This window comes from Pontibacter pamirensis (assembly GCF_010015475.1).
In the GTDB taxonomy this organism is placed as follows: Bacteria; Bacteroidota; Bacteroidia; order Cytophagales; family Hymenobacteraceae; genus Pontibacter; species Pontibacter pamirensis.
The window spans coordinates 1-52,212 of the sequence record NZ_SSNI01000041.1; the positions used below are offsets into that span (position 1 = coordinate 1).

Genomic DNA, 52,212 nt, shown 5'->3' on the forward strand with positions numbered 1-52,212 from the left:
AATGCAGGCGTCACCTTTATCGATATAACTCCTTTAACAAGAGAAGCAGCCTCTGACCCTTCCTACGTAGCCGGCGACGGCCTGCACTACTCCGGAACAATGCACCGGGAGTGGGCGCTGCTGACCCTCCCTAAAGCAAAAGACATACTGAAGTAGGGTTGCCAGGTTAGCGATAACTAGGAACAAGGTTGTGGCTCGTTGATACCGCAGCAGAGGGAGCAGGTATAACTGCTGGTAAAGGTAGCAGGGCAAACCATCAGGCAGCTATAAGCCTTAAACTAACGTGAACTCGGGAATTAACCCGCTTCAAATCAGGTGATTGTGCAACAAAAAAGGCTAAGGATTAGGTAGAAATATTGCCTGATGTTTCACCTAAATCCTTAGCCTTATGCACTTTATCATAGATACTACCAAAGTAGTTGAAGTGTTCTGCTTCATCGACGATTTCTGTAAAGAGGTTAAAGAATATTTCACTTCCCATCCCCTGCCCAAAGGACTGGTAGAAAAGCACCCCGCCGGCCGAAAGCCCTCCCTTTCTGAGAGCGAGGTGCTCACCATCCTGACCCTCTACCACCTCTCTGACTTCAAGTGCTTCGGGTACTACTATGAGCGCCTGGTGCTCGGGGAGCTCAAAAGCTTCTTCCCCAAGGCTGTTTCTTACACGCAGTTTCTCTCCCTCTCCCGCCAGGCCTGCTTCCACGCCTTTCTGCTGGCCCAGTGCCGGGCCAGCCTCTCTGAGAAAACCAGTCACTACTACATCGACTCTAAGAAGCTGCCCGTTTGCCACAACCTCCGCATTCACCAACACAGTGTCTTCGAAGGCATCGCCGCCAGGGGAAAAGGCTCCACCGGCTGGTTCTACGGCCTCAAGCTGCACCTAATCATCAATCAGCACGGGCAGCTGGCCCGCTTCCTCCTCACCCTGGCCAACGTGGCAGACAACAACCACTAGGTGCTCGGGCAACTGCTCCAGGGGCTAAAGGGCAAGTGCTACGGGGACAGAGGCTACCTCTCCTCCCTGCTGGAAGAGCTGCTGGAGAAGGGCCTGCACCTGGTGGCCAGGATAAGAAGGAACATGAAGCACATGCTCCTAACGCTCTCAGACAAGCTCAACCTGAGGAAGAGAGGGGGCATAGAGGCTGTAAACGACATCCTCATGACTGTGTGCGACATCGACCACACCCGCCACCGAAATCCCCTCAACGCCCTGGTCCATATCCTCTCAGGCCTGACAGCCTATACCTTTCTCGACCACCAAAACACAAGGTTTAGACCCTCCAGAACAGTAGCTTAATTCCCGAGTTCACGTTAGCATTAAACAAACAAGTAAAACAAAGGCTGTACTGAGTAGATATACGCCTATCCATTCTAAAAGTAAAGCCGTACAAGAATAACTTGGGAAAAGCTGCTGACGATGACCCTGAAGTATTTTAACCACAACCCTCTGGAGGAAAAGATTCACCTTGTGCAGCTGCACGGCCAGCTACTGGTCACCCGCGAGAAGGAGTTATTCATCGTTGCGCTCTACCACATGGGGGAGTTCTTCGCCGAGGTGTGGCACTCGCGCGTAACCTTCAAGGTTGCTCTAGCCTTTGGTTTTAATGAAGGGGCTTTCCTGGAGCCTTACCTGGAGAGGATTGGCCTCTCAGAGCTGAAGGAATAGGGAAATTCAATGAGAGGAGTCTTTCTCTTAATCCTTATCAGAAAAACTGCTGTTCCTAGTTATACGCCTACCTCCCTGTAGCAACGTTCTTAACCAAAGGCAACGTCCAGCACCATCATCAGCACAAAGCCGCCTATCAGCCCCAGCACGGCTACGTCGGTGTTCTTGTCGCGCTGGGTTTCCGGTATCACCTCCTCCACTACCACAAATATCATGGCCCCCGCCGCAAAGGCCAGGGCATAAGGCAGGATGGGTTGCATGGTGACTACGGCAGCGGCTCCCACTACACCGGCAACAGGTTCCACCACGGCTGAAAGCTGGCCGTACCCGAAGCTCTTCATTCGGCTGACACCCTGCCTGCGCAAGGGCATCGCCACGGCAAAGCCCTCGGGGAAGTTCTGCAGGCCGATACCCATGGCCAGGGCGATGGCAGAGGCGTACGTCACCCCATCCAGGCCAATGTGAGCTGCGCCGAACAGCACGCCCACCGCCAGCCCTTCCGGAATGTTATGCAGGGTGATAGCCAGGATAAGCAGCGTTGTCCGGTGCCACTGTGTTTTGATTCCCTCCGTCTCGTCTTCCCTGAAGTTGATGTGCAGGTGCGGGGCCAGCTTATCCAGTGCGAAAATGAAAAGGGCACCCGCCAGAAAGCCTACGGCTGCCGGCATCCAGCCAAAGCCGGGGTACTCTTTCTCCGCTAAATCAATAGATGGGGCCAGCAGCGACCAGAAACTGGCCGCCAGCATCACACCTCCTGTAAAGCCCAGCATCACATCGTGCCACGCCCTGCTCGTGGAGCGGAACAAAAAGACCATGGAGGCGCCAAGAAGGGTCAAAAACCAGGTGAACAAGGTGGCCAGAAGAGCGGCATATACAGGGCCCAGCTCTCTTAAGTAACTCTCAATACTTTCCATTCCGTCGCTTAGAAATATGCTCCAGCCCAAGCTGAAGGAAAAGAGTCAGGGCAGGTTTCTCCGGCCCGTTTGCTTTGCTGCTAGACACCGTGCCATACGTGCCGTGATGCCTAAAGTTCCTGGCGCTGCAGTATAGGTGGCACCTGTACTGCAGCGCCAGGAACTTCCTTTTTGACACGCTGTCCCGGAAAGGCCGTTGTTTTTAGGGCGGGTCAAAAGTCACGCCCTTGTGTAGCATTGCTTCTTTCAGCAGCTGCTCTTTGTTGTAGTTGTACCCTTCCATGTTTACCTGCAGAGCATATGCCCCTTATTCTCCTAGCCAGTGTATTTTCGGCACACCAAATATACACGGGATGCACTGCGCCATAAGCCTATGGCACTCTCTTTTTTGGCTGAGTTGGCTGAAGCTTTGTGGGACAGAGGACAAGTGCCTTCACCCACTTCAACAGCTTCTTCTGCTCACGTAGAGGTGCCTCCTTGGAGCATGTTGAGCTCTTACTATTGAGCCAGTGATGCTGTCACGGTTCCATATGTCTGTCGCTGTCCAAGAAGACATTGGAATAGTGAGATGTAAGGCAGGGGTTAAATCTAAGGGCTCTATAGGTTGTACTTTTTGCCACATGCTATAAAGTTTCTCGATTCAGCTGTACTCTAACCACGGTCAACTCAAGCTCAGCCAAGGTGAAGCCACGGTGGAACCACTTTAGGATGGTGATGAAGGTCCTGTGATGCGCAAGATCTCCCGTAATTCAGCCCTTTTAATAACCTGTAAAGCAGCTTTGTAGAGCAAAAACAGGCGTTTTTGCAGGTCTCTTAGCAGGAACAGGTGCTTTCTCCCTACTTCAACCGCATTTTGGACGCACTTTCAACGCCTTTTAGGGTGTAAAGCAGCAATACAGAACTCGCTCCCTTGCCTGGTGCCTTAGATGTAGCGGTAAAAGATGGTCTTGTGTATGCCCATTGCGAAAACGTACCGTGAATTGGGGCTTCTTAGGGTGTATCTGTAAGGTAGTATCTAAGAAGGATGTCTCTCTCTTGTAAGCTACCTGGTGTGCACTTTTTGTGGCAGTTTTTGTGGCACCTCTGTGGGACAAAAACTACTGGATTTTCTCCATGGTTTCACCATTCGATTGTGCTTCCAGACAGAGTAAAATAGGCCTTGTGGTGCAGTAAAAGGCTATAAATTAGGTGCAAACTTGTGTATAGGTCCGCTGAATCATGCTTCGCCGCAGGGACAAGCGAAAATCTTGTGTAGCACTTTGTGTAGCACTTTCAAACTGTCCGGGTGCAGCCTGAAGGTGTCTGCTCCTGGCCCGGCAAAAGAAAAGGCAGCCATCAGCTACCCCCTCATCCTGACATTACAAAATGGATAAAGCTCTTTTCAGAGTTAAAAGCAGGACAAAAATGCAGCCATATTAATTCCGGCATGGCAGAATAATGCCGCTGCTCTCCGGCCACTGCGCCAATCTTCTGTAATGGTAGAGTCTCTGTAGCCTCGAGGGCACCTTAGCGTCTGTACCTCCAGAGGTCGCACGCGTATAGCCCTTGTGATGAATCTGCAAGAATTTGACAACCTGCCCCAGGACCACAAAGTCGCAGTCATTTGCAGGCAGGCTACCTTCCTGGGGACCTGCAAAGAGGCAGAGCACGTCCTGGCGCTCTACCACATGAACAGCTTCTTCATCGAGGTGCGCTATAGTTCTGCACTCAATGAGATTGTGCAGGTGCAAGGCTTCACCAGTAAAATGCTGCTGGAGCCCTACCTGGATACAATCGAGCTACCGCGGCTCTAGCTCCCCGTTTCGCGTGCGCTTTGGATATAGCGGTAGCAGGTGGTCCTGCCGATGCCCAGTATCTTGGCTATCTCCTCCACGGTCTTCGTTCCGGAGGCGGAGAAGGTGCAGCATACTAACTCACCCAAAATAGCTGTATGCCCGTCCCGCAAAACGTGCGAATTTTGACATGAAAAATAGGTGTGGAAAATGTACTGCTGAAAATAGCTTATCGGCTACCGCATAGCGTGTTTTATGTTCACCAAGAACGTCTGTTAAACAACACTATGCATTTCTTCGTTTTGGACAAAGCATACATGCTACTTATGAGTCATGAAGGCATGTTAAGGGGAGACAGAGGTAACTGCTGACGATTGCCAATGTAGAATTAACATATCTCTATTGATTCTTGCCTTTCAGATTGTGGGCACTTATGCTATTTGCCTGCTGGTGAAGCTTTTTTTACTAAATCAATAACCTTCTGCAAAACCTGCCTTACTCTTCCGCGGGTGCCAATAAGCATGTTAGGATAAATCATTTTTCGGGCGTCTACACAGTATACAGACTTACCGGCAATGTTGGCAATTTGCTGAGCCTGCCAAATCGAGCTCTCAATAAAAAGCCAGCTGTCATACTTCAGGTAAACAGAAGCCTTAAACCCGCCATAGTTATTGGCTTTCTGCCTGGCCTCCTTTGTTGGTAGGTCAAGCATCACCAGCTTGTTGTATTTTATGTCATGCTTCGCCAGCCACGCTTCAGTTTGTGGCCGGTAACGCTCCAGGCGATTTGTAACAATAACACCGATTGTTCTGCTCGGGCGGAAGAAAGGATCTACATTGGCCAGGAAATGCTCGTAGTTAGGTCCATCATCATTCTCTTCTTCAGTCGGGTCTTTACACAGCACCCCGTCAATATCGACGCAGCAATTTTCCAGTAGGTCGTGGTGCATCATGTTCCATTCGAAAATCCGGGGGCCTGGACAGACATCGAAGTGTATGTCTATTTTACTGATACTTTCAGGTGCTGCAAAAATTGCTGCGTAGGTGATTTTCTTGTCGGGGTAAAGGCCATGCAGCTTTTCCTTTACCTCTTTGATTGATTTTCCCGACCAAACGCTGTCTTCTAGGATGAGTATCTCCTTATAGTCTTCAAAAGGCTTCAGATAGCTTTTCATTCTGCTTCCGGACTGCAGAATCCTCCCTTCGATAAAACCTTCAACATCTGCGAAGGGAAGGTTAAGGTGGAGGGCCAACAAATTGGCGGCAAGCAATCCGCTTCTGGGCATTCCCACAATAAGATCTGTGCCTAAAGGCACTTTAGAAAGATTTGAAGCTATGCACTGATTTAAATCCTCAATTGACCTGTAGTTCATTTTTTCGTTTGCTGTAAATCCGATACTACAATTTAGCGCTGCGGCTAAGCAAAAAGAGCCGATGCCTGATGTGTAGGCTTGCTTGCCTGTTGGAGTAGAATCGTTAAAGTAATATATAGTGTTTAATATTCATTGTTTTTGTTCCAGCAGCGTCAATAATGGTAAAAAGCCGTTGCTAAAGCCAGCTTTTTTCATAGCTCAATCTGTAATTACCGTAGCTTATACTTATTTAATGGAAATGGGTTTTTAATACTGGATTAATATATAAAGATGTAGAAAGATCCTCTTGAGCGATTTTTTTGGGCCATGTAAGACCGTAAAAGCGCTCTGTTTGGCTGTTGTCAATTGCGAAATGCAAAGGTCGAGCTGAGGCAAAACGCCATTCCGACACATTCACTCCACAGCATACCCACCTGGCAAGGCTACCTTATTGGAAAGATTGCTTAAGGAACCAGTTCAGGCTCGGTATGTTGCTATAAAGCAGGGTCATCAGCAGGATGATAAAAGCGACTACGTAGAGCATAAATTTTTTCTCTCTGTAGAGCCCCTCAGGTCCTTGTACCACAGAGTTCTTCCGGAGGCCCAGCTTTAGATACCAGGCAAACAGCAAAGCGAAGAAAGGGAAGCTTATCAATAGCTCTATCTTGTTCTTTATCAGGAAAATACCCAGGAAGAAAGCAGCAGTAAGCGCATAGAAAAACATGGAAATCAAGAGGTTCTCCTCTGTGTACCTCTTAAAGGACTTTCGGTAAAGGCCTGCCAACGCAGCGTTGTTGATGAACCGATACTCAGCAAAACGCTTGGTAGCCATCAAAAAAGCGCCTCCCATCCAGTAGGCCAGGATAATACTGGTTGGTGGAATAAAGGCCCAGGCAGGGTCTAGTATGCTTTCAGGCAGCAGTGCCGGGGGCACAAAGACAAACCAGCCAAGCGCCAGCCTTATCGGGTTGTTCACAGACTCAGACAGCACATCCAGGTATACTCTTTCCTTTGTCCTGAAAGGCCTTACGTTATAGAGAAACCCCATAAAAAGCAGCACGGCCGAGATAAACAGGTACTGCACAGAAATGAGATACGCCAACAACAGACCCAAGGCAGCCAGGCAGCAGTACTCAGAGTAGACATAGTATGGCTTCAACACCCTGACAACTGCTGTCCGGTTCTTTTTCAGCGGGTGGAACTGGTCAAATTCCCTATCGAGGTACTCGTTGATAACATAATTCGCCGACGCTATAAGGCAGGTGCTGGTTATCCCTATAAGGATATTGGTAAGCAGGGCCATATCAAAAGAAGTACGGTACACCATAAACGCAAAGAGCATACCCGGCAGCATGAAGATGTTCTTGAACCAATGGTCCGGGCGTGTGATGTGCACATAGTCTTTAAAAGAAGCCCGGGTGCCAGAAGCTTGTTGTCCCGCCACTACCGGGTTAGTAAGAGGGGATATCTGATCCATAAATTCAGGGTGAACAGTGTTTTATTTTAACAAATGCGTGTCTTGGTCCGAAACCCAAAATGACAGTACAGGACCTTTTTTTTATACATAGAAATAAGCCATTCATCAGAAGCCACAAGCGGGTTGTACAGCCGATGCAGCAATTAGAGGTGTCGCAAAAGGCTTCCGAAGCTCCCGTTCCTTCCCCGCTTTTCTGCTGACAAGGCAACTACCGGATTCCCCTTTGTGAAGACGCAGCGCGTTCCTCTCCCTTCCCCTCTTTCATACTTACAGCGGGCACCACCACCCCCCTTTCAAGGCAGACGCTTAGCCCCAGTACTTCTTCAGGAAGAAGGTGAAAGCAAAACCGTACCTTACTGCAATATTAGAGCCCTTTCTTACAAAGCGCTTTTTACTCTTAACCTTGAATTCAAGGCTACTGCCATCTTCTGATAGAAATCAAACTTGCCCAGCGGCTTCCTGTCGACTATCAGGTACGGCATGTTGGCCCTGATGGCGCTCTCCCCATCCAATTCCTGCCGGTCGCCAATAAACAGGCATTCTGATGGATCCACCTGCAGTTTCCCGGTAATGTATAGCAACCCTTTTGGGTCTGGCTTTAGCCGGTCTACCTCCGGGTCGGTGGAGCTTACAACCAGGTCTGCCTGTAGATTCATTGCCTTCAGCTTGTCGTGCGCCTTATAATCGGAATAGATGGCAATCTTTATATTATGGTTTCGCAGCGTATCAAAGAGGGTGCTGATGCCTGGATACAAACAGGCCTGCAAATACTGGTTGGGAAAACGGAACATCCAATAGCCCACTACCTGCCTGACTTTATCTAACGGATAATTTCCTTTTTGAGCACACCACGCATACTGTCCGTCCTCCAAACTACTACACGCGCTGCCAGATCGCTTCTCCCGCTCAGCCCTGAAGTGATGCAGTATCAGCACCTCTTTCACACGCCAGGGCCGTAACGCGTAATAAGCGAGTAAGGCACGCAGCATCCTCTTTCTTAGCTTAGGCTGGTGGTAAAGAGTACCGTCAACATCAAAAATCACAACTTTGGTTTTATCAGGGATGGTAGGTTCTCCGGTCATGCTAAGAATTTGTAGGCACATCTCCTCCTCAAAAGCTAAAGGATGAACTAAGTACGGATTAGGTTTAATTTAGCTGTAATTTTTAATAAATTTTAAACATAATGCAATAAATATAGTTTCTCAAAATATAAACAACCTTTTCAGTATTATTACCGAATTAGTTTGAAGTTTACCCCATTGCAAAATTGGTTTTCAGGCATCTTCTCAATATTTAAAAATGATTGTAAAGCTTTACAGTAGCTTATGCAGGTAGCATCTACAGGGGCAGTATCCTCTAAACTACCAAGGTGGCCTGCTTCTTTACATGGTTCTGAAACTAATCACACCTGGCTTGCCGTTGTCTGGGCCCTTATTCTAACGGGTATATCCCTGCGTCTTTACCACTTCTTCGACAACAGGTCGTTCTGGATTGACGAGGTGTACCTGTCGAGCAGCCTGATTCGGATGAGCTTCCTGGAGTTGATGACTCCTCCCCTGGACTATGAACAAAAGGCCCCGATTGGTTTTCTGTGGTTGTCCAAGCTGGCGGTGCTGGCTTTCGGGAAAGGAGAGATGGCGCTCCGGCTTGTTCCGCTGGTGTGCGGTACTGCCTTGCTGTTCGTGTTCCTGCCGGTTGCCCGTCATTTCCTCCGGCCGTTGGGGGTAGTGGTGGCAGTAGGAATTGTGGCCCTGGCCCCGCCCCTGGTGTACCATGCGGTGGAGGCAAAGCAATACGCCACAGAAGTGCTGGCGACCGCTGTGATTTTGTGGTTGTACATACGATACGACAAGCAGCTGTCTTCCCGGTCCCTGGTGCTGTGGGGAGTATGGGGAAGCCTTATCTTATGGTTCTCCTACTCCTCGATATTTGTACTGGCAGGCATGGCTTTTGGCATTTGCCTCTCCTATGCTGCAAAGCGGGAGTGGTCGCCGTTAATCCGGTCTCTGATCCCCTTTTCCATGTGGATGCTCAGCTTTGTCGTTAATTACTATTTGTTCACCTACAAGCATGCTCATTCAGAATGGCTGGTGTACTTCTTTCAGCACATGAAGGGCTTTATGCCCCTGCCCCCCGAGTCTGTAACCGATCTGAAGTGGTTTGCCCGTGCAATTGGCTTCCTGCAGCATTACCCGCTTGGCCTGATGTGGTTCAGCGACGCCAAACCCGACAGCAGGCTGTTGGATATCCTTATAAAGTTATCCCCACTGTCGAACTTGCTGATGGGCACTGGCTTGTACCTGCTCTTCAAAAGAGACAGGAAAGTATTTATGGTGCTGGTCTTCCCTCTGCTGCTGGCTCTGCTGGCTTCAAGTGTTAAGATGTATCCTTTCTACGATCGCCTCATCTTATTTCTGGCGCCGCTGCTCACTCTGGTTGTGGCCTTGGGCTGCGAAAAGGCCACCGGCTTCTTCCCTTCCGGTGCGGCATGGCGCTTTGTCCTCCCAGGGGTGCTGCTTGCCGCCCCGCTTTCTAGTTCCATCCACCAGGTTATCCATACGGATGAGTTCGGAGGGTTTAAGAAAGCCGCTTACAGGGAGGCACTGCTATATATAAATGATAATATTCAGGAGGGAGACGCAGTGTATGTGTATTGGAATTTCATGTACGCTTACCGGTTCTATAAGCAGGTGTACGACCTTCAATTTGATGCGATAGAAGGAAGGGACGTACGAGCAGCCTCAAAAAATGCGAATGATTATGTAAGAAAGCTGGCTCCGGATTTTGATTCCATTACCCAGAACCAGCGGGTGTGGGTAGTGCGCGACAACCGCAAGTCATTAGCGATCGGGGACTTCATCAGGCAACCAGAATGGTACTACGCCGATAGTGTCAAATCAGGCACACTGGTTCACCGCAGGATATCGGCTATGGGCGCAGAAGTGGATTCTCTCCGTTTAAACAATGTCAGCATCAGCTTGATTGACTTCACTTCCAAGGTCACCGCCGATGCCAGATAAAACACAGGTTGGCGTGGATGAGCAGGCGATGGACTGTCATCAAGTACCGAATTGAGAAAACATAGGCAGTTCTGTTGAACAAAACTATCGCTATAGAACAGCTCTAGTTACACCTGTGATCAATTCAGCTTTTTAGTTCAGTCTACCCTCCAAATCAACATTCCCACGTTTTCCGGGGGATGAGTACAATGCATGGCGGCAGTAAACCATCTGTGGTTTTATTATAAAGCGCTTTTCCCGCTTTACTTTTTCTCTATTTCATCCATCACGGCAGAGGCGAGGGTTTCCAGCATCTTCTGGTCAGAGGCAGAAAACTTCCTCGGCTTCTTGTCCACAATGCAGACAGCCCCAATGTTATAGCCTTCAGGCGTGGTCAGGGGTGCAGCAGCGTAAAACCTGAGACCGAATTCACCTGTCACCAACGGGCTGGCCAGCAGGCAGGGCTCTTTCAGGGTGTTCTCGAAAACGGTGACATCATTCCGGAGCACGGCAAGAGAACAGAGGCTTACATCCCTGCTCACCTCTTTTGCAAGGCCCATGCCAACCCCGGCTTTTGTTACGACATAGTCCTTTACCACGAAATTCACCAGCGCAATAGGCACATCGAACATGCGGGAGGCAACGGCTGCGATATGCTTGAAGGTGCCGTTCTCTTCGTAAGTGTCCAAGATGTTGAGGCTGCGCAGCTTTGCCAGCCGCTGCTCTTCATTTTCGGGGAGCTTGCCGAAGGAGTTTTCCATGGTTACAGTTCTTAATTTTGACCAGCTTTGAAGCGGTTAGTATAGCAAAAATCCTTAGACGTGCCTGACAGGAGCTCCCACTATCATCCGAAGAACCTTGGATATGTGATGAATTCCCGGCAGCGCCTTTCCGGCTCCGTTTGCCGCTAGCTTGCTTACAAACATCCCATTGATGTAGTTGTTTATAAAAAACAAAGTAAATTTACGGCAGTTGGTCATGGCTTTCAGCGGGATTACTACTTAAATTGAATCCGGGAAAGTACTTAATTCTATTCTTCAAACTAATAAACTTCCTCGACACAGTAAACAGCCGTGTTGCCCCTCCCGTTCTGCATGAGGATGATATTCACCGCAATGTTCAGCGGCAGAAATGAATGTGTTGCACTATGAGGATATTTACAGAGAAGAACTTCTTTGGAGAATGCACGCTCTTCGTAAGGGAGTGGGTAAAGCTTCTCTCTGAAAACAAGCTTGACGAAGCCTGTGATATGTTAGATGACCCAGAAGACAACGGCAGAAGTATCTTCTGGGATGCTGCAACCATGACAGAGGCACTTTTGGGGTACATTGGACAAAGGCGGATGCCTTCCGTAAGCGACCCTTACCGGACGGACTTGGGAAAGGAGAGAGTAAGCTTCATCGGGTGTGACGAAGGCAACTACGCTGTCGACTACGACATCCCCATAGAAGGTGAATGGACAGATTTGACAGCGCAATTCACGTTCAAAAGACATGCCTCGGGATTGTACTTAGTCTTATTAGAAGGCTTGTCTGTATTAAATTAGGGTCAGTAACCATGCCTTACTGCTGTTCTTCGGTTTCCCTCGTGCTGTAATCTCCTGCATTAGCTGCACGCATCGAGATCCGGGGTATAACTCATCAGTATTAAATAGACAATATTACGATAAATTCTTATAGGTATTAAACATTTGGCTGTCAGCATGTTAATCAAGTAAAGGCTCTTACGTTTCGACTAATTGGAATGATTTTCACAAATGGATTGCCAAATAGTTTAGAGGTGAAGCTTTATAAAATCACGGTCAAGACAGTATATTACTTATTTCAAGCAAGAATGAAGATGTATTTGCTTCTAATTAGATGATGAAGAAACCATTCTATCTACTGCTAAGCATTGCTAAACAGTTATGTAGCCAAACTAATCGACTAATTATCAATATCTTATGTTTTATAGAAAATTATCGTAATATCCTCTAATTAATGTTAAATACATGCAAATACATTTAACATCTTAATCCTCCTGCAATATGGCGATAGCTCTGACTTTGACTGGCCTTATCTTACTGGTGTGCACCCTGTGCAGCGCCCTTGTTTTGCTTCTGAGTCATGAGGAAGAGCCGGACAGAGGCTACGGCTGGGTACAAAAACCCGATGCCCCTATGATGCGCATTGCCTCAGGGTGTAATGTGGAGAAGACCCCCACGCACCTGCCTCAGCACATGACCGTGGAGAAGGCCGCAACGGGCTCCTGAGTCAGGCTGATTGCACAGGCCGGGGTCTGAAAGGAAGCAGCATCAATGTCTCGTTGGTGAGAGGGCAGTTTCCTCTAAAGCGGTACCTACACCAGCTCCGAGATGTCAAGCTGTTCCAGGTAAGGCTCCAGGTTTGACCGGCTGCTGAACCCGCGCGCCACCGACCGCGCGCGTGCTTTACGTGTCCCTCTCTGCCTACGCGACCGCCATCCTTTGCGTGGCGGCCGACAGGGTTATCGGGTAGGGCAGATGGCCGGGCCCCTGGCAGCTGTTTCCGCGGACTGAATGAAAAACAAAATGGACTGCAGGAAAAGCATCTCAATTAGGGTGGGTGGCTGTTGCACAACTCAGTTTTTAACATGACTTCCTTACAGCCTTCACTCGGAGTGGGCAGCTCCAAAAGAGTAACCTACGATAAACAAGCTAATAAAAAATCTTTACTTACCATAATAGGTGATGTGGAGCTTCTGTATTTTCTGCACAAACTGAGCGAAAGCAGGTGAGGCAGTGGTGCTACGAGAAGTTCTCCGGAATATACCTGCTCACCCTTAACCGGGTGTTTGAGAAGGCACAGGTGTGAAAGGCGAAAACCGGAAAGTATCAATTCTAAAATGCCAGGCTCTGCTATAAGTTATACTTTGCTACCTGCCATTACAAATCATGGCTTTGGCTATACCATTTCCGGCTTCAAAGAAAATACCACCGCTGTTCCTCTTTACCTTCTGCCGATAGCCCACGCCTAAAAAGAAGAAAGGCAAAACCTTTCAGTACTTGCCTTTCTTCTTTTATTTCAGCTAAACTGTAAGGAGGCTGATTACATAGTAGTTGTACCAGTTGTAGTAGTTCCTGTAGTGGTACCAGTTGTGGTAGTTCCTGTAGTTGTACCAGTTGTAGTAGTTCCTGTAGTGGTACCAGTTGTGGTAGTTCCTGTAGTTGTACCAGTAGTGGTAGTTCCAGTTGTACCAGTAGTAGTTCCTGTAGTTGTACCAGCGGTAGTTCCAGTTGTACCGGTCGTAGTCGTGCCGTAATCCGTATCTGTACCAGTGCCCGTGCTAGACGGTGTCTCTGTGCATGATGCTAAAACAGTAGCTACTACAAAGGCAGCGGCATATAAATTTACAAAAGTCTTTTTCATTGCTTTAATGTTGATAAATGAGAAAACACTAACTCAGTTTCCGATTACCATCAAGAAGTATCTGACCTCCAGTGGTAGTTCCTCCAGTAGCCCCACCTGTTGTTGTGCCGTTTTCATCCCTTCCTTCCGTATTGGTCTCTGTGTTGTTTCCGCACGATGTCATGAGAAGAGACGCAGAAGGAAAGATGCCGCCAGTATGGGAGTGAAGTTCCTTTTCATAGCTGTTAAAGTTTAAATTTTCAAAGTCTCTTGCTTTACGATTATTTGTTTCATCTGTTGTTATACCTCAAAGGTTATTTGATACGCGAACAGTTAACCTCCTTTATGAAAAGGAGTAACATACTATAAAAAGCACAGGCTGCCTAAGATAGGCAGCCTGTGCTCCACTAACCAGTTTTTGCAGTATTTATATACGCAGCAGCTTCTAAAAAGTAGACCATTTTAAAAAATCTTCTTTCTGCTTAGTCTGCCATAGGCGATGATTCTTCTGAAAGTTAATTTAGAGCTGCGGAGGAGTGTGGAAAGCTTCCAGGCCATCTCAGCACTAATGCCAACACGTCTGTTGAAATTCGCAGGAGCAGCTTGAAGGATCACTCTCCGATCACAAAGTTGAAAACAGTTGAATTTAGTTAAGATGCTGTATCCCAGAAAATGGGGTTTCTTGGGATGTATTTGTAAGGGAGAATCAAAACAGCATTGTCTCTTGGGGATGCTGCCTGGTGTGCACTTTTTGTAACACCTCTTTGGGACAAAAACTACAGGATTTCCTCTATAGTTTCACCATGTGATTGTGCCACAGACAAAGTAAAACAGGCCTTTTGGTGCAGTAAAAGGCTATAAAGCAGATGCAAACTTGTGTATAGGTCCGCTGAGTCATGCTTTGCCGCAGGGACAGGCAAACATCACGTGTGGCGGTTTGTGAAGCACTTTCAAACTGCCCGGATGCAGCCTGAAAGGTGTCTGCTGCTGGCCCGGCAAAAGAAAAGGGCAGCCACCGGCCACCCCTTCTTCCTACCAAAAACAAAATGAAAAAGCTCTTCTCAGAGTCAAAAGCCAGACACAATCGCAGGGATAATAATTCCTGACTCGTCCTGAAATCAATGGATAGAGCGAGCACTGTTGAATAAGGATGACAACTGAAGCTCTTTAGCATCGGCAGGACGCTGGTATTACTGCTGCGGTAGCCGCCTCCAAAACCTTTAACCCCTATAAAAGTACAAACCCTAGAACTAACCTTATACACATGAAGAGAAGCACAGCACCTATTCCATCCCGCTACAAAAGAGTCAGAAACAGGCTGTGCCTCTTTTTGGTGATAATCACAGGACTGTCTGCCTGTGGCGGTGAAACGGAGATAGAAGCAATAGCAGATGAGCCGGTTGCAGTGGAAGCAGAACCCGAAACGGCGGGGGCAGCAGAGTGGAATTATGAGAACACCAACTGGGAGGAAATCTCAGGCGCCGAGTGCCAGGCCAATGTGCAGTCTCCCGTCAACATCAGCACTCAGGAGGCGATTGAGGCGGAGCTCTCGGACATCCGCTACGAGTACGAGCCCTTCCCCATGAAGATAGTGGACAACGGGCACACGGTGCAGGTATACGGCACGGAGAGCAGCTTCATTACGGTAGAGGGCAAGCGGTACCAGTTCAGGCAGTTTCACTTCCACTATCCTTCCGAGCACACCATCGACGGTAAGCGGCACCCGCTGGAGATGCACCTGGTGCACCAGGAGGAGGGAACTAGCAACCTGGCTGTGCTGGCCGTTTTCATAGAAGAAGGCACTGCCGACAACCCTTTCCTGGAGAAGGTGTTCACACAGATACCTGCTCAGAAGGAAGAGGAAGTGCAGACAGAGGTGCAATTAATGCTGTCTGACTACGTCCCGCCGTCCCAGGCCCACTATACCTACATCGGCTCCCTGACCACGCCCCCCTGTACAGTGGGCGTGGACTGGATAGTCTTCAGGGAACCATTGCAGGCATCAGAGGAACAAATAGCCAAATTCTCTGCCTTGTACGCCAACAACGCGCGGCCTGTGCAGGCCCTCAACAACAGAAGGGTGCTGAAGACGGAAGAGTAATTTTCTCTTGTTCATAAACGAAAGCAGGGCCTTCTGGTTCAGCCGATCGGCGCGTACAAATCTGTATATGAGTCTGTTATATTCTACCGCGTCAGGCTCCTGCCTGGAAAGTTGCAGGGGATGATGCGGTGTCCGATAATTTGCCACTGGCCGATGGTGTGACCGTGACTGATTTGGCTGTGGCCGACACCTGGGACGAGGTTGATTTCTACACAACTTTTTTGCTTGGCTTACCAGAACGATGTCTCCTGTGAACTAACCTGAAAGCACTGTTCCCACGCCTACAGAAGTCCATCTGCAGCAGATTGGTATTATCAAAGGCCTCGCTGTCGTTTCGGTAATACCGCTGCACGCGCTGGATAAGCAGGGGTTGGCCACCTCTGATGCCACTTGCCACATCCGGCAGGCCGTGCCGGTGTTTCTAATCATGATGCAAACTTAGGGAGGAGCTCAGGCTCATTAGCGCTTTGCTGCTACAGTCAAGCGCATAGAGCTACTCTCCCCGCGCTTCCTTCTCCTTTACCCGGATAGGAATGTCTTTCTGGTAGTCGTAGAGCTTGAGCTCCTGGATGTTGGCAGGCAAGCCGAAGCCGTTCTCCAGCAGCGCCTTCGTCACGGCTTGCATGACGCTTCCCTTCAACAGCACCACTCCTTTTTTGTAGTCGTCCGTCTCAGCCCAGAAGAACACTTTTATGTTTACCGTGCTGGTCCCGAGCTCGTCTACTGTGGCGTACGGCGGGTCCTCCCGTAGAACGCCCTCTACACCCAGCGCCGTTCTCTCTATCAAATCAATGGCTTCCTGCGTGTTGTCGTTGTAATCAACGCCCACTACAAAGTGTATCCTGATCAGGCCGTTCTGGGTCAGGTTGGTCACCTTCGACTGGAGGATAGTGCTGTTGGGGATGAACACGTCCTTGCTGTCGAAGGTCAGCACGTGCGTGACCCTCAGGTGCAGTGCCTTCACCTTGCCGGTGACATCCTCCACTTCGATGGTGTCGTCTATCTCGAACGGGCGGTTGAAGGCCAGGATAAGCCCGGCCAGGAAATTCTCCGCGATGTCCTTGAAGGCAAAGCCAATCACCACCGCCGACAAACCGGCGCCGGCCAGCAAACCGCCGGCAATCCCGCTCAGGCCCAGCGTCTGCAGCACCAGCAGTAGCCCCACAATGATGATGGCCCACTTGGACACCAGCGCAATGTACCCCGCCGTGATCCTGTCATGGGACTTGCCCGACAGCCTTGCATCCAGCACGGCTTTGGCTCTGCCCGACACCCAAAGCGCAACAAAGGAAATCAGGAGTGCGAGCAGGATATTAGGCAGCAGGAACAGGAACCCCTCCCAGTACTCGTTTACTACATCCATCAGGCCGGCGGTCGATGCGCTGATGTCTAAGCGGTTATCGTCTTGCATAGGTTGCTGTTTAGGACAGGGTGCCTGCGGCACTTCGGCCGTGAAGGCACAGCACAGCAACCGCAGATGTTGCAGCTACTGCACCTGTTGCCTCTAAACGCAGTGCGGGGCGTACAGTTTCACAGCTGGGGCAGGCGGCAGTGAACTGTACGCCCCGCACCTGGCGGCTCTTCGGCGAGGGAGCCAGGGCTACAGGGAGTTTTCCTCCTCAATGCTCCTTTGGGTTTGCCGCATCAGCCGGCCCGCCGCCGCGGTGGGCGCGACGGCCTGGAGCTGCATGAGCATCTGGTGCAGCTCGTGCCTTATCAGCCTGTCCCCCTGGCCGTAGTCCCACACCGGCAGGACGGTGTCGGTGAATATCTGATCAAAGGTCAGCTCCCTTGTGATGATCCGGACCTTCATCCCTTCGTTGCGGACGGAATCATCAGGAAAGTGGCATGCCCTGTAGGAGAGCAGTTTGAACACCGCCCTCAGGCTTTGGACGGCAGTGCCCGGATCATTTATACCGGGGCTCAGGGCCTTGATCGCCACCTCCTTCAGCTGCTTGAAGCCATAGAAGAAGTTCCACTCGATGGATTCCCCCTCATGCAGGTACACCAACTCCAGTATCCTCCCCATCACCTCCTCCGGCAGTTGCCTGCTTGCTTCCAGGACGGGGAGCCCCTGCAGGATGAACGTCCCGGGCGTGTGCAGCATACGCAGGGTGCAGTCGCACTCATCGCACAGCCGCAGCAGGGCGCCTTTGTCGAAACCTACATACACCCCCGGGGCAGCCGCAAAGGCAGGATGCCCCTTCCAGGAGGGGTCCGTCTCCGGGACGGCCTCCTGCCGTAGGCGGCAGGAGCGCACTAGGGCTTCCTTCGTGTCCGTGTGTATCCTCCGGATAATAACCTCATACTTCACGGATTGGGTGATGTAGTGGATAAAGTATATGAAGAGGAAAATATCGAAGACCGTCACGGCGATGAGCAGGTAGGTACTCAAGGCCGGTATCTGAACGCCGGAGTCTATGTCCCGGATCATGGTCAGCAAAAAGAGCGCGTACACGATGGTGCCGATATAGATGCCGAGCACCACCTGCTGGAAGCGGTTGCCGATCAGCTGATCCAGTACACGGTTGCTCAGCTGGGAGGCTGCCTGGTTGAGCACGATCATGACCATCGAGAAGCTGAAGACCGTAAGCGAGATGACCCCTGTGACAATGGCTGAAATAATGCTCCGGGCCGTTGTGGGGTCTTCCAGCCTGAGCCACTTCCACTGGGACTTGACCTGCTTGCCTTCCTCTGAGTAGTCGAACAGGATGGCCAGTGCCGAGAAGGCGAGGAAGAAGGCCCCAATCATTGCCGGGTAGAAGGCTATGCTGCTGACAACCTTATGGTAGTAGTACTGAACCTTGATACTGATGCTGCTCCACATAGAGTTTCATTTGATTGGCTGTGCGACACAGAGCCGGTGGGGCCTGCTGGAGGCATGTGTTGCCCGACCGCTGCCGCAGGACCAGAAGCACCGCCACAGCAACGCGTTTGGCAGCAGCACAGGCACCCGGCGGGCCTTCTTTTACTGACCGATAGTTTGATTTCCGCTATATTTACTTCTTTCGCCTTCTGTAGGTTCGGAAGATCTGGGACACGCTCTCCCGTAGCGGAAACAAACTGAACCTGGTCCCACCTCATAACAAATTTTATGAACTGTGTTAGAAACTGTTTTAAAAGGTAATCAAGGATAAAAAAAGTGCCCACTTTGGTTAAGAAAGTTATTCGACCAACTAATCAAAACCTAGGTGAGCACCACTCAAAAGAAGCAAAAAAGGAAGCGTTGTCCAAGCGACATTAGCCAAAACGGCTGGAAAAAGTTCAAACAGGCATCAATGCTGTGTTTTATGTGGTAAAAACGGGTTGTAGCTGGCGCAGTTTGCCGCACGATCTTCCCCGCTGGCAAACGGCTTACGGCTAATTCAACCGCTGGAGCAGGGACGGAACCTGGGAGTCCATCCATTGCTTCCTGGTCAAAAAGCTCCGCACCAAGGCAGCCCGCAGTGTTCGCCCATCGGCTGGTATCTGGACTCGCAGCGCGTCAAAACCACGGCCTGTGGCGGCCGGCACCGGGGCTATGATGCAGGAAAGCAGATAAAGGGGCGCAAGCGCTTCAACCCAGTCAACAAAAGGGGAAAAAGAGTATTAACTGGACTGCGTACAAACATAGGATGTTAAATAGAAGCCGTTTCTAAAAGGAGTGCTATTTCGGACAAATGGACAAATAAGGAGGAATGCGCATTGTGGATGCAGGCGCGCAAAGGAATTGTGCAGCACTCCTTTTTGCTTAACTTTGGCGCATTAAGTTTGTTTTCATAGCTTGGAAAGGGCAGAGGTCTTGCTTCTGCCCTTTTTTTAGGAGAATAGGCTTCTACCACCTTCCCTATTGGTTTTAATGATATTGCAACAATTCTGATTCCGGGTAAGACCTAAAAGCAGAAAAGGACGCCTTTAGCGTCCTTTTCCTAAAAATAGGATTCGAATAAACCGAAACCCTGCTTCTGATTATATTTACGCCAACCCCGCCCTTAGGTTACGCCTTTGTTAAGGAAGGCACTGTTGGCCGCCGCGCGCTGGCAGCGGCTCTGTGAGTCGAGTGCTGCACCTTCTTCGACTCCGGCGCCAAAACCGTGGAGGAGACAGCCAGGATACCGGGCACCGGCTACCGCTAAAGCGCCTGCGACACAGGGAGGGAGGCCGTTTAACTACAGGTGCGGCAGCTCAAATGTAGCCAGGTACTGCTCGGGCAGCGCCTGGCTGGTGAAGCCTTGCACGAACATAATCTCGTTGCAGGCAGGGTCATACCACATCTCGCAGAAGAAGCTGCCGATGTGGTAAAGCGCCAGCCCGTAGTTTCCCGCTGTGCGGGTGTCAAGGAAAGTGCCCCGCCTCCACACGGTGGCGACTCTTTCCTTCAGGGGCATGGCGTTGAACTCTAGCAGACACATCATACGTGCAATACGGCGGCAGGCTCCGTAAGTGTGCATTAAGGCCGGGTATAATGGGAAGGACCGTTTTTTCCCATACCAGGTATGATGAAGCGGAAGGGTGAGCCTTTTGCACCCCCCGTTGAATGCGCCCGTACACATGGGAAGTAAAAGTTAGGAAGTTTTCTGATTAGCAGGTTATTTAAACAAAAAAGGCTCCTCATCGAGGAGCCTTTTTTGTTTAATGCCCCTTAGCCGTTCGGCCTTCAGGCAAGCCTTTTCTCTGCTTCTCCTTCTCCTCTACTGCGGGAGCGGCCGTGCCTCTTTGCGGAGCCTCTTCCACAGGAGCCCCGCCATCAGACTCTGTTGATGTAAGCGGGGAAGTCATGGAGGGTTCAACCAGAACGTTGTGCTGGCTTTCAGGTACTTATTGTGGGGGTAAAGGGTAAGGGTCCTGCGTGTTGCCTCGTGCTTGATGACGTAGCTGACCCTGCCGTTTCGGAACCTGGCCTCACAGCCGTACACCGTGACGCCGCCTTCGCTCATAATCCTCCTGACGATCCTGTAAGTCTGCTTCCAGTTCCGCCCCTGAATGGCTATGCTCCCCTCATCTTCGCTGATGAGGATAGTCCCGGACGCCCGGGTGAAAACAGGCGGGTACCCGTTCCAAGTACTTTCTGAGAAATGGAGCGGAGCAGGCTGTGACCAGGAGGCAAGGCTGCAGAGGCAGAGCCACAGGACCAGACTGGTGGTGCCATAGCCGGACACGGCTGTGCAGCTGCTTCTCAGTCTCTTCATCGGTGGGAGCAAAGGAAAGACCCCCTTTGCCCCCACCCGTATTTTATCCTTCGTCATTTCGTCTTCGCTCCATCAGAAAAGCAATCAGAACAAGGATGGCGGCGATGCAGGCACCCACAGCTGTTCCTCTCACAAAGACACTCCCACCCGGCAGCCGCTCAACACCAGGGAGAGCAGCAGGTACACGGCGCACCTGGCCGGGGCTCTTGTCCCGCTTACCATAGGCTTTTTCTGTACCTACGGCCTCCCTGCCATATTGGCCGTGCACGCACGTCATTTTCCGTGCAGCCGTTCCGCCCCCGGTAAACCGGAGGGCTAACCTTTCCGGCAGGGCAGGGTATACTGTTTTACATTGACAATTAAGAAGAGGAGCCTGAAATTAAGAAAAATCCTGTATGCGATTAGTGACTGTAAAGGCCCCTGCCGGACAGGGGAGGGAAGTGGTGGAAATAGCGCTGGAGGCGGGGGTTTCCCACGTCTCCATGCACCAGGCAACGGAGTACTTCTCCGACCGGGAAGAGGAAACCAGGGACGTGGTGGAGGTGGCGACGGCCACGCCAAAGGCCAAGGAGTTTATCGAGGCCCTGATGCTCTCCTCCTGCTACGAGCCCCACACCTACACCTTTACCGTCCAGCACCCCGAGTCCCTGTTCGGCTCCGAGCCCCCGGAGACGGAGACCCACCCTGTCACCAGGCCTACGACAGATGTGTACGAGGAGCTCTGGCAGTTCACGAAGGTGACGGGGAGCCTGGTGGGCAGGGTGTTCCTCTCCTCCGTGCTGCTGGCCTACGGGATGGTCCAGGACATGCTGCCGCTCATCATCGCGGGCCTGCTGTTTCTGCCTTACCACCACCACATGCTGGCAACAGGCCTGGGAGTGGTGCTGAGGGAGTGGCGCCTGCTGCGGCAGGGGCTGCTGGCGCTGCTGCTGACCACTGCCCTGATTCTGCTGGCAGGTATGTGCGTGGCGGTCTTTACAAAGCCTCCTGTCGGCTGGGAGGAGTTCGGCAGCCCCGTGTCCGGCTTCTTGCTGTCCACCGCCATCGGCGTCGCCGCCGGGCTGGGCGCCGTGGATGACGCCGGGCGAAGGGAGCTCATCGGCCTTGCCGCCACGGCGCATATCTCCGTGTACCCGGCCTGGTTCGGGCTCAGGCTCATCTTCGGTTTTGATGAGGGGGACAAGTGGGCCGAGCACCTGCTTACCTTCGGTATCAACGTCACCTCCCTGACCCTTGCCGCCGGCATCACCTTTGGCTTGATGCGCATGAAGGGCCGGGGCATCCGGCGCTTTGTGATGGACATGAACAAGAGGAAGGAGCAGCGTGGTCCGGCGTAGAGGAGAAGCGGGGCGTAAGGGGCCGGGGTGTGGGCGGGCTCCATGAGAAAGGGACTCACGGCGCTGCTTGCCGCCAGAGTCCCTTTTGTATGAAAAAGCATGTTTCTGTATACCCCTCTTCCCATCCCTTTGTTATCCTCTCCTCCGCGTGCGCGAAGAGCAAAGTGCCCCGTTGAAAGCCGTAAAAGCTGCAAAAGGCACGGTTACTGACAGGTCACACACACCGCCGGCTGCGGCATGCCGCCTTATTCCAGGCTTGGAAGCACCTTCTACCCGGCGCCCAGGCGGTGCGGCGTGTCGGCGGCGCCTGCGTCCAGGGGCTCCGCCTCCAGCACGTCCTCCACGTACAGCTCCTTTACCACCACCAGGAGGACGGCCAGGATGGGGGCGGCCAGCAGCAGCCCCAGCCCGCCCTGCAGCAGGCCCAGCAGCACCTGGAAGAAAAGCAGCAGGGCGGGCGGCAAGTCACCCGCCCGCTTAAAGATAAGGGGGGCGAGCACATAGCTCTCCACTATCTGAATGCCGCCGTATATCAGGAGCACGTACAGTGCCATCTGCCCTCCCTCCGTCAGGGCGACGAGCAAGGCGGGCACCCCTGCTATCCAGGGGCCGATGTTAGGCACGAAGGCGAAGAGGAAGGCGATAAAAGCCAGGGCAAAAGCGAGCGGCAGGCCGATGAGGCTGTAGCCGATGGCGGTGCTCACCCCGATGGCGGCCATGGCCAGCAGCATGCCCACCAGCCACTTGCGCAGGATGGCGTAGCACTTGCCCAGCACCTCCAGCACCCGGCCCCGGCTGCGGACGGGGAAGAGCTTGGAGAGGCCCCGGGTGTAGAGGGAGGGGCTGGAGGCCAGGAAGAGGGCGGTGATGAGCACGATGAAAAAGTCGGCCAGGAACCCAAGCGTGGAGGAGAAGGCGCCCAGGAGGCCGGAGGCGATGTTTCCCCGTTCGGGAAGCACGCTTTCCGGGTCCTCGGGTATCTCCTCGACGAGGCGCTCGCCCCAGGTGCGCTCCTCCAGCCAGCCCTGCACCCGTTCCAGTGACTCGGGCAGGGTCTCCCGCATCTGGCCCACCTGCTCCCCGACGGTGGGGGCCAGCAGCCAGAAAGCCCCTACCAGCACCCCGAAGAAGAACAGCACCGAGAGCAGCAGCGCGATACCCCGCTTCATGTGGGTCTTCCCCTCCACCCAGTCGGTCATGCCGCAGAAGAGCACGGCCATGAGTATGGCCGCGAAGATCAGCAGGAAGAAATACCCATGGCTTCCCAGCAGGTAAAAACCCACTGCAATAAGCCCTGTGATAAGCGCCGCCACGGCAACGCGCTTGGAAAAGGCGTAGATATTATGCATCCGTTGTTTGTTTAGAGGTGACAGCCTGTGCAGGCTTTATACTACACCTTACTTCTTTCCCTTACGCTGGGTTTTAGCCCGCTGCCCGCCGAAAAGTGTAACATGAGGGGTGCAGGCCCGTTTATAAAGGAACCCATAGTGCAAAGACTCCCTGCTTCTGCAGGGTTTTTTTGTGCGCGGGGATGCGGAGCCTCCCTTCGAAGTGCTCTGTGGGGGCGCTTCCATGCCTTTGGCAGTGCCATGGCAAAAAGCATGGGACTGGTGATTTAGAGAAAAGCGGGAAAGGTTTCCCTGGCTGCCCCCGGTCACACTTTGCTGCAACTAAGCGGCTCTCATCCCGTCTGTTCTTTCCCCGTATGTTATTTAAGGCGCCCGAAAGGGAGGCACCTGATTTACCACTGGAGGCTTTTAGGCTTTTGAAGCTAGTATCAACCGTACAGATTTAAAACTATTTCCATGAGAGAAGCAGAAAACGAGCAGGGTGTGTGGAGCTCCATCAACATGAAAGAGTGGCAGAAAACCCCCTGCCTGCGGGAGAGAGTCGCAACTGAGTAGGATGTAGAGGCGGGAAGGGCAGTGTTCTTTATCGAATCCGAAGGAACGGGCATCCATCATGCTCCCTTAGCCATCGAGGCTCCTGCCCTGGCCTACCACGTAGACCGGGACACGGGGGAGAGGAGACTGGTTGTCGTCATACAGGGCGAGCAGGTGGACGAGCGGGAAGTGGCCGGGGTGCGCTACCCGGGCGGCGGCAACGGGCTGTGCACGCTGCAGGAGCTGGAGTTTGTCAGGGAGGAAAACAGAAACACCGCTTAAGCTGCCATAGCCCCGTTTCTATAGTTCCGCCACCGTTGCGGGTCCGGTAAGACCCTGAAGAGAACAAACCGGAGCTGACAGCGCGGGCACCTTTGTGCAGGAACCTACGGCGGTGACCGCCCCTGCATGCTGTTTGCGCGTGAAAGCCTGCTTCCCAGTGCCTGCTGCCGCGCAGCAACAGGCACTGGGAAGCAGGCGCCCTAACCTTTCCCCGCTATCGGGGTATGAGTACGAATGGCTGCCTGTGTACATCCAGGGCCATCGTCACCTTTAACGAAAGCCTTTGGAAGAAAGAGAAACAGAGATACGCAGGGACACGGAGGAGCTGAAGCGAAACCCCAGGGTCCGCAGGGCACTCGAGCACTACAAGCCCGGGGAGCCGGGGAGGCAGGGGGAAGAGCCCGCTGCGCTGAAAGAGGAGCGAACGGCCCTTTGGGTGTACGGCCTGGTATTCGTGGGGGCCGGCGTCCTTTACTACCTCTTCCGGCTGGAGGCCTTCCCCATCCGGGGCCGCTACCTGCCGCTCCTGCAGAACCTGATGGCCGGCGCCATGCTGACGGCCGTGGTGCTGGTCACGGCCCGCCTGCTCAGGTCCCTGCTGGGCAGCAGGCTGGAGAGCCCCGCCACCCGCTATAACCTGAAGCGCATCGTGGACCTGGCCGCCGCCCTGCTCATTTTCTTCATCCTCGTCTCCGTCCTGTTTGTCAACTGGTACGCGGCCGTGGTGTCGCTGGGGGTCGCCTCCCTTATCCTGGGCCTTGCCCTGCAGAACCCCATCACCAGCTTCTTCGCCTGGGTCTACATCCTGGTCCGCAAGCCCTACGAGGTGGGCGACCGCATCAAGATAGGCCCCGCCACGGGGGATGTGATCGAGCTGGGCTACCTGGACACCACGCTCTGGGAGTTCAGCGGCGACTACCTCACCGGCGACCACCCCAGCGGCAGGGTCATCCGCTTCGCCAACTCCAGGGTCTTCAGCGAGTACGTGATCAACTACTCCTGGCCGCTCTTCCCCTACATCTGGAACGAGGTCAGGCTCTTCGTCTCGTATGAGAGCGACCTGCAGTGGGTGGGGGAAACCATGCGGCGCGTCGTGCAGGAGGACATCGGGCCGGAGATGGCGCGGCGGGTGGAGCTCTACCGCAGCCTCCTGCGGGAAACGCCCGTGGATGAGGTGGAGGTGCGGGCGGGCGGCTCGGTGGCCTTCAGCGCCCACGACAACACCTGGATCCGGGTGAGTGTGCGCTACCTGGTGGAGCCCAAGCAGTCGGGGCCCGTCAAGCGCAGGCTCTTCCATCGGATGATGGCCGAGCTCAAAAGCCAGCCGGAGCGGGTGATGTTCCCCAAGACCAACATGCGCTAGCATACTGCAGAATGCCAATCACCGCGACGGCGCCAGCCTCCCTGGGGCCGCCGCTTTTCAAACCCGTAAACAATGGAACTACTCATCCTACTGCTGCTCATCCTCCTCAACGGGGTCTTCTCCATGTCGGAGATTGCGCTGGTGTCCGCAAAGAAAATCAGGCTGGAGTCCGCCGCCAGGAAGGGCAGCCCCGGGGCCAGGGCCGCCCTGAGGCTGGCCGAGTCCCCCAACAAGTTCTTCTCCACCGTGCAGATCGGCATCACGCTCATCGGCATCCTGACGGGTATCTACAGCGGGGAGAACATCACCGGCGACGTGGAGGCTTTCCTCTCCTCCTTCGCCTTTGCCAGGCCCTTCGCCGACACCGCCGCTCTCGTGCTGGTGCTGGTGGCCATCACCTACTTCACGCTGGTGCTCGGGGAGCTGGTGCCCAAGCGCATCGGCCTGGCCAACCCGGAGTCCGTTTCCACCCTTGTCGCCCGGCCCATGCAGCTGCTCTCCAAAGTAGCCGCCCCCTTCGTCTGGCTGCTCACCTTCACCTCCGACCTGGTGCTGCGGGCGCTGCGCGTCAGGCCCGCCGAGAACAGGGTGACCGAGGAGGAGGTAAGGGCCATCGTCGCGGAGGCGGCCCACGGCGGGGAGGTGCAGGAGATTGAGCAGGACATCGTGGAGCGGGTCTTCTTTTTGGGGGACCGGCGGGTGGATTCCCTGATGACGTACCGCGGCGACATCGTCTTCCTCAACCTGCGGGAAGGCCCCGATGCCCTCCGTGCCCTCATCGGCTCCTCGCTCTACTCGGTCTACCCTGTTTTTGAGGGCAGTATAGACAACGTGGTCGGGGTCGTCTTCCTCAAGGACCTGTTCACGCCCCTGCAGGAAACGGGCTTTGAGCTGGGCCGCTACCTCAAGCCTGTGCGCTACCTGGCGGAGACCACCTCCGCCTACAGGGCGCTGGAGCACTTTAAGAGCACCGGGGTGCACTACAGCCTTGTCACGGACGAGTACGGCACGGTGATGGGCATCGTCACCATGAACGACATCCTGGAGGCGCTGGTGGGCGATGTTGCGCAGGCCGGCGAGGCGGGGCACATCCAGCCGCGGGAGGACGGAAGCTGGCTGGTGGACGGCCACTGCGCCTTCCATGACTTCCTCCGCTACTTCGGGCTGCCGCACGGCGGGCAGGCTTACCCCTTCCAGACCGTCGCGGGCCTGCTGCTCAGCGAGCTGGGGCACATCCCCCAGGAGGGGGAAAGGCTGCAGTGGGGCGGGCTGGAGCTGGAGGTGATAGACATGGACAGTGCCAAAATAGACAAAGTCCTGGTGAGGCGGCCCTGAGTGGCAAAGGGGCTGTTTTGCGCTAAGCCCCCTCTAAAAGTTCATCCTGTAGGAAAACGTTTTAAACCACCAATGGATGAAGCAGAGCCACTTTTCTGTTTTTGGGGCAGTCAGTAAAAATCTGCCCCTATTTCATCCAAGGGCGCTCTTTATTTTTTTTTCCACAAGATGAGCTCTGAAAGGGCAGTGGCCGGACGGCAGCCAGGAGGCGTTCAGAGCCCCACCTCCAGCTGAAGCCGCAGCAGCAGGTGCCTGTCCCTGCCTCCCGGGGCCCCACCCGCGGAAAGCTGCGTCCTTTGCGTCAGGTCCGACTGTATCTTGAGCCGGTGCCCCTTGATGTACTTCGACACGCCGAGGGTGAGCTCTTCGGCGGGGCCGGCCTTTGCCCTGATGCCCTTGCCCGGGCTCAGGCGCGCGTACCTGCCTGCAACTCCCCATTCGCTGCGGAAGACATACCCCAGCTGCCAGTTCTGGCCCCGCCCCACATACACATAGCTCTCCTCCCCGTCCTCGTTTCGGGTGACCGGCGTGCCGTCGGCCCTGCCGGAGAGGTGCTCAAAGCCCAGGGAGAGGCCCCGGTACTTGAGGAGGAAATCCGCCATCAGGGTATACAGGCTCCGGGACTCGTGCAAAGGCGTCGGCGACCCGCCGCCGGTACCGGTCGTGTTGTGGTTGAGGTTACAGGTAATGCCAAGGGCGACCTTTGGCCTCTCCTCGCGCTCCAGGTCCCCCTCATAGTAGTCCCCCCTGTGAACTTGCTACATTTGACTGGAGGCTTTTGATAGGCAGATTTAAGTAAAGTACTAAATTTGACTATTATGGAAAGACGATTATTTGATGCCTCCTTTAAGCGGATGGCCATTGACCTCTCCTATGCGAGGGGATCAGTAAAAGAGGTGGCTGATGAACTGGGCATGGATCCCGGCCGGTTGAGCAAATGGCGGCAGAAGGACAGCTCGCCAGTCCGGTCCATAGAAGGGATGACAGACGAGCAAAGGGAGATAAAGCGGTTACAGAAGGAGCTGAAGGAGGCGCAATTAGAGCGCGATATCCTAAAATCAGTATACAGCGCCGGCGCTGTGGAATGGCCAATACAACCTTTCCGACATAATCCCTAAATTGGCCGGGACTTCAGCGAGCCCCGCGCTTTTAATGGCACTGTTTAAGTCCTTCCTAAAATCTGGGCCGGAATGCCTTATGCTCTTCCTGTGGAGGGGCATTTGATGAATGAACTGGTGATCTTCTCTGAAGAATCCCGTACAGAAAATTGTTAACTATTCATGGCCTTCCCTGAAGTCACTATTTTTTTCAGTTATGGGTTTCAGTTATGGGAAAGCAGGAAATACCTTTTAGCATCATTCACCCGCATGCCGCCGGCATCGATGTGGGCTCGCGCAGCCATATGGTTGCCGTGGATCAGGTGAGAGAAAATGTGCGTGAATTCGGTGTCTGCACCAAAGACCACGAGCAGCTGATTAGCCACCTCCAGGCCTGTGGAGTCACGACCATTGCCATGGAGAGCACCGGTAGTTACTGGCAAACCTTGTTTAATGCCCTGCAGCAGGCGGGCTTCGAGGTGCTGCTGGTGCCGGGCAGCCAGACCAAGAACGTGAAGGGGCGAAAGACGGATGTGCTGGATTGCCAATGGATACAGAAACTTCACTCCCTGGGCCTGCTGTCGGGCAGCCTGCTGCTCAGCGACACTTTTCAGCAGCTGCGCACCTATTACTTTCATCGGCAGCATTTGGTGGAACAGTCCGCCCGCTACAGCAGCAAAATGCAGAAGTGCCTGCGCCTGATGAATATCCGGCTGGATGTGGTGCTCAATGACATCACCGGCCAATCCGGCATGGCCATCATCGAAGCCATCCTCTCAGGGGCCCGTGACCCGGAGTATCTGGCTTCGCTGGCGGGCACACGTGTAAAGAGGTCACGCCAAGAGATCGCAGGGGCGCTGCATGGTTGGTGGCGGGAAGAGTTGCTGTTCGAGTTGGAGGCCTGCCTGGATTTCTACAGGCTCTATGAGAGCAAGCTAAAGGAGTGCGACCAAGTCATAGAGCAGTTCCTGGTCAAATACGCGCCTGAGACAGAAGTACCGGCCGAGGAGGAGAGGCAGCTGAAAGCCAACAGGAAAAAGCGGGGCAAGCACGCGCCCGGCTTCGATTTGCCGCACCTTGCCTTCCGTTATTTCCAGACCGACCTGTTTGCCGTTAATGGCATCAGCTTTAACACGGTGCTGTGCCTGCTGACTAACATGGGCCATGACCTGCACAGGTTCCCGACGGCAAAGAGCTTTGCCTGCTGGCTGGGGCTGGTGCCCAACAACAAGGTAAGCGGCGGGCGGGTGATCAGCAACCGCACGCCTTCGGGAAAGAACTATATCGCCAAGGCCCTTCGCCATGCGGCCAACGCTATCGGCAACCACAAGAATCATGAGCTTACTCCCTTCTTCAGAAGGATCGCTTTCCGGAAAGGGCGCATCGCAGCTATTATCGCCACGGCAAGAAAACTGGCTGTCATTATCTGGAATATGGTCATCAAAAGAGAACCCTATAAAAAAGAGCTGGCTCAGGTCAGCAGCCAAAAGCAGAAAGCGCTGAAACTAAAACAGATCGAGAAAAAGCTATATGCCCTTGAGCTTAACAAAGAGGAACTGGACAAGCTCTTCCTTAGAAGCTCATTAGCAGTTAGTTAACAGTTGGTTGTACAGAAAAAGGCGGTGAGCATCTTCTCCAGGGGAGACGGGCGGTATTCGGATTTATAAAGGAGCACCGGAACCAATTCCCCGTCGAGAGGATGTGTAGCGTGCTCAAGGTGAGCGTCAGCGGCTACTATTACTGGCTCAAACACCCCGTTAGCCTAAGGGAGCAGAAAGAGCAGGAGCTTGTGGAGCAGATTAAACAGGTTCATGAGCAGAGCAAGTGCCGCTACGGCTCCCCCAGGATTGCCGTTGAACTCAGAGAGCAGGGTATCCAGGTGTCCCGTCCGCGCGTGGCCAGAGTGATGCAGAAACATCATATTCAGAGCATCGTGCGGAAGAAGTACCGGGTGCAGACCACCGACTCCGGCCATGCCTGTACAGTGGCGGAGAATCACCTGGCAAGGGACTTCTATGCGGCGAGACCGGCAGAGAAATGGGTGTCGGATTTAACCTACATCAGGACCGGGGAAGGCTGGTTGTACCTGACGGTGGTGCTGGACCTTGCGGACAGGAAAGTGGTGGGCTGGGCGCTGAGTGAAGCAATGGATGCGGAAGTGACCACCGTGGCGGCCTGGCAGATGGCGGTGAGAAACAGGCCCCTGTTCCACTCCCTTTTGTTTCACTCTGACCGGGGCGTGCAGTACGCCTGCAGCGCCTTTCAGGAGCAGTTAGAGGGGATGCCTGTGCTGCGGAGTATGAGCAGAAGGGGCAACTGCTGGGACAACGCGGTGGCCGAGAGCTTCTTTAAGACGATGAAGACCGAAATGGTGTACCACCACAAGTTTGCCACCATAGCAGAGGCAAAGCTGGCCGTGTTTGAGTACATTGAGAGTTTCTACAACCGGAAAAGGAGGCATTCAGCCCTGGGTTACCTGACTCCTTGCCAATATGAAAACCAGTTGTACAGCCAAGCTGTGGCTGCCTGAAAAAGTCTCCAGTAAAACATTGCAATTCCACAGCTCTCAAAGGTGCCCAAGGGCAGCAGCTCCACCCTTCCCGTGTAGGAAAGCCCCTCGTTTGAGTTGAGGGCGTTGTTTCCCTCGCCTGCCGTCACGGCCGTGCGAAGGGCATAGTACAGGCTGCCCATGTTGTTGTAATAGTAGAGCTGCAGGCCAAAGTCGCGCTGGATGCCGAAGGCGGCGGTAATCGGCGAGCGGTCCACCAGCTCCAGGTCACCCGAGGAGACAACGGCCTGCCGGTTCCGCGGCAGGTTGGTAAGGCCGAACCCGAGGGAGACACGCCTGCCCATGCGGTAGAAGATGACGGCGTCCTTCAGGATAGCCGGGGTCGGGTTGCCGGGGGAGACGGCCATGTCCTGGTCTGAGAAGCCCAGCTGGATGACGTAGACCAGCTCGGGCCTGTAGAAAAAGCCGTCGAGCCGGAGCCGGAGCCGCTGCACCCTGGCCTGGAGCTCGTCGGGGCGCAGGTCCTGCGCGCTCTCCGTTTTATAGGACACCCTGTTCTGCACCCGGAAGCGGATGTTGAGCAGGAACAGGCTATCCTTGGAGCTGATGCCGATGCCGGAGCCGTAGGAGTAGTAAGGCACCTCAGAGGCCACATTCTGGGCCGCCGCCGGGGCAGAAACACCCAGGCAAACCCAAAGAAGCAGGAGCGCGCACACCGGGGCGGCGATCCGGCGGGGGCTGTTTTTACTCGAAACGATTGGGTGTGACATGAGGTGCTGAGCTGAAGCCGCCGCTACTTGGTGCATAGGGCATTTGCTTGTACGTCACATGCCGTGAAAAGTCTGCCCGGCCCGGCCCTGCGCCCGCGTACCCCCCGCCCCTCTGCCCGAGGCCGGAAACATTTCCAAGGGAACACATGTAGTTGTTACCATGCGTATTCGCTTTTTTAAACCTAAACTCAACCTTTTCTTGAAACTTTCCGCCCTTTTCCTTTTCCTGCTGCTCCTTTCCTTCGGCTGCGCCAAAAAGAACTTCTATGCCGAGACACCTATCACCGACCCGGCCGAGTACCGGCGGCTGAAGCAGTCGCCCTCTACGGTGGACAGCGTGACGGTGCAGGCCGGCAGCCACTACAGGCGCGGGTTCCTGCACCGCCTGCTCTGGGGGGGGCGCCACCGGGAATCATGGACGACGCCGGTGACCGTGCCTGTCCTGGACCCGGACGCGGTGATGGGCGGCCTGGAGGTGGAGAAAATCGGCGGGGGCATGCAGACGGTCAACGCGGCCCTGGAGAGCGAAGAGGGGATGACCTACTCGCTGCGCACGGTGGACAAGCGGCCGGCGGGCGTCCTGCCGCCCCTGCTGCGCAAAACCTTCCTGGCCAACTGGGTGCGGGACCAGACCTCGGCCCTGAACCCCTACGGGGCGCTGGTGGTGGCCCCGCTGGCCGAGGCGGCGGGCGTCCCCCACGCCACCCCGCGGCTGGTGTACGTGAAGCCGGGCGAGGAGGGCTTCGATGAGTACGAGGAGCGCCTGAGCGACAGGCTCTACATGCTGGAGGAGAAGTTCAACGACAAGCGCGCCCTGGTGGGGGATGTGGAGGGGGCCCACGACATCGTGGGCTCCAACAAAATGCTCAACCACCGCTACGGGGAGGACGACCACTTCATCGACCAGCTGGCCTTCGCCAGGGCCCGCCTCCTGGACCTGCTCATCGGGGACTGGGACCGCCACGTGGGGCAGTGGGAGTGGGCCGAGTACAAGGAGGGCGGGGAGCACTTCTACCGCCCCATCCCCAAGGACCGGGACAACGCCTTCTACCGCTTCGGCGGCGGGGCGCTCTCCTGGCTGCTGAGCCGCAAGTGGGCCATCCGCAAGTTCGAGTCCTTCAGCGGGGAGTATGAAGACGTGAAGGCGCTGATGATAAACTCCGAGTTCATCGACGCCCGCGCCCTGCCCCAGGTGAGCCGGGAGCAGTTCGACTCCCTGGCCCAGGTGCTGCAGCGGCAAATCACCGATGAGGTGATAGAGAAAGCCGTGCGCAGGCTGCCGGAGAACGTGTACGCGCTGCAGGGCCAGGAGATGGCACAGCAGCTGAAAAGCAGGAGGGACAGGCTGGACCAGGCGGCCCGGGAGTTCTATGACATTCTGGCCAAAAAGGTGCTGGTGGTGGGCACGGACCGGGAGGACCTCTTCGAGGTGGTGCGCCTGAGTGACGAGGAGACGGAGGTGACGGTGCGGCGCAAGTCCGACGGCGAGGTGACCTACCACCGGGTCTTCCGGCGGTCAGAGACGGAGGAGGTCGTGCTGCACGGGCTGGCCGAGAACGACGTGTTCGAGGTGAGCGGCCAGGTGGACAAAGGCATCACCGTGACCATCGTCGGCGGCCGCGGCCAGGACGAGATAAAGGACACCTCCCGCGTGCGCGGCTGGGGGAAGAAGACGGTGGTCTACGACACCCCGCGGGAAACGAAGATTGAGGGCGGGCCGGAGACCAGGGACAGAACATCAAAGGACCCGGCGGCGAACTTCTTTGACCGGGAGGGCTTCAGGCGGTAGCGGCCTCAGGCGCTCAGCCAGCCCAGCGCCACGTTCAGCCGCAGGAAGGGGTGGCAGGTATGGGAGACTTGCTGTTGGGCCTGCATGCCGCAGCTGCCGGTCTTTGGCGGCCGCGGCATGCACAAGAAGGGCCACCCGCCTGACGCGCGTCTCCCTGAGCTCTTCCAGAAAACCGCCCCATGCTGCCAGCCCGGAACCCTGGGCCACAGTGCCGGCGCTCCTGGCGTCGAGCAGAAGGTTGCCGATGTCGTAGTGCCGGAGGGCGGCCGTCACCTCGTCCATGGCGTTCTTCAGCACGGAGGCAAGGGTCCCGTCATGGCCGGGCCACTCCACCGTCAGCACATCGTGGGCGGGGTCGTAGTAGGTCCACCAGGTGGCTGGGTAGCTTCATCTAGTCACTTTTCTGTAGGGCCAAACGGCCTGTGGGACATTGTTTACCTCAAAGGTACAAAGTACGAGCCGGCAACTCCAAAGCAGTGCCGCTGTGGGTAGCCTTTTCTTTCTACTACAGCCGTTAAAAATAAAGAGTTTTTTGGTTCTTCCGGGGCAGAATGCGTATCTTGCTGTGGATAAGGGTTTCGATTTAGTAGTGAACGGAGAAAGAGCCGCCTGCAACACGCAGGCGGCTCTTTCTTGTTGGTGCCGCTTTGTTCCTACCGTCGGTTTAGTTGTTCCTGCCGGGCAGGAAGATCTGGAGCCCCACCGACACGGACAGGCCCGTATCGGCGTTGCCCGTCTCAATGTTGGCGCTGCTGCGGATGAGGTTCAGGGTGCCCTCCAGGGCCACGTTCCGGGCTACGAAGTGGGCATAGCCCCCCCGCACGCCGTACACCCGGGAGAGGATGGCATCGCCGTCGCTGTCCTCCTCCGAGCTGCCCGCAAGGCCCACCACGGCCTCTCCGAACCACCGGCTCGACGGCGAGGCCCCCTCCGGGAAGTAGTAGCGCACAAACGGGGTCAGGCCGTAGCGCCAGTTCTCCCCGCCGTCGTAGACCGAGAGCCCCAACTGCACCTGGGCGCCGATGACGGCGTTGTCGCTGATGAAGTAGCCGGCCCTGGGGGCCACGTCGAGCGTGAATGTCTCGGACTTGAAGTTGTGGCCGATGTTGGCGATGCTGGCGCCCACCAGCCAGTTGCCCTCCTGTATGGCCTCCGCGGCGACAGGGGCCGTTGTCTGCGGCCTGCGGTCGAGCACCTCATCGGTTACCTGGGCGGAGGCCGAGAAGCCCAGCGCCAGAGACATAGCGGAAAGTAAAAGCGTTTTTTTCATGGTTTTCGTCTTTGGTTTGTATTCGGTTTAGATTCCTTTTCCAAATACATGCAAACATGCCCATGTTTGCATGTGTCATAGCATAAACAACGGGAGTCTGCGCGAATTGTTCATGCTGATGCGCCTGCCGGCTGCCCCCGGTCCCGGAGAGAGCCTGGCGCGCCGGTGGGGAGAGGGGGTCAAAACCTTCCGTTGCGGGTCGCGTTAGCTAAGCTGTAAACAAACTTTAACCAAACGACAAGCACCATGGACGAGACAGAATACAGAGCAAAGGGCAACTGGAACGAGCTGAAAGGGAAGATGAAGCAGGGCTACGGGGACCTAACTGACGATGACCTCACCTATGGGGAGGGCCAGCAGGATGAGTGGCTGGGCAGGCTGCAGCAGAAGCTGGGCAAGGCCAAGCACGAAATCAAGGAGTGGATAGACAAACTTTAAAAGAAGACAGACTGCTGAAGTCCCTCCTGCCCAGCGTCTTTGCCAGCCAGCCAGGAGGGACAGGGAAAAAGGCCGGGAGCCGCTGAAAGTAAGTCAGCGGCTCCCGGCCTTTTTCCCGTCTTTTGTGACAGTGTGCCCCGACCTGAGCCACGTGCCCTCTCCGGGTGACAAAAGGGGAAAGAAGGGGCGCTCCATATTTAAAAGTTCATGCTCACTACGTTGCTATTCTCGGGGCTGGTGATAGGCTCCAACAACCTGGCCGCCGCCCTGGCCATCGGCACCCTGGGCCGGCAGGCCCGCCGGTGGCGGGTCCTGCTGGTGTTCGGCGTCTTCGAGTTCGGTATGCCGCTGGTGGGGTACTGGATCGGCGAGCAGGCCTCCACCCTGGTCGGGGAGGCCGCCTCCGCCCTTTCGGTGCTCATCCTGCTGGGCTTGGCGGGCGTGGCCTTCTACGCGGCCACCAGGCCCGCCAGCACGGATGAGAAGATGGCCCGGCGCCTCACCACCTGGAAGGGGCTGGTGGTCCTGGAGCTGGGCCTGAGCCTGGACAACCTGGTGGCCGGCTTCAGCCTCGGCCTCCGGCCCGGGGAGCTCTCGCCGCTGCTGCTGGCGGCCGCCATCGCCGCCTTCTCCGTTTTCTACACCTGGCTGGGCATGTGGGCGGGCGGGAAGCTGGCGGCCCGGTGGCAGAACTACGCCGAGGCCTGTGCCGGGGTGCTGCTCTGCGCCCTGGCCGGGATGAGCTGGTTCGGGGTGATATGAACTTCCTGTTCCAGCAGTTGCACCTGAAGCAGCGGGAACCGCAACCTTCTCCCTCAAAAACGGGTACCCCTGTAATAGCATGACCGTAGCCCCTCTGACACTGAGGGGAAAACAACGTGCAAGATAAAACCATGAAACCCCTACCCTTTCGGTGGCTCTATTTCCTCGTTTTTCTCTTATTGCTCTCCTTCTTCCTTACGCTCGCCAGCTGCGCGTTTTCCCTTAGCCACCTGCTTGGGGTCGGGTTCTGGTTGCCTCTTCTCATCATCGCGGAGGGCTTGCTTACCTTCTGCTTCTTTTTCAGGTTGTTTAGGGGAAGGTGATGCAGGGGCCCTTCGGAAGAGCAGGCAGTGGCCCAGCATGGCTCCAGAACGTTTCTGGAAAGTCCCCGTTTGAGGAGGGGTAGTATGGTTGAGATTTACGAAACAGCTCTCGGAACTGACGCAGAGACGCTCACGTGGTGGCAGATGTCTCTGCGCGCCGTGGTGGTCTTTTTTGCCGCCCTGGTGATCCTCCGAATTGGCAACAAGCGCATTTTCGGCAAAAACTCTGCTTTCGACATAGTTTTGGGGATTATCTACGGCTCTGTCCTGAGCCGGGCCGTCACCGGCAACTCTCCCTTCCTCCCTACCCTGGTGGCTGTTTTAGTGCTGGTGCTGCTGCACAAGGGGCTGGCTGCTGTCGCCTTTCATTCTGATTTCGGCTTCGGCGACTTTGCCAAGGGCAAGCACGTAAAGCTAGTGGAGGAGGGGAAGCTGCAGCGGCAGACGCTCAGAAAGCACAGCATTACAGAGGACGATCTCCGGGAGGCCATGCGCGAGTCGGGCAGCAAGGGCGACCTGGGCGACATCAGGTTTGCTTACCTGGAGCGCAGCGGCCAGATAAGCGTCATCATGAAAGACGGCTAACGCATGAGCCGGCACTTGCCCCTAGAGAAAGCAAGAGAACCCAAACTTTTGTTAGGTCAATGCAGCACTGTCTGCCGGTACACAAGCCCTTTGCTCTCGGGCCTGTTGCCGTCCTCTTCCTGGGGAAAACGAGGTACTGGACTTCCTCCTGAAGGAGACATGGCTGTTTTACCAGAGGGGGTGAAGCCGCCGCGGGAGGCTATAGAGCCTATTGAGGCGGCTACTACTCACCCGTAACCACTAAAATAGCCACGCGACGGTTCAGCTGGCGCCCCCGGGCTGTCTCATTCGTGGCTATTGGAGCGGTCTCGCCCATCGCCTCGATAGACAAGCGGCCGGCGTCAATGCCCCCTGTGCCCTGAAGCCAGTCCTGCACAGCCCTGGCCCGCTCGGCTGAGAGCTCCTTGTTGTACTCGTTGCCGGCGCGGGCATCGGCATGCCCGAATACGCGGATAGGGCCCTTCTGCGGCAGCTCCTTTATCTCACGTGCTATCTCCTGCAGCTTTTGCACGCCCTCAGGCCTGATTTCTGCCTTGTCCGTGTCAAAGAGCACCCGGTCTTCCAGCGTGTAGATGTTGTACCGGTTGCCGGAGCGCAGCTCCACACCGGCGGCTGACATCTCAGGGTCCTGCGCAACAGGGGCGTCCCAGTCCACGTCAGCCCAGAACTCCTCCTCTACATCGACCACCTCCACACCGTCCGCTGCCACCGCCCCACGCTCATCCTCATAAACGACAGCGGTGTCTTCGGTCGCATCGGCCATGGTGTCATTCTCCACACTCCCTTCCGGGTTGTTGCAGGCAGTGAGCCCCCCAACCGCCAGGAGCATCCATAGGAAACCTCTTTTCATAATTATGGTTGTTTAGTTCGTGTATAGTCTTACGGGTATCCAACCGCGTGGTTCGTTGCTGCCATTTGCACTGCGCCCTGGCCAGGCGTTAGGGCCGTTTCATTCTAAGAATAAGAAGTTAAATTCACTGTCATTCTGTTAGGAAACCTGGTAGATGGGAGGTTAAGCCTTTGCTACTAGCCCACAAGATCCTTAACAGGATGACAAAAATGTAGAATGAAACGGCCCTACTGGCCAGGCGTAACCTACGCCCTTCAAATCGGGTACTCTCATATATTGCGGCCTCACTGAAAGCCAGATGGAGGCCTCAGAAAATAACCATGTACTGATAAAACCATGAAAAACTTCTCTCTTCGGTGGCTCTACAGCCTCGTCTTCCTTTTATTCTCCCTCACGCTCGGCGGCTGTGACTTTGTCGGCGACGTGTTTGAGTTCGGCATGTGGACCGCGCTTATCATCATCGTTATCATCGTGCTGATTGTCTACTTCATCGCCAAGAAGTTCAGGGGGAGGTGACTAAGGGGCCGCCTCCTGTATCACGTGAACCAGCCCATCCCATGTTGCGCCCCCTGTATGCGGAGTCTCCGGGCAAGGGCCTCTGTATGAAAAAGCTGACGCAATGAGCTATACCCAAGCCGTCCTTTTGGCTATCCTCGAGGGCCTGACTGAGTTTCTGCCCGTCTCCTCCACGGGGCACCTGATTGTCGCTTCCAGCCTGATGGGCATCAGCGAACTGCCGATAACAAAGGTCTTCACCGTCAACATCCAGTTCGGCACCATCCTCTCGGTGGTGGTTCTGTACTGGAGGCGGTTTGTGCAGGGGCCCGCCTTCTACGCCAAGCTGCTGCTGGCCTTCCTCCCCGCCGCCTTCCTCGGGCTGCTGCTCAGCGATGTCATCGACGCCCTGCTCGAGAGCGTGCTCGTCACGGCTCTCATGCTCATTGCCGGCGGGGTGGTGCTGCTTTTCGTGGACAGGTGGTTTGCCCGCGCCCGGAGGGAGCACGTCTCCCACGGCAGTGCGCTGGTTATCGGCCTTTGCCAGTGCGTGGCCATGGTGCCGGGCGTGTCGCGCTCGGCGGCCTCCATTGTCGGGGGGCTGACGCAGGGGGTGGACAGGAAGGCCGCCGCCGAGTTCTCCTTTTTCCTGGCCGTGCCGACCATGCTGGCGGCAGGGGCCTACAAGCTCACCACCGGCCTGCTTGGGCTGGAGGTGGGGGACCTGGTTCGCCTCGACTGGGCGAAGATACAGGCAGGCCTGGAGGCGGTTGCCCCCCAGGACCTGAAGCTGCTGCTGCTGGGCAACCTGGTGGGCTTTGTGGTGGCCATGGCCGCCATCCGCTTTTTCATCGGCTTTCTGACCCGCTACGGCTTCAGGCTTTTCGGCTATTACCGGATTGGCCTGGGGGTCGTGCTGCTCGCCCTGCTGGCCATGGGGGTGGAGCTGGGGGCATAGCCGTTGGCCTTTTGGGCCTTATTTTAGTAACTTCAAACCTGACAACACAGTCTTTTCAATGGGTCTACTGCTTCTTTACCTAACAATCGCCTTGGTCTTTTCTTTCCTCTGCTCCCTGCTGGAGGCCTCGCTGCTGAGCATCACCCCCTCGCATGTGAGCGTGGTCAGCCAGCAGGACCCCTCGCTCGGTGAGGACCTGCAGCACTTCAAGGACAACATCGACCGGCCGCTGGCCGCCATTCTCACCCTCAACACCTTCGCCCACACCATCGGGGCCGCAGGCGTGGGCGCGCAGGCCCAGCTGATATGGGGAGACGAGGCACTGACGATTGTCTCGGTGGTGCTCACCATCGTCATCCTCATCCTCACGGAGATAATACCTAAAACACTCGGGGCAAACTACTGGCGCCAGCTCACTCCCTTCACCGTGCGCACACTTAAGATTCTGATATACTCCCCGCTCTACCCCATCATCCTCTTCTCCCAGTTCATCACCAAGCGCCTCAAGCAGGACAAGGGAAAGAGCGTGCTGAGCCGGGCCGACTTCACGGCCATGGCCGAGATGGGCACAAAGGAGGGCATCCTGCACCAGGACGAGTCGCGGGTCATCAACAACGTGCTGCGCTTCAACGTTATCCTGGCCAGCCACATCATGACGCCCCGCACCGTCATCAAGGCGGCCCCCGAGGAGCAGCTCATCCGGGAGTTCTATGACAACTCGGCCAACATGCGCTTCTCCCGCATCCCCGTCTTCGACGACTCCATCGACCACATCACGGGCTTTGTGCTCAAGGACGAGGTGCTGCAGCGCATCATCCAGGGCCAGGGCGGGCTCTCGCTGGCCGAGATCAAGCGCCCTATCCAGGCCGTGCACCCGGGCATGCCGGTGCCGGAGCTGTTCTCCCGCCTGATGGAGAGAAAGGAGCACATCGCGCTGGTGGTGGACGAGTACGGCGGCACGGCGGGCGTGGTGACGGTGGAGGACATCATCGAGACGCTGCTGGGCCTGGAGATCACCGATGAGTTCGACGCGGTGGAGGACCTGCAGAAGTGGGCCCGCGAGAGGTGGGAAAAGCGGGCAGGGCAGCTCGGCATCGAGAGGCCCGACAACGGTCAGGCCAAGCCCTGACACCGGCTCCGTGCGCACCGGCTCAAGCAGCATCCCAACGAAACGGCCCGGCTGCGCCTGCAGGGGTAGCTGCCAGTACACCTTCTCCTTAGCCCATCCGGGACAGCCTGAAAAAGAAGCAGGAGACAGTCAAGGCCTCCGCGATGATGAGAAGAGACAGCCAGAACCCGACCCCAAGCAGGTGATCAAGGGTAAGTGCGCAGCTGGCGAGCATGGGGAAGATGAGGAAGACGAGGCTGTAGAGCCATTGGAGGGACAGTCTTTTCATGGTTTTACCTTCTACGTTGTTTTTCCGTGAGGCCTTTGCCTCAGGGGCAGCGGGGCTACAGTCATGCTTCAGGGCAAATGGCTGTCTTAGAAGCAGGAGCAGCAGCCTCCGATATGAAAGGCACATTCACTTTGGATTGAAAACAATAATATATCTGGGCTTAAAGCTGTTTTTTTCCTTTAAAACTTCCAGAGCGGTCCTGAAGCTTTCCTTTGCCCCTGCCTTCGCTTGCTCTCTCCTTGTAAAATGGTAGTTCTGGTACTTGCTTCCGTCCGCAGCCTCAAAGCTCCTGGCGAAGGTTTTTACCTCCTGTTCCCTCACATGGCTCGTCTCGTTCAGGTAAGCTACCCTGAACCCTTTTCCGCAAAGCTCCTCTGTGGCTGCAAGAGCCGACTCAAAATCAGAAAAGCCAGCGAGCAGGTAGCCCGTCCTCATGTCGACAACATTCATTTCTATACTATTTCAAGTTCCTGGCACAGCTCGCCCTCAGATTCCCGACGCTGCGGCCGAACTGTGCAGTAGCCGCTCATAGCTTTCAACGCAGAAGCCCTGGCTTTGGTACGTCTCCTTGATGCAAGAGACAGCTAAGTAGGGCAATGCTACTTTTGTTCTGTTCCATCATATAAGATAAAGCTTATCTCATCACTTCGCTCCAGATAAGCTCACTTTATACGATTCAGGTCACCTTTGTTGCCGGACTTGCGCAGGGACCCCCTCAACATCATTCTTTTCAATGCTATGCTTCCTCAGGACTTCCTGCTTTCGGTTGACTTCCACTATCAGCTTCACAGACTTTCCCTTCACAAGTTTGCCGAACCCAAAGTCAGAGCGATAGGCAACAGCAGCTACTGCTTTGAGCACCAACACCAAAGCAGCTGCCAGGGTGGGTAAAAAAGGGGAGTTGCCGGTAATGGCCCTGCTCAAAACAGCGCCGTACACGACACCAAGGACAATATCGAAAGCAGAGCTTTTACCGAGTATACGGGTATTGCCGGCACGAAAAATCACCAAAGCGGCGAAGAACACCGCTATCGCCCGCACCGACTTCTGCCACCAGGCCAGTTCCCCTCCGTCGGTGCCCAGCACTATTTCAAAAAGCCCAGCATGCTCCACTTTAGCTCTCTTTGAATCGTTAATTTTCGTAAGCACAGTTACAGCGGCTTCCCTCCTGGCTTGTCCTACACCCTTTGTCCTTCCCATGCGTGCGGCGGCTGTACAGGGCAGACCGTTCCTTGTTTATCATTATCTTTGACAGCAGCGCATAATCGGTGAAACCGATTATCAGGCGATTCTTCTGCTGAAGGTAGCTGAGAGCCTCTTTAAAAGACACAACCACAATAAAAACATGGACAACGGCTTCTTTGAACATCTCCTACACGAGTTCGATACCCCCCTCGACAACTCAGTGCTTATCTTTTCCCTGATACTCTTTATCATTCTGCTCGCCCCCATTCTGCTGAAGGTAATCAGGGTCCCGGGCATCATCGGCCTGATCCTTGCCGGTGTCATCATCGGGCCCTACGGCCTTAACATCCTGGCACGGAACTCTGCTGTGAACCTCTTCTCCACCATCGGCCTTCTCTACATCATGTTCATAGCCGGTCTGGAGCTGGACATGAATGAGTTCAAGAAAACCAAATACAAGAGCCTGCTGTTTGGCTTCTTTACCTTCATCATTCCTCTGGCTATCGGCTTTCCGGTTTGTTATTACCTGTTGGCCTATGAAGCGGACGCCAGCTTTCTGACCGCCAGCATGTTTGCCACGCATACCTTGGTTGCCTACCCCATAGCGAGCAAGTTCGGCATCTCCAAAAGGGAGGAGGTGGCCGTGACAGTGGGAGGCACCATTCTCACGGACACGGCGGTGCTTGTGATCCTGGCTGTGATTGTGGGCTCCTCCCAGGGTGGCCTGGGGCAGGCATTCTGGATCCGGCTTATTACTTCGCTGGCTATATTTTCGGCCATTATGTTCCTGGTGATCCCGCGTATTGCCAAATGGTTTTTCCGGAAGCTGGAAAGCGAGAGCACCTCCCACTACATTTTTGTGCTGTCGGTTGTTTTCTTTGCGGCGTTTCTGGCAGAGGTTGCCGGGGTGGAGCCTATCATCGGGGCCTTTGTGGCCGGGCTTGCCCTGAACCGCCTGATACCGCACTCCTCGGCCCTGATGAACCGCATTGAGTTTATCGGCAACGCCATCTTTATCCCCTTCTTCCTGATAAGCGTGGGCATGCTGGTTGACGTGAGCGTTATCCTGAGCGGACCGGCGGCGCTGATCGTTGCCGCCACTCTAACGGTGGTGGCCCTTGCAGGGAAATGGATAGCGGCTTTCCTGACCCAGCTTGTGCTCAAATACACAGGCGTGCAGAGAAACCTGATCTTCGGCCTGAGCAGCGCCCACGCGGCAGCCACGCTTGCCGTAATCCTGGTGGGCTATAATGCCGGTATCCTGGATGAGAACATCCTGAACGGCACTATCATCCTCATTCTGGCTACCTGTGTCGTCGCCTCCTTCGTGACAGAGCATGCCGCCAGAAAAACTGTTATGGCTGAAGACGGCTCGCTGCCTAGGGCAACGGAGAGGGGCGACTTGCAGGAGGAGCATATCCTTTTGCCTGTCGCCAACACCGCTAACATCGGGAAGCTGCTGGAGTTCGCCGTGCTGATCAAGGACAGGAAGTCCCCCAACCCGATCTCGCTGCTCTCGGTGGTGCTCAACGACAGCGATGCAGAGGCTAACCTGCAGAAGGCGCGCAAAGAACTAGACCAAACGGTGGTCATGGCCTCGGCCACTGAAACGGATGTGAGCGTTATAGCCACAATCGACTATAATGTGGCCAGCGGGATAGCACGCATCTCGAAGGAAATCATGGCAGACACCATCGTGCTTGGCTGGCCCAAGAAGCCGACCATTCTGGAAAAGTACATAGGTGAGAAGACAGAGAGCCTGCTGGAGTCGACGGACAAGAACATCTTTATCTGCCATTTCGAAAAACCCCTGGTCACACACCGGGCAATCGTGTTGATATGCCCTCCGCTTGCTCAGAAGGAAAAGGGCTTTCCTGTCTGGTTAGGCAAAATATTCAAACTGTCCCAGGAGCTGAGCCTTACCCTTACCTGCCATTGCAATAAGAGGTCGGAAGAGGCTATCCGGATGCTCATGGCGCAGAGCGCTGTAAGTGCAGATGTCAGGTTCATGAACTTCGACGCCTGGGAAGACTATTGGGTGCTGTCTAAGCATATCAGCGTGGAGGACATTATCGTGTCCGTCGCCGCCAGAAGAGGCTCCATTTCCTACATGAGCACGCTTGACAGGATACCTCTGAAACTGGAGAAACACTTCTACGAGAACAGCAGGATTGTCATATACCCCCAAAGCTTTGAGGTTGACTCTCTCTACGAGGAATATTTATAACCTCCTGTGTGTAAACCCGTCTTCTTGCGTGTGTATGCAGGCGAATGAGGGGTGTTGGCGAAAGTCTTATTTCCCACACCAAGGCCCATGAGAAGAGGCCCCGCCTCCATATAACCTGATTCCTGCTAACCTTAAACAGATTGATGGAGCAAATCATCGTATTCCTGACCCTTGCTGCCGCACTTGCTCTTTTTGTGTGGGAGAAGCTGCGGTATGATATTGTAGCGCTGCTGGCCCTGTTCGTGTTGGTTGTATTCGGTATAGTGCCGGCCGAAGATGCCTTTGCCGGCTTCGGGCACCCTGCCGTAATCACGGTGGCCGCTGTGCTCATTATCAGCCAGGCACTGCAACACTCGGGGCTGGTTGACCAGATAGGGCGCTTACTGTCTAAGGCCGGCGATAGCCTGATACTCCAGATCGTCATACTCTCCCTTTTCGTCACTGTCGCCTCAGCGTTCATGAACAACATCGGCGCCCTGGCCATCCTCATGCCGGTGGCGGTACAACTGGCCAGAAAGAGCGGGCACCCACCCTCCTATCTCCTGATGCCTATTGCCTTTGCCTCCATACTCGGGGGCATGGTGACATTGATCGGCACGCCGCCCAACATCATCATCGCCACCTTTAGGGCGGATGTTGCGGGAGAGGCATTCGGCATGTTTGATTTTGCCCCCGTTGGGATTCCCCTTGCTATCGCCGGACTGCTTTTTATCACCCTTGCCGGCTGGAGGCTGCTGCCCAAAAGGCAAACCCAGGGCTCCTCCAGCGGCATGTTCCAGATCGAGAACTACGTAACGGAGGTGAGGGTACCGGAAGGCTCCAAACTCGACGGTGTCTCTATCGCGGAAATGAACAGGGTGGCAGACACGGAGGTGCTCGCTTTGGGCCTGATCAGGAACGGCATACGCCTGCATGCCCCGTCACCCTCCGAGAAGCTTAAGGAGGAGGATATCCTGATTCTGGAGGCAGATACGGACAACCTCAAAACGTTTGTAGACAACACAGACGCAGAGCTTGTCGGAGGGAAACAGGTGCGCAAGCAGGCGGCTGGCTCAGAGGAGATCTTTAACCTGGAGGCTATTGTCATGGCTGACTCACCCCTTATCGGCCAGACGGCTATCGACATAAACCTGCGCTCCCGCTACAACATCAACCTGCTGGCCATCGCGCGGCGCGAGAAGCAAATTTGGCAAAGAATCGGGAAAGTGCATTTTAAGGCTGGCGATGTGCTGCTGCTCCAGGGCAGAAGCGGCAACCTCAGCGATGCCGTTACAGCCTTGCATTGCCTCCCGCTCGCCGAAAGGAACCTGTCCATCGGGAAGCCCAGGAAAGTTGTGTTTGCCCTGAGCATCTTCATAATGGCCATTGCTGCGGTGGTGCTTGGTCTGCTGCCGGTACAGATAGCCTTTATGATGGCCGCAGTTGTGCTGGTCATCTCCAGGATACTTCCCTTGCGGGAGATGTACACAAGCATTGACTGGCCTGTCATCGTGCTGCTTGCGGCTATGATACCTGTAGGCGAGGCCTTCGAGACAAGCGGGGCCGCCGACCTTATCACGAGCCAGATACTCAACATCGGTGACTGCCTTCCGGTGTGGCTGGTGCTGGCAATAACAATGTCCATCACTATTGCACTGTCCAATGTGATAAACAACGCCGCCACTGTCGTGCTCATGGCCCCCATCGGCATCAACATTGCCGGTGAGCTTGGCGCCTCGGCAGATCCGTTCCTGATGGCGATTGCCGTGGGTGCGTCCTGTGCGTTCCTCACCCCAATCGGCCACCAGTCCAACACGCTCGTGATGGGGCCTGGAGGCTACAGGTTCAGCGATTACTGGAGAATGGGGCTGCCTGTCACGCTGGGCTTGCTCCTTTTGGGCGTTCCGCTCATACTGTACTTCTGGCCACTGTAGAATCCGCCTGAGAGGGAATGGCAAAAGAGGCTTATATAGCGACCCCTGAAGACAAAGAACCCCAGGTGAGCACCCGGGGTTCTTTGTCTTGTTTAAATGGGTAAGGCTACTGCTGCTGCTCTTCTGCTATTTTGTTCACTTTAGCCTGGACGGCTGGATCTTGCTGGTAAGCAAGCATGATCCTCTCGAACTTGTCTACTGTTAATCCTTCTTCTTCAATGGCTAGCTGCACTTCTTCCTGCACTTTAGGCTGCATTTCGACAATTTGTTGCGCCGCAATGTTGAAGGCTGCAAATTCTTCCGGCGTTGCCTCTACCTCCTTCAGCTTCTGTTGCTGATGAGCCTGAATCATTTCAGTGAACTTATCAAAACTCAGATTTTCTTTCTCAATAACAGCCAGCATTTCTTCCTGGCTTTTCTGCTGAACTGTCATGGCCTTTGCACTTGCCTGCACAAACGTTCTTAATTCGTCTTCAGAGAAATTCTCTGTTTGCTGTTGCTGATTCTGGGGTTGAGGAGTTGCTGTTCCCTGAGCGGACGCCGCAGATCCAAAGCACATAGATGCCATTACAAATGCAGTTGCAATAGTCCCTTTCACTTTCTTTGTTAATTCCATAAGATGTAAGGATTGGGTTAAAAATAGATTTTAAAGGGGATTGGGAAGTATCTATAACGTGTAAGCGGGATAGGTGTTACAGTTAACTACAGATATCGGCCAATCGCCTTCTCTGGTAAAACCGTCCAATTTTAGTGCCAAAGACAGCCTGAAGAAGTGCCTCACTGGCTTTCGCTCAGTTTGCGCAGAAATTACAGAAGTTCCATATCTACTTTTATGGTAAACGACATCCTCAGCTCATATAAGTATTTTGTGTGCGTTTCAGTAGTTGCACCCATCCTTTGCTTGCGGGTCCTTTCCCTTTTCGTACTTTTGTTCTGAAAAATGCCCCGGAGGCACTGTGTATGCCTGGGTTCCCTATGATGAAGATAGCAAGTGGCCTGTTTATAACGGAATATGACCCATCCAGCGATGTGTTGCTGGTGCAGTGGCCCTGGGCCGAAAGCAGTATCCCAGAGATGCAGCATGCCTTGGACCAGGTGGTGACTACTGTCAGGCACTTTGACATTGCCCACCTCCTGCTTGATGTACGGAACGCTGCCCTCCCTGCACCCGGACAGCCGGACCCTGAAATAATGTTCATGGAAGGGCTTAAGTGCACGCGCGTAAAGAAGGTTGCCCTGGTCGTAAAGGATATTACGACCAGGGACCGGCAGGCCAGGCAGGTGGGCGAGCACACCCTCCCTTACCCGTTCCAGACCTTCATAAAGAAGGAAGTGGCACTGCGGTGGCTGAAGGCCTAGGCCTTCAGCCACCGGTTCTTGTCTATTTCAAAAGTTCTGTCGAACCTGGCAGCGCTGGAGATGCAGAGCGCCCGTAGCTTTTCTTCGGATTCAGCTTTTGCGGGGTCCAACGCCCCTTTCCTCAGCCCGCTTTTGACCACTTTTAGAACGTATCAACCCTCTTCATTGCCTATCGCTCTTCTGGCGAAGATATAATCAGCGGTACTCCCTACCGCCGCGATGGTTGGCCTATCTGCTCGTCGGCACCGTACCGGCCGTCTTCATACACCAGGTGTACACTTTCCAGATTCCCATCACCTCAGATATAGTACATAAAGGGTTTCAGTCCCGCGAGGTTCGCCCGGTTGGGAGCAACCGGCTAAAGAGAGGAGAGCTGTAAGTGCGAAGATTACTTTGTTCATCATATGCATTACCAAAGGTTATTTTCCTGCTGCCTGAACTAAGCACTTTCATCATCTGCATTCCTGAACCACATTGCATCCACAGGCACACCATCCGGGCTGATGTACTGCACCTGTTGCCGCGGGTACACTGGTATAATCTTTTCAAGGTAGGTTGGCTTGGCCATCTCCTGCAGGATGCGCAGAGTGACCTCGCTCTTCCACTTTCCGCGCTCGCGTGCCCCCACCAGGTAGCGGATGGTGATGTTGGTCCAGGAGTCCTGCAGCGAGATAAAGACCTGTGGCTTGTCGGGCACAGCGTCCTCCAGGCCGGCTTTCCGCAACAGGTTCTCATACAGATGTGCCGGCTCAGCCATATAACTGCCCAGCAGGTCCAGAGCTACCCTTTCGAAAACATTCAAAGTCAGCTCCATGTCAGACTCGTTGGCCACGGCCACGCTCAGCTCATCCCACACATAAGGGAAGTCGCCGGTGAGGTTGATGATGGTGCCTGTCACGATTTCGTTATTGGGGAAGGTGACCATCCTGCCGGTAGGCCGCTCTGCCTGCACGTACCCCGGCTGCTCCGGGGACCCTATTTCCCACACGGTGGTGGTCAGGAAATCGATGCGGTACACATCTCCTATCACTTCCCCCACCCGTATGCGGTCCCCTACCCTGTAGTAGCCCTGGAAGGAGTTGAGCAGCCAGCCGGTAAAGCTTTCGATGGGCGTCTGCAGGGACCAGGAGAGGGCCAGGCCTATCAGGCCAAAAGAGCCAACGAGCGCCCGAATGTCACCGGCGACCACACTCACGGCTATACCGATGGCCAGCAGCCATACCGCAATAAGGGCGAGGGTGGTGATGGCGCTGGACCTTTGCCAGCGGCCGATTGTTTTCTGGAGCAGTGCCCGGAGCGCCTTTGCCAGGAGCCAGGCGAGCGCCAGAATGCCCATGGCAATCAGCATCTTGGGCAGGTTAAAGTAGAAGCTGTCCCAGAGCTTCTGCAGGGCGCCGATGGCCTCATTCGCCGATTCTTTACTGGCACTTACCAAAGTACTATCGCGGGAAGCTGTGTCTGATGGGTTCGCCACTAAATTTTCTATCGCTTCTTCTTCTACTACTGCCACAGAATCAACCACCTCCTCCTGCGGAGCATCCTGAGCCAAAACACTTGCCTCCTTCGGTGCGAAAAAGAGCAGGAGGAAGCACATCATCGCTACTGCCGGCCAGGAGGCAGGGCTGGTTTTTAGGCGCAGGATTCCGGTCATAATGTTCTCCCAGGTTGTTGCCCCCCGCCTTGTTCTACTTTCCTTCTCCCTTTTGTCAGAGAGCACATTTCTGCTACCGCTTCGCATTTGTTTAACTGGTTGAGCATTTGGTTAAGCTGTCAGAGAGCCCAAGCAAAGAAGGATCCGCTGCTCCCCTGGCTGCTCATGACACTATACGTGACAAGGGAACGGGCAGCTTCAAACTAAACCTGCTAAAGGAGTTGTGGTGCGCCAGGTTCCCTTTACTTGCCGGCTCGTGATGGGACCAGAAGCGGGGGAGAGGAGTTGGAGGCGGACGCTGTAACTGTTGAAAAGAAAACCCCGCCTGAAGGATAGGGGTAAAACCAAAAGGCCGTTCTATCTGGTACGGCAGGTGTGTCTAAGAGGAAAAGGGGGGACTGTCTAACTGGCCACCCTTCCGCCAGCCTCATCTCTGCGCTCCATTCTTCCGCTGCCGGAAATGTGGCTTCCCCCCCCCCCCCCGCGCAAAGCAGGCGCCACCCGCATACTATTGAATAATCATAGTAAGTATAGTAAACAAAGCAACTCCGTATTACTTTGTTTACTATACTTACCGTTTCTTCTCCACGGCAATGCAAGCATGAACTACAGCTTAAGAGAAAGCAAACATAAACATGGTATTACTACAGTTACACAGTAAACATAGTAAACACAATAATACTAGGTTTCTGAGTAAGCAAATATTATGACAAAAGGGGAAAGAAAGCATATGCCTGGTAATCCTCCTGCCCTGTGGCTTTATTCACCCATTTGCAGCCATTGCCTGGTTGTACAACAGGCTTTCATATTGGCAAGGAGTCAGGTATCCAAACACTAAATGCCTCCTTTTCCGGTTGTAGAAGCTCTCGATGTACTCAAACACAGCCAGCTTTGCCTCTGCTATGGTGGCAAACTTGTGGTGGTACACCATTTCCGTTTTCATCGTCTTGAAGAAGCTCTTTGCCACAGCGCATGTCTTTGAAGCTACTTGTCAAAAGCAAGCGCTCTTTCCTGAACCAGTTGCATGCCCTGGCGCAGCTAGAGGAAGCCGACAAAGCCGCAGTCAAGGCCTGTAAGGCAGTTTTGGCGAGTATAGAAAAGCAAATTGCAGAGTTGGAGCGCCAGATGCAGCAAGCGGCTGAGAAGCACTGCCAAGAACTTTACTCCTTGCTGCAGACCATTCCCGGCATCAGTAAGAAGTCTGCCATAGAGCTTATCGTAGTCTCTGGCGGGTTCAAGAACTTTGTCTCAGCAAAGCAATTCAGCGCCTTCATCGGGCTCTGCCCCTGCATCAATGAGTCGGGTATCTCGATAAGAGGATATAGAGGCATCAGCAGGTTTGGGGACAAAAACATCAGGGCCACGCTCTACATGTGTGCCATGGCGGCAAAGGTGCACAACAAAGCTTGTCGAAAGCTTTATGAGCGGATGGTTGCGGCAGGAAAAGCAAAGAAAGTAGCCTTGGTGGCCGAGATGAACAAGCTGATAAAACAGGTGTTTGGTATCGTAAGGTCCGGAGAAGTTTACACTGAAAATTGTTAAACGTAGCGCCTAAAAAAACATAAATACAGTTGCTTTTTAACACAGTTCATAACACCAGTTATGGGCGAAGCTTTCCTGCGAACTGTAATGCAGGAAAGGGCTTAGTTCTTTTAGCAGGAGGTAGCTTTGCCGGAGTAACTTTCCTATAGGAAACTGGCAAGTACCGGATGCTGGACGGAGGGATTTATTTTGATTCCGTACCTTTGCCCGATGGATTTTAAGAGAAGAAGGCTGGCCGTAGCGCTCCGCAACCAACTAAACTACCCCCTGCAGTTTAACCCCTTTGTCTTCAGCAAGATTTTCCTGCTGTGGGTGGCCATCGGCATCATAGGCGGCATCATAGCCGGCACCTACTGGATCATACTGGAGGCCCTGCTGCACTTCCTGGCTCAGTTCCAGGGGCTGTACGTGATTGCTGTGATGGCTGGCGCAGGCTTACTGGCAGGCCTGATCATACATTTTTTAGGAGACCCGGGCGAGATGGACCTTATAGTCAACAACGTCCGCTTCAAGGGCGGTCGGCTGGAGCCAAAGAACAACCCTGCCATGATTCTCTCCTCATGGCTGTGCATCGCCAGTGGCGGCAGCGCGGGTCCGGAGGCACCGCTCGTGCAGGTGGTGGGCTCTACCGGCACCTGGGTTGCACGCAAGCTCAAAATAAGAGGCGAAGACCTCCGCTCGCTTAGTATTGCCGGTATGGCCGCGGCCTTCACGGCCCTCTTCGGCGCACCGCTTGGCGGCACCTTGTTTGCCCTTGAGATTCTGCACCACAAGCACGTGGTGGAGTATTATCAGGCGCTGATTCCGGCTTTTGTCGCCAGCTGCTCCAGCTACGTTATCTTTATCCTGATTACACACATCGGCATCGGCCCCACCTGGGCTTTCCCGGTTTACTCCGCTCCTGAACTCAACGACTTCTTCTATGCCATGCTCTATGCTTTGGCGGGCACGGCGGCTGGCTGGCTGTTTATCTTCACCGTGCGTCAGTGTCGTAGTCTGTTCAAGAAGCTTCGGGTGCCGATCTACGTGAAGATGACGGTGGGCGGCCTGCTGATAGGCACTATCGCATACTTCGTGCCGCTCTCCCGCTACTTCAGCCACGATGAACTGAACCTGCTGCTGGAGGAGCAGTTTACGCTCGAGTTTCTGTTTATCCTCCTCGTTGCGAAGATATTGGCCATTGCCTTCACGGTTACCTCTGGCTGGCGCGGCGGCTTCATTATTCCGCTGTTTTTTGTAGGTGCCACCGTGGGTATGATAGTGAACGCTGCCTTCCCCGGACAGAACCTGCCGCTCATCATGGTCAGCTGCATGGCCGCCATCAACGCCTGTGTTACCCGCACACCTATCAGCACCATCATTCTGCTCTCCACGCTCACGGGCTTTCATCACTTTATACCCATCATGTTTGCCAGCCTCACAGGCTTTTTCCTGGCTCCTAAAACTCCGCTGATCAACGCGCAGCTGGGAGTAAAAGAGGAAGTAAGGGTGGATTAGTAGGGTAACTAACATAATTAGCTGCTGCCTGACTCCTGCCGTTGGTCTTTGTTGCCTGGCTCCTTACCGGGCGGTTGGTAACCAATTAGCCTTGTTTACAGCACCGATGAGTTTGCTAACACTACTTGTCGAAGGGTAGCGCTGAGTAATTAATACACCCAGCTCCTTCACGCGCTTCTGAATCCGGCGCAGAAGCACGTGAAATTTTTTTTATAGATCAGCAAGCCCTATAGGAGCAGTTATCCAAAAACTTGGCAATAGCCCCCTTTGGACCATAAGACCTGAGTTAATCTGATTTGAATTTTGTTTTAATTTGATTTTAATCTAATTTTTATGTGAGCGGCTTAATTTAACCCCTCGTGCTTACCACAGAAGGTAAGTATAATCTCACAACATATTAATTTGTATCTATGGAAGAAAAGTATAATGATGTCACGGCCAATTTGTCCAAAGACATTCCTGCCGGGCTGGTTGTGTTTTTTGTTGCCTTGCCTCTGTGTCTGGGCATCTCCCTTGCCTCAGGGGCGCCCCTGTTCTCAGGTGTTATAACCGGTATTGTAGGAGGGCTCGTGGTGGCGTGGCTGA

At 54.5% G+C, this 52,212-nt stretch carries 55 protein-coding genes and 1 pseudogene; 31 read left to right on the plus strand and 25 right to left on the minus strand.

Annotated elements, in window-relative coordinates; genetic code table 11:
* Positions 1-388 precede the first annotated feature (388 nt).
* Positions 389-1,294: pseudogene (locus E1919_RS27710) on the plus strand (IS982 family transposase).
* Positions 1,295-1,414: 120 nt separating this feature from the next.
* Complete coding sequence (locus tag E1919_RS22320) at positions 1,415-1,663, plus strand: hypothetical protein (protein WP_162055630.1); 249 nt, start codon at positions 1,415-1,417, stop codon at positions 1,661-1,663.
* Positions 1,664-1,752: 89 nt separating this feature from the next.
* Here E1919_RS22320 and E1919_RS22325 read toward each other — a convergent pair whose 3' ends face one another.
* On the minus strand, positions 1,753-2,577 hold the full coding sequence (locus E1919_RS22325) for a ZIP family metal transporter (RefSeq protein ID WP_162055631.1): 825 nt from the start codon (positions 2,575-2,577) through the stop codon (positions 1,753-1,755).
* 1,550 nt (positions 2,578-4,127) lie between these two features.
* Between E1919_RS22325 and E1919_RS22330 the strand changes: the two genes are divergently transcribed.
* Positions 4,128-4,370 (plus strand): hypothetical protein, encoded by a 243-nt coding sequence (locus E1919_RS22330; protein ID WP_162055632.1) that lies wholly within the window; start codon positions 4,128-4,130, stop codon positions 4,368-4,370.
* On the opposite strand, the gene E1919_RS22335 is transcribed toward E1919_RS22330, so the two are convergent.
* From E1919_RS22335 to E1919_RS22350, 4 genes are all read right to left on the minus strand, one after another.
* Complete coding sequence (locus tag E1919_RS22335) at positions 4,367-4,498, minus strand: helix-turn-helix domain-containing protein (RefSeq protein WP_162055633.1); 132 nt, start codon at positions 4,496-4,498, stop codon at positions 4,367-4,369. The genes E1919_RS22330 and E1919_RS22335 overlap by 4 nt on opposite strands.
* Before the next feature lie 287 nt (positions 4,499-4,785).
* On the minus strand, positions 4,786-5,721 hold the full coding sequence (locus E1919_RS22340; RefSeq protein WP_162055634.1) for a phosphoribosyltransferase family protein: 936 nt from the start codon (positions 5,719-5,721) through the stop codon (positions 4,786-4,788).
* Positions 5,722-6,148: 427 nt separating this feature from the next.
* Positions 6,149-7,177: a UbiA family prenyltransferase gene (locus tag E1919_RS22345; RefSeq protein WP_162055635.1), complete on the minus strand. Its 1,029-nt coding sequence runs from the start codon at positions 7,175-7,177 to the stop codon at positions 6,149-6,151.
* A gap of 377 nt (positions 7,178-7,554) precedes the next feature.
* The gene (locus E1919_RS22350) at positions 7,555-8,259 is read right to left on the minus strand and encodes an HAD family hydrolase (RefSeq protein WP_162055636.1); all 705 of its coding nucleotides are present in this window, start codon (positions 8,257-8,259) and stop codon (positions 7,555-7,557) included.
* A 243-nt stretch (positions 8,260-8,502) separates the two neighbouring features.
* Between E1919_RS22350 and E1919_RS22355 the strand changes: the two genes are divergently transcribed.
* Positions 8,503-10,197 carry a glycosyltransferase family 39 protein gene (locus E1919_RS22355; protein ID WP_162055637.1) on the plus strand — a complete coding sequence of 565 codons (1,695 nt, stop codon included), beginning with the start codon at positions 8,503-8,505 and terminating at the stop codon, positions 10,195-10,197.
* A gap of 242 nt (positions 10,198-10,439) precedes the next feature.
* Here the strand turns inward: E1919_RS22355 and E1919_RS22360 are convergent, their stop codons facing one another.
* Positions 10,440-10,937 (minus strand): GAF domain-containing protein, encoded by a 498-nt coding sequence (locus tag E1919_RS22360; protein ID WP_162055638.1) that lies wholly within the window; start codon positions 10,935-10,937, stop codon positions 10,440-10,442.
* A gap of 386 nt (positions 10,938-11,323) precedes the next feature.
* On the opposite strand from E1919_RS22360, the gene E1919_RS22365 reads away from it, so the two are divergent.
* Both E1919_RS22365 and E1919_RS22370 read left to right on the plus strand, forming a co-directional pair.
* Positions 11,324-11,722: a hypothetical protein gene (locus E1919_RS22365; RefSeq protein ID WP_162055639.1), complete on the plus strand. Its 399-nt coding sequence runs from the start codon at positions 11,324-11,326 to the stop codon at positions 11,720-11,722.
* Positions 11,723-12,202: 480 nt separating this feature from the next.
* On the plus strand, positions 12,203-12,427 hold the full coding sequence (locus E1919_RS22370; RefSeq protein ID WP_162055640.1) for a hypothetical protein: 225 nt from the start codon (positions 12,203-12,205) through the stop codon (positions 12,425-12,427).
* An 814-nt stretch (positions 12,428-13,241) separates the two neighbouring features.
* Here the strand turns inward: E1919_RS22370 and E1919_RS22375 are convergent.
* On the minus strand, positions 13,242-13,562 hold the full coding sequence (locus E1919_RS22375) for a hypothetical protein (protein ID WP_202915975.1): 321 nt from the start codon (positions 13,560-13,562) through the stop codon (positions 13,242-13,244).
* 1,243 nt (positions 13,563-14,805) lie between these two features.
* Between E1919_RS22375 and E1919_RS22380 the strand changes: the two genes are divergently transcribed.
* Complete coding sequence (locus tag E1919_RS22380) at positions 14,806-15,642, plus strand: carbonic anhydrase (protein ID WP_162055641.1); 837 nt, start codon at positions 14,806-14,808, stop codon at positions 15,640-15,642.
* A 493-nt stretch (positions 15,643-16,135) separates the two neighbouring features.
* Here E1919_RS22380 and E1919_RS22385 read toward each other — a convergent pair whose 3' ends face one another.
* A complete protein-coding gene (locus E1919_RS22385) occupies positions 16,136-17,053 on the minus strand; it encodes a mechanosensitive ion channel family protein (RefSeq protein WP_162055642.1) in 918 nt (305 codons plus the stop codon).
* Positions 17,054-17,242: 189 nt separating this feature from the next.
* Positions 17,243-18,469, minus strand: coding sequence for a DUF2254 domain-containing protein (locus tag E1919_RS22390; protein ID WP_162055643.1), 1,227 nt, complete (start codon positions 18,467-18,469; stop codon positions 17,243-17,245).
* On the opposite strand from E1919_RS22390, the gene E1919_RS22395 reads away from it, so the two are divergent.
* Both E1919_RS22395 and E1919_RS28165 read left to right on the plus strand, forming a co-directional pair.
* Positions 18,456-18,617: a hypothetical protein gene (locus E1919_RS22395; RefSeq protein WP_162055644.1), complete on the plus strand. Its 162-nt coding sequence runs from the start codon at positions 18,456-18,458 to the stop codon at positions 18,615-18,617. The two genes, E1919_RS22390 and E1919_RS22395, sit on opposite strands and share 14 nt — an antisense overlap.
* 299 nt (positions 18,618-18,916) lie before the next feature.
* Positions 18,917-19,006, plus strand: a complete 90-nt coding sequence (locus E1919_RS28165; RefSeq protein WP_394351811.1) for a transposase — start codon at positions 18,917-18,919, stop codon at positions 19,004-19,006.
* 784 nt (positions 19,007-19,790) lie between these two features.
* Here E1919_RS28165 and E1919_RS22410 read toward each other — a convergent pair.
* The 4 genes from E1919_RS22410 to E1919_RS22425 form a co-directional block, all read right to left on the minus strand.
* A complete protein-coding gene (locus tag E1919_RS22410; protein WP_162055645.1) occupies positions 19,791-20,072 on the minus strand; it encodes a hypothetical protein in 282 nt (93 codons plus the stop codon).
* Positions 20,073-20,253: 181 nt separating this feature from the next.
* Positions 20,254-20,400, minus strand: a complete 147-nt coding sequence (locus tag E1919_RS22415) for a hypothetical protein (protein ID WP_162055646.1) — start codon at positions 20,398-20,400, stop codon at positions 20,254-20,256.
* Positions 20,397-20,810, minus strand: coding sequence for a hypothetical protein (locus tag E1919_RS22420; protein ID WP_162055647.1), 414 nt, complete (start codon positions 20,808-20,810; stop codon positions 20,397-20,399). The genes E1919_RS22415 and E1919_RS22420 overlap by 4 nt, the downstream gene beginning before the upstream one ends.
* Positions 20,811-20,853: 43 nt before the next feature.
* A complete protein-coding gene (locus E1919_RS22425; RefSeq protein WP_162055648.1) occupies positions 20,854-21,087 on the minus strand; it encodes a hypothetical protein in 234 nt (77 codons plus the stop codon).
* 118 nt (positions 21,088-21,205) lie between these two features.
* Here E1919_RS22425 and E1919_RS22430 point away from each other — a divergent pair, with 118 nt between their 5' ends.
* The gene (locus E1919_RS22430; RefSeq protein WP_162055649.1) at positions 21,206-22,147 is read left to right on the plus strand and encodes a DUF389 domain-containing protein; all 942 of its coding nucleotides are present in this window, start codon (positions 21,206-21,208) and stop codon (positions 22,145-22,147) included.
* A 269-nt stretch (positions 22,148-22,416) separates the two neighbouring features.
* Here E1919_RS22430 and E1919_RS22435 read toward each other — a convergent pair whose 3' ends face one another.
* On the minus strand, positions 22,417-23,496 hold the full coding sequence (locus tag E1919_RS22435; RefSeq protein WP_162055650.1) for an AI-2E family transporter: 1,080 nt from the start codon (positions 23,494-23,496) through the stop codon (positions 22,417-22,419).
* Between the two features lie 576 nt (positions 23,497-24,072).
* On the opposite strand from E1919_RS22435, the gene E1919_RS22440 reads away from it, so the two are divergent.
* The 3 genes from E1919_RS22440 to E1919_RS22450 all read left to right on the plus strand — a co-directional run bounded on the left by E1919_RS22440 (position 24,073) and on the right by E1919_RS22450 (position 27,010).
* On the plus strand, positions 24,073-24,312 hold the full coding sequence (locus E1919_RS22440) for a hypothetical protein (protein ID WP_162055651.1): 240 nt from the start codon (positions 24,073-24,075) through the stop codon (positions 24,310-24,312).
* A 283-nt stretch (positions 24,313-24,595) separates the two neighbouring features.
* On the plus strand, positions 24,596-25,675 hold the full coding sequence (locus E1919_RS22445; protein WP_162055652.1) for a mechanosensitive ion channel family protein: 1,080 nt from the start codon (positions 24,596-24,598) through the stop codon (positions 25,673-25,675).
* A gap of 72 nt (positions 25,676-25,747) precedes the next feature.
* Complete coding sequence (locus E1919_RS22450) at positions 25,748-27,010, plus strand: hemolysin family protein (protein ID WP_162055653.1); 1,263 nt, start codon at positions 25,748-25,750, stop codon at positions 27,008-27,010.
* Positions 27,011-27,222: 212 nt separating this feature from the next.
* On the opposite strand, the gene E1919_RS22455 is transcribed toward E1919_RS22450, so the two are convergent.
* On the minus strand, positions 27,223-27,612 hold the full coding sequence (locus E1919_RS22455) for a hypothetical protein (RefSeq protein WP_162055654.1): 390 nt from the start codon (positions 27,610-27,612) through the stop codon (positions 27,223-27,225).
* 216 nt (positions 27,613-27,828) lie between these two features.
* On the opposite strand from E1919_RS22455, the gene E1919_RS22460 reads away from it, so the two are divergent.
* The 3 genes from E1919_RS22460 (at position 27,829) to E1919_RS22470 (ending at position 30,637) form a co-directional block, all read left to right on the plus strand.
* Positions 27,829-28,128 carry a transposase gene (locus tag E1919_RS22460; protein ID WP_162055655.1) on the plus strand — a complete coding sequence of 100 codons (300 nt, stop codon included), beginning with the start codon at positions 27,829-27,831 and terminating at the stop codon, positions 28,126-28,128.
* A gap of 209 nt (positions 28,129-28,337) precedes the next feature.
* Complete coding sequence (locus E1919_RS22465) at positions 28,338-29,705, plus strand: IS110 family RNA-guided transposase (protein WP_162055656.1); 1,368 nt, start codon at positions 28,338-28,340, stop codon at positions 29,703-29,705.
* 65 nt (positions 29,706-29,770) lie between these two features.
* The gene (locus E1919_RS22470) at positions 29,771-30,637 is read left to right on the plus strand and encodes an IS3 family transposase (protein ID WP_162055680.1); all 867 of its coding nucleotides are present in this window, start codon (positions 29,771-29,773) and stop codon (positions 30,635-30,637) included.
* Here the strand turns inward: E1919_RS22470 and E1919_RS22475 are convergent.
* Positions 30,580-31,332, minus strand: coding sequence for a porin (locus E1919_RS22475; protein ID WP_162055657.1), 753 nt, complete (start codon positions 31,330-31,332; stop codon positions 30,580-30,582). The two genes, E1919_RS22470 and E1919_RS22475, sit on opposite strands and share 58 nt — an antisense overlap.
* Positions 31,333-31,546: 214 nt before the next feature.
* Between E1919_RS22475 and E1919_RS22480 the strand changes: the two genes are divergently transcribed.
* The gene (locus E1919_RS22480) at positions 31,547-33,175 is read left to right on the plus strand and encodes a hypothetical protein (RefSeq protein ID WP_162055658.1); all 1,629 of its coding nucleotides are present in this window, start codon (positions 31,547-31,549) and stop codon (positions 33,173-33,175) included.
* 252 nt (positions 33,176-33,427) lie between these two features.
* Complete coding sequence (locus E1919_RS22485) at positions 33,428-33,667, plus strand: hypothetical protein (RefSeq protein ID WP_237144791.1); 240 nt, start codon at positions 33,428-33,430, stop codon at positions 33,665-33,667.
* 172 nt (positions 33,668-33,839) lie between these two features.
* Here the strand turns inward: E1919_RS22485 and E1919_RS22490 are convergent, their stop codons facing one another.
* Positions 33,840-34,445, minus strand: a complete 606-nt coding sequence (locus E1919_RS22490) for a hypothetical protein (RefSeq protein ID WP_202915976.1) — start codon at positions 34,443-34,445, stop codon at positions 33,840-33,842.
* Positions 34,446-34,691: 246 nt separating this feature from the next.
* Between E1919_RS22490 and E1919_RS22495 the strand changes: the two genes are divergently transcribed.
* Both E1919_RS22495 and E1919_RS22500 read left to right on the plus strand, forming a co-directional pair.
* Positions 34,692-34,883, plus strand: a complete 192-nt coding sequence (locus E1919_RS22495; protein ID WP_162055660.1) for a CsbD family protein — start codon at positions 34,692-34,694, stop codon at positions 34,881-34,883.
* 207 nt (positions 34,884-35,090) lie between these two features.
* The gene (locus tag E1919_RS22500) at positions 35,091-35,645 is read left to right on the plus strand and encodes a manganese efflux pump MntP (RefSeq protein WP_162055661.1); all 555 of its coding nucleotides are present in this window, start codon (positions 35,091-35,093) and stop codon (positions 35,643-35,645) included.
* Positions 35,646-35,821: 176 nt separating this feature from the next.
* Here E1919_RS22500 and E1919_RS22505 read toward each other — a convergent pair whose 3' ends face one another.
* Entirely contained in the window at positions 35,822-36,007 is a 186-nt protein-coding gene (locus tag E1919_RS22505; protein ID WP_162055662.1) for a hypothetical protein, read from the minus strand.
* 45 nt (positions 36,008-36,052) lie between these two features.
* Between E1919_RS22505 and E1919_RS22510 the strand changes: the two genes are divergently transcribed.
* A complete protein-coding gene (locus tag E1919_RS22510; RefSeq protein WP_237144793.1) occupies positions 36,053-36,553 on the plus strand; it encodes a DUF421 domain-containing protein in 501 nt (166 codons plus the stop codon).
* 223 nt (positions 36,554-36,776) lie between these two features.
* Here the strand turns inward: E1919_RS22510 and E1919_RS22515 are convergent, their stop codons facing one another.
* Positions 36,777-37,403, minus strand: coding sequence for an OmpA family protein (locus E1919_RS22515; protein WP_162055663.1), 627 nt, complete (start codon positions 37,401-37,403; stop codon positions 36,777-36,779).
* A 336-nt stretch (positions 37,404-37,739) separates the two neighbouring features.
* Between E1919_RS22515 and E1919_RS22520 the strand changes: the two genes are divergently transcribed.
* The 4 genes from E1919_RS22520 (at position 37,740) to E1919_RS22535 (ending at position 40,283) form a co-directional block, all read left to right on the plus strand.
* Positions 37,740-37,919 (plus strand): hypothetical protein, encoded by a 180-nt coding sequence (locus E1919_RS22520; RefSeq protein WP_162055664.1) that lies wholly within the window; start codon positions 37,740-37,742, stop codon positions 37,917-37,919.
* A gap of 103 nt (positions 37,920-38,022) precedes the next feature.
* On the plus strand, positions 38,023-38,856 hold the full coding sequence (locus tag E1919_RS22525) for an undecaprenyl-diphosphate phosphatase (RefSeq protein ID WP_162055665.1): 834 nt from the start codon (positions 38,023-38,025) through the stop codon (positions 38,854-38,856).
* A 58-nt stretch (positions 38,857-38,914) separates the two neighbouring features.
* A complete protein-coding gene (locus E1919_RS22530) occupies positions 38,915-39,985 on the plus strand; it encodes a CNNM domain-containing protein (RefSeq protein WP_162055666.1) in 1,071 nt (356 codons plus the stop codon).
* A gap of 10 nt (positions 39,986-39,995) precedes the next feature.
* Positions 39,996-40,283 (plus strand): hypothetical protein, encoded by a 288-nt coding sequence (locus E1919_RS22535; protein WP_162055667.1) that lies wholly within the window; start codon positions 39,996-39,998, stop codon positions 40,281-40,283.
* Positions 40,284-40,379: 96 nt separating this feature from the next.
* Here E1919_RS22535 and E1919_RS22540 read toward each other — a convergent pair whose 3' ends face one another.
* Both E1919_RS22540 and E1919_RS22545 read right to left on the minus strand, forming a co-directional pair.
* Positions 40,380-40,703: a hypothetical protein gene (locus E1919_RS22540; protein WP_162055668.1), complete on the minus strand. Its 324-nt coding sequence runs from the start codon at positions 40,701-40,703 to the stop codon at positions 40,380-40,382.
* Positions 40,704-40,934: 231 nt separating this feature from the next.
* Positions 40,935-41,453 carry a DUF421 domain-containing protein gene (locus E1919_RS22545; RefSeq protein ID WP_162055669.1) on the minus strand — a complete coding sequence of 173 codons (519 nt, stop codon included), beginning with the start codon at positions 41,451-41,453 and terminating at the stop codon, positions 40,935-40,937.
* Positions 41,454-41,598: 145 nt separating this feature from the next.
* Here E1919_RS22545 and E1919_RS22550 point away from each other — a divergent pair, with 145 nt between their 5' ends.
* Both E1919_RS22550 and E1919_RS22555 read left to right on the plus strand, forming a co-directional pair.
* Positions 41,599-43,665 (plus strand): cation:proton antiporter, encoded by a 2,067-nt coding sequence (locus E1919_RS22550; protein ID WP_162055670.1) that lies wholly within the window; start codon positions 41,599-41,601, stop codon positions 43,663-43,665.
* Between the two features lie 143 nt (positions 43,666-43,808).
* Positions 43,809-45,578 carry an SLC13 family permease gene (locus E1919_RS22555; RefSeq protein ID WP_162055671.1) on the plus strand — a complete coding sequence of 590 codons (1,770 nt, stop codon included), beginning with the start codon at positions 43,809-43,811 and terminating at the stop codon, positions 45,576-45,578.
* A gap of 106 nt (positions 45,579-45,684) precedes the next feature.
* On the opposite strand, the gene E1919_RS22560 is transcribed toward E1919_RS22555, so the two are convergent.
* On the minus strand, positions 45,685-46,194 hold the full coding sequence (locus E1919_RS22560) for a DUF4168 domain-containing protein (protein ID WP_162055672.1): 510 nt from the start codon (positions 46,192-46,194) through the stop codon (positions 45,685-45,687).
* 359 nt (positions 46,195-46,553) lie between these two features.
* On the opposite strand from E1919_RS22560, the gene E1919_RS22565 reads away from it, so the two are divergent.
* A complete protein-coding gene (locus E1919_RS22565; protein ID WP_162055673.1) occupies positions 46,554-46,937 on the plus strand; it encodes a hypothetical protein in 384 nt (127 codons plus the stop codon).
* Between the two features lie 293 nt (positions 46,938-47,230).
* Here the strand turns inward: E1919_RS22565 and E1919_RS28170 are convergent, their stop codons facing one another.
* The 3 genes from E1919_RS28170 to E1919_RS22580 all read right to left on the minus strand — a co-directional run bounded on the left by E1919_RS28170 (position 47,231) and on the right by E1919_RS22580 (position 49,555).
* Entirely contained in the window at positions 47,231-47,347 is a 117-nt protein-coding gene (locus tag E1919_RS28170; protein ID WP_394351810.1) for a lipoprotein, read from the minus strand.
* 29 nt (positions 47,348-47,376) lie between these two features.
* A complete protein-coding gene (locus E1919_RS22575; protein ID WP_162055675.1) occupies positions 47,377-48,588 on the minus strand; it encodes a mechanosensitive ion channel family protein in 1,212 nt (403 codons plus the stop codon).
* A 763-nt stretch (positions 48,589-49,351) separates the two neighbouring features.
* A complete protein-coding gene (locus E1919_RS22580) occupies positions 49,352-49,555 on the minus strand; it encodes an IS3 family transposase (protein ID WP_162055676.1) in 204 nt (67 codons plus the stop codon).
* 5 nt (positions 49,556-49,560) lie between these two features.
* Here E1919_RS22580 and E1919_RS22585 point away from each other — a divergent pair, with 5 nt between their 5' ends.
* From E1919_RS22585 to E1919_RS22595, 3 genes are all read left to right on the plus strand, one after another.
* Complete coding sequence (locus tag E1919_RS22585) at positions 49,561-50,130, plus strand: transposase (protein ID WP_162055677.1); 570 nt, start codon at positions 49,561-49,563, stop codon at positions 50,128-50,130.
* 210 nt (positions 50,131-50,340) lie between these two features.
* A complete protein-coding gene (locus E1919_RS22590) occupies positions 50,341-51,627 on the plus strand; it encodes a chloride channel protein (protein ID WP_162055678.1) in 1,287 nt (428 codons plus the stop codon).
* A gap of 410 nt (positions 51,628-52,037) precedes the next feature.
* Positions 52,038-52,212, plus strand: a 175-nt coding sequence (locus E1919_RS22595; protein WP_262888754.1) for a SulP family inorganic anion transporter, incomplete at its 3' end; no start/stop codon positions are given.

Excerpts from the sequence above, each read along its gene's own strand:
- E1919_RS22500 (WP_162055661.1), top strand. The coding sequence starts at position 35,091 with ATGCTCACTACGTTGCTATTCTCGGGGCTGGTGATAGGCTCCAACAAC.
- E1919_RS22365 (WP_162055639.1), top strand. The coding sequence starts at position 11,324 with ATGAGGATATTTACAGAGAAGAACTTCTTTGGAGAATGCACGCTCTTC.
- E1919_RS22540 (WP_162055668.1), bottom strand. The coding sequence starts at position 40,703 with ATGAATGTTGTCGACATGAGGACGGGCTACCTGCTCGCTGGCTTTTCT.
- E1919_RS22455 (WP_162055654.1), bottom strand. The coding sequence starts at position 27,612 with ATGGCGGATTTCCTCCTCAAGTACCGGGGCCTCTCCCTGGGCTTTGAG.
- E1919_RS22465 (WP_162055656.1), top strand. The coding sequence starts at position 28,338 with ATGGGAAAGCAGGAAATACCTTTTAGCATCATTCACCCGCATGCCGCC.
- E1919_RS22480 (WP_162055658.1), top strand. The coding sequence starts at position 31,547 with ATGCGTATTCGCTTTTTTAAACCTAAACTCAACCTTTTCTTGAAACTT.
- E1919_RS22345 (WP_162055635.1), bottom strand. The coding sequence starts at position 7,177 with ATGGATCAGATATCCCCTCTTACTAACCCGGTAGTGGCGGGACAACAA.
- E1919_RS22355 (WP_162055637.1), top strand. The coding sequence starts at position 8,503 with ATGCAGGTAGCATCTACAGGGGCAGTATCCTCTAAACTACCAAGGTGG.
- E1919_RS22430 (WP_162055649.1), top strand. The coding sequence starts at position 21,206 with ATGCGATTAGTGACTGTAAAGGCCCCTGCCGGACAGGGGAGGGAAGTG.
- E1919_RS22460 (WP_162055655.1), top strand. The coding sequence starts at position 27,829 with ATGGAAAGACGATTATTTGATGCCTCCTTTAAGCGGATGGCCATTGAC.
- E1919_RS28170 (WP_394351810.1), bottom strand. The coding sequence starts at position 47,347 with ATGCATATGATGAACAAAGTAATCTTCGCACTTACAGCTCTCCTCTCT.
- E1919_RS22575 (WP_162055675.1), bottom strand. The coding sequence starts at position 48,588 with ATGACCGGAATCCTGCGCCTAAAAACCAGCCCTGCCTCCTGGCCGGCA.
- E1919_RS22320 (WP_162055630.1), top strand. The coding sequence starts at position 1,415 with ATGACCCTGAAGTATTTTAACCACAACCCTCTGGAGGAAAAGATTCAC.
- E1919_RS22555 (WP_162055671.1), top strand. The coding sequence starts at position 43,809 with ATGGAGCAAATCATCGTATTCCTGACCCTTGCTGCCGCACTTGCTCTT.
- E1919_RS22360 (WP_162055638.1), bottom strand. The coding sequence starts at position 10,937 with ATGGAAAACTCCTTCGGCAAGCTCCCCGAAAATGAAGAGCAGCGGCTG.
- E1919_RS22385 (WP_162055642.1), bottom strand. The coding sequence starts at position 17,053 with ATGCAAGACGATAACCGCTTAGACATCAGCGCATCGACCGCCGGCCTG.
- E1919_RS22560 (WP_162055672.1), bottom strand. The coding sequence starts at position 46,194 with ATGGAATTAACAAAGAAAGTGAAAGGGACTATTGCAACTGCATTTGTA.
- E1919_RS22395 (WP_162055644.1), top strand. The coding sequence starts at position 18,456 with ATGCTGCTCCACATAGAGTTTCATTTGATTGGCTGTGCGACACAGAGC.
- E1919_RS22350 (WP_162055636.1), bottom strand. The coding sequence starts at position 8,259 with ATGACCGGAGAACCTACCATCCCTGATAAAACCAAAGTTGTGATTTTT.
- E1919_RS22530 (WP_162055666.1), top strand. The coding sequence starts at position 38,915 with ATGGGTCTACTGCTTCTTTACCTAACAATCGCCTTGGTCTTTTCTTTC.
- E1919_RS22585 (WP_162055677.1), top strand. The coding sequence starts at position 49,561 with ATGTCTTTGAAGCTACTTGTCAAAAGCAAGCGCTCTTTCCTGAACCAG.
- E1919_RS22525 (WP_162055665.1), top strand. The coding sequence starts at position 38,023 with ATGAGCTATACCCAAGCCGTCCTTTTGGCTATCCTCGAGGGCCTGACT.
- E1919_RS22370 (WP_162055640.1), top strand. The coding sequence starts at position 12,203 with ATGGCGATAGCTCTGACTTTGACTGGCCTTATCTTACTGGTGTGCACC.
- E1919_RS22330 (WP_162055632.1), top strand. The coding sequence starts at position 4,128 with ATGAATCTGCAAGAATTTGACAACCTGCCCCAGGACCACAAAGTCGCA.
- E1919_RS22435 (WP_162055650.1), bottom strand. The coding sequence starts at position 23,496 with ATGCATAATATCTACGCCTTTTCCAAGCGCGTTGCCGTGGCGGCGCTT.
- E1919_RS22550 (WP_162055670.1), top strand. The coding sequence starts at position 41,599 with ATGGACAACGGCTTCTTTGAACATCTCCTACACGAGTTCGATACCCCC.
- E1919_RS22450 (WP_162055653.1), top strand. The coding sequence starts at position 25,748 with ATGGAACTACTCATCCTACTGCTGCTCATCCTCCTCAACGGGGTCTTC.
- E1919_RS22495 (WP_162055660.1), top strand. The coding sequence starts at position 34,692 with ATGGACGAGACAGAATACAGAGCAAAGGGCAACTGGAACGAGCTGAAA.
- E1919_RS22590 (WP_162055678.1), top strand. The coding sequence starts at position 50,341 with ATGGATTTTAAGAGAAGAAGGCTGGCCGTAGCGCTCCGCAACCAACTA.
- E1919_RS22380 (WP_162055641.1), top strand. The coding sequence starts at position 14,806 with ATGAAGAGAAGCACAGCACCTATTCCATCCCGCTACAAAAGAGTCAGA.
- E1919_RS22490 (WP_202915976.1), bottom strand. The coding sequence starts at position 34,445 with ATGAAAAAAACGCTTTTACTTTCCGCTATGTCTCTGGCGCTGGGCTTC.
- E1919_RS22410 (WP_162055645.1), bottom strand. The coding sequence starts at position 20,072 with ATGCACACTTACGGAGCCTGCCGCCGTATTGCACGTATGATGTGTCTG.
- E1919_RS22390 (WP_162055643.1), bottom strand. The coding sequence starts at position 18,469 with ATGTGGAGCAGCATCAGTATCAAGGTTCAGTACTACTACCATAAGGTT.
- E1919_RS22515 (WP_162055663.1), bottom strand. The coding sequence starts at position 37,403 with ATGAAAAGAGGTTTCCTATGGATGCTCCTGGCGGTTGGGGGGCTCACT.
- E1919_RS22425 (WP_162055648.1), bottom strand. The coding sequence starts at position 21,087 with ATGACGTGCGTGCACGGCCAATATGGCAGGGAGGCCGTAGGTACAGAA.
- E1919_RS22565 (WP_162055673.1), top strand. The coding sequence starts at position 46,554 with ATGATGAAGATAGCAAGTGGCCTGTTTATAACGGAATATGACCCATCC.
- E1919_RS22505 (WP_162055662.1), bottom strand. The coding sequence starts at position 36,007 with ATGCTGGGCCACTGCCTGCTCTTCCGAAGGGCCCCTGCATCACCTTCC.
- E1919_RS22415 (WP_162055646.1), bottom strand. The coding sequence starts at position 20,400 with ATGACTTCCCCGCTTACATCAACAGAGTCTGATGGCGGGGCTCCTGTG.
- E1919_RS22375 (WP_202915975.1), bottom strand. The coding sequence starts at position 13,562 with ATGAAAAAGACTTTTGTAAATTTATATGCCGCTGCCTTTGTAGTAGCT.
- E1919_RS22545 (WP_162055669.1), bottom strand. The coding sequence starts at position 41,453 with ATGGGAAGGACAAAGGGTGTAGGACAAGCCAGGAGGGAAGCCGCTGTA.
- E1919_RS22420 (WP_162055647.1), bottom strand. The coding sequence starts at position 20,810 with ATGAAGAGACTGAGAAGCAGCTGCACAGCCGTGTCCGGCTATGGCACC.
- E1919_RS22325 (WP_162055631.1), bottom strand. The coding sequence starts at position 2,577 with ATGGAAAGTATTGAGAGTTACTTAAGAGAGCTGGGCCCTGTATATGCC.
- E1919_RS22340 (WP_162055634.1), bottom strand. The coding sequence starts at position 5,721 with ATGAACTACAGGTCAATTGAGGATTTAAATCAGTGCATAGCTTCAAAT.
- E1919_RS22510 (WP_237144793.1), top strand. The coding sequence starts at position 36,053 with ATGGTTGAGATTTACGAAACAGCTCTCGGAACTGACGCAGAGACGCTC.
- E1919_RS22520 (WP_162055664.1), top strand. The coding sequence starts at position 37,740 with ATGAAAAACTTCTCTCTTCGGTGGCTCTACAGCCTCGTCTTCCTTTTA.